Origin of the sequence: Clostridium sp. MSJ-8 (assembly GCF_018918325.1) — a bacterium.
Classification (GTDB): Bacteria; Bacillota; Clostridia; order Clostridiales; family Clostridiaceae; genus Clostridium.
This window is the reverse complement of sequence record NZ_JAHLQH010000006.1, coordinates 1-57671: the sequence shown is the minus strand read 5'-3', so window position 1 is coordinate 57671 and position 57671 is coordinate 1. Positions and strand designations below refer to the sequence as shown.

Below are 57671 nucleotides of genomic sequence, written 5' to 3'. Positions count from 1 at the left end.
CTATAAAACTATACATCGAAGATAATATATTAGTATAATCATGTCTAAATTTACGCATATCAGTATATAACTCTTCTAATTTTGTAGTATATTCTTCCATATTCTCATATTGTATCTTTTGCTTTTCTATCTTACTTTCTTTAATAAATATATAAGATAATATTCCTATTATAATAAACATTATTACAATATAAAAAATAGCAAGCATTCCTTCTGCAGTTTCAAAATTACTACTATCGCCATCAAATATACATATCGTTAACAAAACTCCAGATATTATTACTACAAAGTATATAAAAAAAAGCGATTTAGTGCTTGATTCTTTTTTAGAATCTGTCGTTTCTAAATGATGTTTAGAAAACAATCTTCCAATAAAGAAACTAATTATGACAACTATTAAACCTGTTAATAGTTCAAATGGAAATGTAATTCTTCCATAGGCATTAAGTGAACATCCCATATATTCAATACCTATTTTAAAAGCTATACACGATATCCCCAAATATATTATAAAAGCTAGCGCTTGTATAAAAAAACTCTTTAATATCTTACGTATTTTTAGATAAATAAAAAGAATAGGCAAAATATAAAAAGCTATTTGCGATATATCTTTATTGATAACAAATATAACACAAAATGATAAAAGAATACCTAGCAACATTCTTATGTACTCTTTAATTGTAAATCTAGGTACAACTAAGTTATATATTATTATAGTCATGAATATAAGCATAACAATACATCCCAAAAATAAATTAAGTGAATCGCTCATTATTACACCGCCTAAACATAATATAATAATATTATATACAACTTACTATTAACAATAAAGTGATTTTTTAACATACTATCATACTTGTAATCAACAAAAAACAAGACTTTGTTACTAATTCAACAATAAGATATAATCCTAAAAAAATATATTCCCTATCATATTTTTATAATAATTGTTAGTTATATTCCTTTTATGGTAGTATATTGTTATGTTCGTAGTATATGAAGAATTCTTTTATTAATATGACATGTATTTATTGAAATATTAAATATTTAATTAATTTAACATATATAGGAGGTTAAAAATGTTAAAAGCTTTTATATGTGAAGATAATAAAAAACAAAGAGAAAAGCTCAGCAAGATAATTGAAGACATTATTCTTATAGAAAATTATGATATGGATTTGGGTCTTTCAACTTCTGATCCTTATGAATTAATCAATTCTATAACAGGAACAACAAACACAGGAATATACTTCTTAGATGTAGATTTGCATAGTGACATCAATGGAATCCAACTCGCTGAAAAAATTCGTGAGCATGATCCTAGAGGTTTTATTATATTTATAACTACTCACGCTGAAATGAGCTACCTTACATTTATCTATAAAGTTGAAGCAATGGATTATATAATTAAAGATAATTATAATAACATTAGGCAAAGAGTTAATGATTGTATAAAAAATGCTCATGATAAATATAAAACAAAATCTTCAGAATTACAGAAAATATTCTCTATAAAAGTAGAAGACAAGATAGTTAACATTGATTATAACGATATTTTATTCTTTGAAACATCTTCTACTATTCACAAAGTTATACTACATTCAGTGAATAGACAAGTTGAATTCTACAGTAAAATGAAAGAAGTAGAAAATTCATTAGATGAAAGATTTATCAGATGTCACAATTCCTTTATAGTAAATAAAGACAAAATTAAAGAAATAGATAAAAAGAATCGTATTGCATATATGATTAATGGAGAAGAATGCCTTATATCTACTAGAGGCATAAAAAACTTATTTAGTTAGTCATAACCACCCGCATAGCAGGTGTTTTAATGTTTCATTTCGTTCAACAGACTAAAGTCCATAATTAAATATTAATGATAAATGCGGCTATATTTTAGCCGCATTTATCATTATATTCTTTTCTTACAATACATTTTTATAAAATGTAATTTTACTATTTTTCTTTTTTACTTCTTCTATTAATACTGAAACTAAATATCACACCTAAAAATAGAACTGCTATAATCATCCATATAGCTAATATCTTAGTTCCAAACCCACTAAACATATCATAATACCCTTTTAGATAAACTATAATTATTATAAGTGGTAATATATATTGCATATAGAATCTTAACTTTTTAGGGAAATTAATTCCTTCTCCTAAATTTACTTCTTCTAAAAAATTATTATATCCCCATCCATTTTTCTTTGTGCAAAACAAAACAAACAACAAACTACCCAAAGGTAATATATTATACGAAACTAAAAAATCTTCTAAATCCATTATTGTTGTTCCTGCCCCAATAGGCTGTATATCTTTTAATAAATTATATCCTAATATTGCTGGTAATGATAACACAATAATAAGTAGCATATTTACAATAACTGCTTTCTTACGTTTCACATCAAATGCTTCCATGCTCATAGCAGTTATATTCTCAAATACAGCTATAATAGTTGATAAAGCTGCAAAAGACATAAATATAAAGAAACATGTTCCCCATATTCTACCACCAGCCATATTATTAAATACATTTGGTAATGTTATAAATAACAAAGATGGACCGGCATCTGGTTTAATGTTGTATGCAAAACATGCAGGAATAATTATTAATCCAGCTGTTAATGCTACAAAAGTATCTAGTACAACTACACTGATAGCCTCACCTGTAAGCTTTTTACTCTTAGCTAAATAGCTTCCGAAAATCTCCATAGCGCCAATTCCTATGCTTAGTGTAAAAAATGCATGGGTCATAGCTGCAAATACAACTTCCCCAACTCCATTCTCAGTAAGCTTACTAAAATTAGGTACTAAATAAAACTTTAATCCTTCTTTTGCACCATTTAAAAATAATGAATGTACTGCAAGAACAAGCATCAAACATATTAACAATATCATCATTACTTTTGTTATCTTCTCCACACCATTTTGCAAACCTAAAGCACATATGCTAAAAGCAATAATTATCGCAAGAATAGTCCAAAATATCATAGTTCCTGGTGAATTCAGCATATTAGAAAATTCACTAGCTATCCCTTCTGAATTCAAATTTGATAGGCTGCCTTTTATCATCTTATAAACATAATAAAACATCCAACCCCCAACCATAGTATAAAACATCATAAGCAAATAATTGCCACATATCCCAAACCATTTATATCTATGCCATACTGTATCTTTAGGTTCTAATTCATTAAATGCTGACGCTATACTTTTATTACTACCTCTTCCTATAGCAAATTCACTAATCAATATAGGCAATCCCAATATCAATAAAAATACCAAGTAAATCAATATAAATACTGCCCCACCATACTTACCACATATATACGGAAATTTCCATACATTTCCTAACCCAATTGCACATCCAGCTGAAACCAATATAAAGCCCAATCTCGTGCTAAAATTTTCTCTCTTCTCCATGTTTCCTCCCCGATAATTACTATTATATTCTACATATTAATTTTATTTATCATTATATAAAAAATTTAGTTAATTAACAATAATTATAGGGAGTTTAAAGCTATTATAATTTACTTATGTTGTAGTCTATCTTCAACCTTATCTTCAACTTTACTAAACCTATTCATAACCCAAGTCACAGATGGATAAGCTATAAAAATCAATACAAGAGCAAGCATCCAATGCTTTAACGCTAATACCTTTATACCAAAAAATTCTTGACCTATAGGTGTAAAATAACATGCTAAACTTATAGCTATTACTGATAAAACAAGTGCAACTTTAAATCGTGTAAGTGGTAATGATACTTTTATTAATATCATAAGGCTAATTCCTAAAAACACAGTAAGTGCCATAGTACTACAATATACATAATCATATCCTCTAAAACACATTAATAAATAAGACATTATTGTTGCAGCTCCCATAACTAAACCATTAGGAACACTTTTAAGCAATATTCTCTTAAAGAAATTTCCTTGAATTCTTCCCTTATATGGTAACATAGCCAAGAATAATCCTGGAATTCCTATAGCACAACTTCCTACTAAAGAAGTCTGTATTGGCGATAATGGATATTTTATTCTTATAATACAAAATACTATAGCTAAAATCACAAAGAAAGCTGTTTTAGATAAAAATAACTCTGCTACTCTCTCTAAATTAAATATCTGTCTTCTTCCTTCTGCAACAACTTGAGGTAATGAACTAAAGTCTGAATTCATAAGAACCAATTGTGCTACAGCCTTTGTAGCTTCAGAACCATTTGCCATAGCTATTCCACAATCAGCTTCCTTTAGTGCTAATACATCATTAACACCATCTCCCGTCATAGCAACTGTATGATTATTTTGCTTTAATGCCTTTACTATTGCTTTTTTCTGATGTGGAGTAACTCTACCAAATACATTATAATTATCTACTACTGATCTTAATTCTTCTTCGTTAGTAGGTAGTTTTCTTGCATCAATATACTTATCAGCACCATCTACTCCTGCACGTTTAGCAACAGCAGAAACTGTTACAGGATTATCTCCTGATATTACCTTAAGCGAAACTCCTTCTTCCTCGAAATATTTAATTACATCTGGTGCCTCTTTTCTTATTACATCTTCAATAAGAATTATTGCACATTCTTCTATATTTGCTGTTATACCATGCTTTAATGATTTTTGAGGAACTTTTGCAAATAACAATACTCTTCTTCCTTTACTAGCTTCCTCTTCTATCTTTTCTTCATATTCAGAATATCTATCTTTCAATAAAATTTCTGGTGCACCCATAACCCATGCACTATCTTCAACAACAATTCCTCCCCACTTTCTTTTAGACGAAAATGGTACTTTTTCTATTATTCTTATATCTGGAGCTTGAGTATATTTTTCTAATATTGCATTTTGAGTTGGATTCTTACTAGGAAGATTATTAACCAAAAGCGCTAACATATCTTCTGTTAATTGCTTATCTTGATTATTTATGCTAACAACATCTACAAGATTTAATTTACCTTCTGTTATCGTTCCTGTTTTATCAACACATAAAGTATCAACTCTTGCTAATATCTCTGTCGCCGATAATTGTTGTACTAATGTATGATGTTTAGATAACTTAATAACTGATGTAATAAATGTTGCACTAGTTAATAATACAAGTCCTTCAGGAATCATTCCTACTATTCCTGATACACTACCAATTATTGCTTGCCTCCAATCATCTTGTATTCGAAATTGTGTAAATGCTAACAATCCACCAGCAGGTACTATAACCCATAATAATGTTTTTATAATTTTGCTTATAGAATCTTGTAATTCTGAATTTTCTATCTTGAATTCTCTAGCTTCTTCTGCAAGTTTAGAAGAATAAGTATCTTTTCCTACTTCTGTAACTCTTGCATATCCTTCTCCCGCTACTATAAAACTACCTGAAAATAATTTATCTCCTTCATTCTTATATACAGGATCAGCTTCTCCAGTTAACATAGATTCATCAAGTTCTAATTCATCACTATGTATAACTGTACAATCTGCTAATATCTGATTTCCTGATTCTAAAACCAAAATATCATCTTTTACTATATCTTCTATAGATATATTCTGTTTCTTTCCATCTCTTATTACATCAACATGAGCCATACTTAATACAGATAATTTTTCTAATGTACTTCTTGCACTTAATTCTTGATATACCCCCAAGACGCAATTTATTATAATAACCAATGCAAATAATGCATTCTTTGGTGATCCAGCTATTATAATAAGTGTTCCTAATACTAGATTTAAGGCTGTAAATATATTAAAACAATTAGCTTTTATCATCTGCCATATTGTCCTTGATGGTGCTTTAGGAAGTTTATTTACCTCGCCTCTTAACACCCGTTCTCTTACTTCTCTTGAAGTTAGTCCTTTTATTACATTTTTACTATATTTATTTGCTTCATTTAAATTCATTTTATTAACTTCCATTGTTTTAGCCCTTCTTTGCCTTACTTTTAATATATATTTTAACACTTATTTCTTAATTTCCTCTTAAGTTGGCATTAAATTTTGTTTATCTTTAATATTTTTTATATTCTAATATTTCTTTTATTTCATAAAAATATATACTATACTAATATAGTAATAATATTATTATCAATTTATAAAGATAGGATGGCGGTTATGATAAAAACAATTATATTCTTTTTAGTAAATATAATAGCACTAATTTTAAGCATTATTATTGGTCCCATAACTATCTTCTTTCTTTCTATATTTAAGAAAGAAGAACAAAAGAAGAAATTTATATTTATGATTTCATCTCTATGGGCACGTCTCTTCTTGAAGGTAACCTTCTGTAAGATAGATGTTAAAGGTATCGAAAATATTCCAAAAGACAGAGCAGTCTTATTTGTTTCTAATCACCAAAGTAACTTCGATATTCCATTGTTAATGGCAAAATTAAACGTGCCTTTAGGCTTTATAGCGAAAAAAGAACTTGCTTCTTGGCCTATTATATCTTATTGGATGAAGAAGATGCGTTGTATATTCATGGATAGAAGCAACGTCCGTAAATCTGCTGAAGCTATTGTTGAAGGTATCAATATACTAAAATCAGATTATTCTATGGTAGTTTTCCCTGAAGGTACTAGAAGCAAAGGTCTCCAAAGACATGAATTCAAAGGTGGAAGCTTCAAACTAGCAACTAAATCAAAAGTACCTATAGTACCTATAACAATAGAAGGAACTTATAAAATACTATCAGGTCCATTAAATACAATAAAACGTAATACTACAATAAATTTAACAATACATCCACTGATAGAAGTAAAAGATTTATCAAAGGAACAACTTCAAACACTACCAGAAGATGTAGAAAAAATAGTCTTTTCAGAATTAGATAATAAATAATTTGTTTCTTAGACGTACTTAATTCTCATAAGTACGTCTTATTTTTCACCTCATTGCTTCTATCTGTTTTAAACCATCTTCCACTTCTTCTCTTGGAAGATTCCCCTTTTCTAATAACACGTCTTCTTTTTCTTTTAATCTATTATAAAAATCATTTCCTTCTTTAATTATCTCCCTAGCTCCATCACTCTTCTTTAATATAGAAAATAAAATATCTTCAGCCTTATCATATTCACCTAACATTTCATATCCTTTTAATAATATTATATTTTCATCTAATGAAAGCTCATATTCAGATATATAATTAACTACTTCTCTTACACCTTCTATACATTTATCCATTAATGCTTCATCATCTTTATATACAAAGAAGTATGCCCTCATAGCCTTTATATAATATGTTATTTTGTTATTCACATCATTTTCTAGATTTCCTCTTAGTCTAATTATCTCTCCAAGAGCTAAATATCTATCTGCATTATATTCACGTTCCCTATTAATAAGTTCTATTATATTATCGAAACTTAATGTATCTATTGTCATCAAATCCAATCCTACAAGCCCCCTCATCTCTCTATCAATAACGGTTAATGCTATATTCTTGTCTTTGTCATAAGCTGCTTTATTAACAGCTTCCCTTACCAATCTAAGTCCATTTTCTATTTCTTTAGCACTATCTCTTTTTAACATTTCTTATTAACTCCTTTTTTTATAAAATTATTTTTGTTAACTAATATCTATTATCTGTTAATCAATATTATCTAAAGCATTTTGTTGTTGTTTTAAGGTCAGCTAATGTCAGTAAAAAAAGTGATTAAATAATTTATAATTATTTAATTCTAAATATCTTATATTATTGAAAAAATTATATCCTTCACCAATGCAAAAACTTCTCTAGTATAAAATATAGGTATTAAATATGGATATGAATCACTTGCATAGATTTCTACCTCGCCATACCCATTAGCCTGTGCTAATAATTTGCTTCTAAATGCATGAAAATCTGTAGTTACAACTTTAACTTTAGACTTACTAACCTTTTTACCAGAATCTTTTTCTATTTTATCCTTTGAAAATTCAAAATTTTCTTTTGTATTAGTTGATTTATTTTCTATTATTATTGAAGTTTTATCTATACCTTTTTTTATAAGATATCGTTTCATAGCTTCTGCTTCAGATACTTCTTCATTGCTTCCTTGTCCTCCAGATACTACTATCTTTGATCCTGTATCATATTTGTTGTGACATTCTATTGCAGTATTTAATCTATCCTTTAATACCTTACTAACTTCATCCCCATCATTAAGTCCAGCTCCTAGAACAAGTATATATTCACATTTTTCTGTACTATGTTTTGGATATACACTAATAATTATAAGAATACTAGCAAAACAAGTAATTCCTATTATTATAAGGATGTTAATAACTTTTCTTATAGTTTTATTTATCTTCTCTTTTATAAAATGGTATATAACAAACAATCCTCCAATAATCATAAATCCTATATTAAAAGCAATTTTGTTAGGAGTTGTAATCATAATAAATACTCCATAAACTATTATAATAATCCCTAATATTAAATCTAATTGAGATAATCTTAATTTCTTCATCACGACTATACCTCTTTCTTAAGGATATATCTTCTATATCCTCCATACTTAATCTTCTCTTCTTGTATATCATATCCTCTATTCAAGAACGTATTTAAGCTATATTTATTATCTGGTGCAACTGTAGCTCCTATTATTTTCTTACCCTCTCTTATTGCAATATCTTCTAAAGCTTCGCATAGTTTATCTTGTAATCTATTTCCCCTAAATTCTTCCTTAACAATTGTTGCTTCAACTTGACCCACTGTTAATAATTCTTGCCCACTCAAGCCCAAATCATACCCATAATTCTCCTCATCATACTGAAAACTTACATATAACCCTATAGCCACAATAACATTATCTTCTGTAACACAACCTATCAGAGTTCCTCCAAAGTCATTTAAGCTTTTTGCGAATTCTTCTTTGTTCATATCACAATAAAATTCTCTCTTCTCTAAGCCCCTTACCACTTCATCTTGTAATGATAAAACTTCATCTATATCCCCAAAAGTAAGCTCTTTTAAATATGCTGATTCTAGCTTACCATCTGCCCTTTTCAATTGAAATTTATTCATTATTTTTCTTCTCCTTCAAAATTTTTCTTAAAAAACTTTTTTATAAGGAACTTTTTTATAAAAGTTCCTTATAAGCATATATTTATATATTTGATTCTTCTGATAATATTTTCTTTAATTTATTTTGTGCAAGCCACAATTTCTTTTGCTTTCTATTGTAGGCTACCATCTTATTCTTATTTCCTTTACTCTCATCCATTAGTTTCTTATAATGTTCATCTGCTATATTTAGTGCATCCTCTATAACTAATAATTCATCTTTACTAAACATACAATAATCATCCTTTCTGTTAGATTATAATCTGTATCTTTTTATTCCTTCATAATTATAGCAGATGTACTATATTTTCTGCTATAATGTGAATAGATATTTATAAAAAGGAGATATAACCATATGAAAAAAATTGTATTCTTTGATATAGATGGCACAATAATAAGTGAAACAACAAGATTAATTCCTGATAGTACAAGAGAAGCTATTAACTCATTACGTGCAAATGGTCACCTTGCTTTTATAAATACTGGTAGACCTATAAGTGAAATAACTCCAGTAATTAGGGACTTAGGATTCGATGGATATATATGTGGTTGCGGAACATATGTAGAATACAATAATGAAGTTCTTTTACATAAAAAATTAGGCAAAAAATTATCTAAAGAAATAGCTTTAGATATGAATAAATATGACTTTGAAGGAATTCTAGAAGGTAGTGAAAATATATATTGGGATCACTTAGATAATATTCACAATAATACAGTCCTTGCACTTATAGATCAACATAAACATGAAGGCTTCTATAAAGGTTTAACATGGCATACAGATAATGTTGATATAGACAAGCTCGTAATATTTCTAAAGGATACTAGTAATTTTTCTAGCTTTTATGATAAATATAGTCCAATACTAGATTTTATTAAAAGGAATGAAACATTCTATGAATTAGTTCCTAAAGGTTATTCAAAAGGAACAGGAATAAAATTTATATGTGATTATTTAAATATTAATCATGAAGATACTTATGCCATTGGTGATAGTACTAATGATCTTCCTATGCTAGATTATGTGCCTCATAGTATTGCCATGGGAAACAGTGCTCAAGAATTATTCAAGTCAGTTGAATATATAACAACTACTGTAGATGATAATGGAATATTTAATGCCCTAAAGCATTATAAGCTTATAAAGTAAACTGCAAATGATAGTGCAGTTTACTTTATTTTATATTAGCTTGTATAGATTGCATAACATCTAAAGCTTTTTTATGCTTTTCATCATTAAAACTTGCACACAAATTAGAATCTACAGTTATTGTTGCATTAACAAATGTTGATTGAAAAGTTACAACATTGCTTATTACACATATATCTGTTACAACTCCTACTATTTCTATATCATCAATCTCTCCTAATTTATCTCGTAACATTATCATATCTGTAGGATCAATTCCAAACGATGCTTTATTAATATGAATAGTATTTTTTCTGTTTTTAAATTCTTTAAGTCTACCATATAAATCATGTCCTTCTGTCTTATCTATACAGTGAACTATAGGAAGGTTTTTACCTTCTCTTGTTTGAAGATAATTTTCTTCATGAGTATCATAAGTAAATATTACAGTATTGCCTTCATCTAAATAACTATTCACCTTTGTATATATACCTACTTCTAATTCCTTAGCCTTAGGAAATCCTAATGCTCCATCCACAAAATCTTTTTGATAATCTACAACAACTAATATTTTCTTCATAATATATCACCTTTCATAAAGCAAAACCTTTTGTTTTATTCATAGTATCATTTTGTTACTATGCTATTATGATATACCACTTTCTTCTATTTGTAAATACTTTTTTGTTTTAACTATAATGCAAAAAACTCGGCTTAAATAAGTTAGCCGAGCTTTCAAATTCATCTTTATTTTTTTATTATGAATTTTATTTCACTAATTCATCTACATAGTCTAATACTTTATCCATTATCTTCATAGCATCTTTTAATTCTTCTTCAGTTATTATTAATGGTGGTGCTACAATTATTGTATTTTCATGTGAATATGTTGAGAAACCTTCTTCTTTTAATTTACCTATTATTTTACCCATTATTCCTTCTGGATCTTTTCCATATGGAACTAAAGGTTCTTTAGTTTCCCTATCTTTTACAAGTTCAACACCAGCAAATAATCCAATATATCTTACATCTCCAATTGATTTATGTTTTGCTTTTAGATCTTCAAGAATTGCACCCAATAACTTACCTTTTTCTTCTGCACCTTTTATTAAATCTAATTCTTTATAAACATCTAGAGTTGCACAACCTGCTGCACAAGCTAAAGGATGTCCACTATAAGTTAATCCACAACTTAACATATGATCATCAAAATATTCAGCTATCTTCTTATCAACTATTACACCACCTAATGGTACATATCCACAAGTAATACCTTTTGCAAATGATATAATATCAGGTTTTACTCCCCAATTCTCACAAGCAAAGTATTTACCAGTTCTTCCATATCCCATCATTACTTCATCACATATCATCATTATTCCAAATTCATCACAGATATCTCTTATTCCTTGTAAATATCCATCTGGTGGAATTATACAACCATTTGATCCAGTAATTGTTTCAACTTCAATTGCTGCAACTGTTTCAGGTCCTTCATATATTACTTGTTCTCTTAATTTAGCTATATAGAAATCTGTTGCTTCTTTTTCACTCTTAAATTCTATTTTTTCTCTATATACATATGGATCAAAGAATTTTACATAACCAGGTATAGGTGTGATTTCACAAGCAAATCTTCTTGGTTCACCTGTTAAGTTACCAGATCCCATTGTTGAACCATGATATGATCTATATCTTGAAAATACCTTCTTTCTTCCTGTATACATTCTTGCCATCTTTATAGCATTTTCATTAGCATCTGCTCCACCTAATGTAAAGAATACTTTTCCCATGTTATCAGGTGCTATTTCTATTATTCTCTCTGCAAGTTCTGATTTTACATCTACTGCATATCCAGGTCCCATAAATGGTAACTTTTCAGCTTGTGTCTTTATTGCATCTATTACTTTTTGGTTTCCATATCCAATATTTAAGTTTACTAATTGAGAACTCATATCATAATATTTCTTTCCCTTATCATCATAGAAATATATACCTTCAGCTTTTCTTACAACCATTGGATTTAATTTATTTTGAATACTCCAAGAATGTAATACATACTCCTTATCTAATTTTTTTACCTCTTCTGTAGTCATATCATATGCTTTCATTTATAACAACTCCTCTACAAAATTAATTTCTTCTTAAATAAAAATGGAGCTCATTCGTATTTCGAATCAAGCTCCATTGCTTTTACTATTTACTATTTATTTTAAGTTTTTCTCTTAACTTGCTTTTATTATATTCTCTTAAATTTTCTATTTCAATCTTCACGTGAACATAAATGATTGTTCATTTGCATATTTAGTATTAATCGGCATTACCACCAATTGGATTAACCTTGCAACTATATTCAGTCACTGTAATCTTTGCAATCATAGTATGCTTTAAGTCATCATGATTATATTCAAAATCTTTTGTTTCTTCATCTCTATTCATAATTACATCCATTGCTTGTTGCTTATCATCATCTTCAACCAGTTCAACAGTTCCTTTCCCCATTAAACATTTGTATCTCATAGTAACATCTTTGGCTTTATAAATTAGTTCTAACTTATGAGCGCAATCCATTTCAAAGGAACAAACTTTGTTCTTTTTTATAAGCTCTACCTTTCTACCGACCTGTGCCCCATGAACATAAAATTTAATCTGATTATCAATAACTTCATAACCAAAACTCATAGGAACTATATATGGATATTCGCCATCTTGAAATCCTAGCCTTATAGTATCACACTCACTTATTATTTGTTTTATTTGATTAAAATCTGTTACTTCTCTATCTTTACGCCTCATATTATCCACCCACCTATAAATTTATAAAGCACAATACTTACATTTATCATATTGTGCTTTATCTTATTATAACAAAATATCATATATTTTAATCAAATCATCCTTGTCTACTACTTTTATTGTATTAGATGGACTACCACTATCCATTGCATCTTTAGCCATCTTTTCTTTTACTTTATCAAATTCAGCTTTATCAATACCATACTCTTCTAATGTAGGTATTTCAACAGCCTTACATAAGTCATCTAATGCATCTAAGAATTTAGAAGCAGCTTCCTTGTCTTCCATATCTTCATCTGCCACTTTTATAGCTCTTGCTATATCTGCAAATTTATCATATGCGCCATCTAAAACATATTTTAAGCATTCTTTAATTAACATAGCATTAGATATACCATGAGGAACATGGAACAATGCACCTATAGGTCTGCTCATACCATGGACTATAGTTACAGAAGCATTATTTATACATACTCCTGCTTCAAACGCTGCTAATGACATCTCTTTTCTAGCTTCTAGATTACCTCCATCCTTATATGCTATTGGTAAGTATTTGAATATTCTCTTTATAGCTGATAGAGCATACATATCAGTTATTGGATTAGCCTTTCTAGATGTATATGATTCAACAGCGTGTGTTAGTGCATCCATTCCTGTAGCTGCAGTTACGCTTTTAGGTGCTGATACAGTAAGATTATAATCTACTATTGCTAAATCTGGTATTAACGCATCACCTTTTAATAACATCTTTATATCTTTTTTTGAATCAGTTATTACAGTAAATTTAGTAGTTTCTGATCCTGTACCTGCTGTAGTTGGTATCAATACAAGTTTTGGAAAATCCCCTCTTATTTCCTTCCCTATATAATCTGATATACTACCATCAAGTACTGTCATTGCTGCTATTGCTTTAGCACTATCTAACGGACTACCTCCCCCTATAGCAATACAGAAATCACAATCATTGGCTTTATATTCTTTTACGCCACTTTCTATCATAATATCTGTTGGTTCACCTGTAATATCATTAAATATTATATAGTCAATATTTAATTCATCTAAATAATCTGTTAACTTATTAACTAAACCTGTTTTGGTTACTACCTTTCCTGTAACTATAAATGCTTTTTTTCCATAAGATTTTAAATAATCTCCACTAGACTTTAGTGCATCTTCTCCTATAATAGTGTTTCCTGGAACCAAAAAATTATAACTCATATTGACATCTCCTCTTCCTTATATAATAAATCGAAAAAAGGGCTTTATTCTTATAGAACAAAAGCCCCTTTGCTTACAATAATTTAGTTATAGATATGATAAAAATACTTTTATCATATCTTCAATTATGATTATATTATTCATAAATATATTATTCAATGAAGATATGCCTAATTATTATTGTGCATACGCACATCTAATTTATTGTAAAAATTCTTATTATAATTATTTTTTAATACTAAACCTATCACTATATCCACATCTCTTACACAACTCTTCTACTCTTCTTCGTTGAGAAAATCCATTATATATATTCTCTGCTCGTTCACCAGATAATATATCTTCAAGTGACGCATCATATATATTTCCTAGTGGAATGTTTCCTTCTCCATCTAAACAACATGGTACAACAGTTCCATCTACTAATATACCAAAATGATCTCTAAGCCCATGGCAAAAGCCCTTTTCGCCTAATATATCTATATCCATATCAGGCCATTGAAACTTCTCTGCGCTATTAAGATATAGATTTTCCCTTATTTTAACCTTTTTATCTCTAGAAATAATTTCTTCTAAATCATATTGATAACCAAACTTATCTCGAAGAATAGTTATTATATTGGAATTAAGCTTATTCTGCCCTCTCAAATTATAACTATCTAAATTCCATAATCTCATAGATATAATAATATTGCTAGATGCATTTGCTTCTTGTATAAAATCTATAATGTTATATAAATATTCTTCAAAATCCACTTCTGAATCATTTGCTTCAAAGCTATGAAGAGATATATTAATCTGTCTTAAGCTCTCTGCTGCAAGTAAAATCTCTCTATTCTTATTAAGTAATGTCCCATTAGTAGTTAAATTAACCTTAAATCCCTCTTCATTAGCTATAGTTAGAAATTGTTTTAAATTAGGATTAAGTAAAGGCTCTCCCATAAGATGAAAATAAAGATATTTAGTATATGGTTTTACTTCCTGAAGTCTGTATCGAAATTCTTCTATATTTAAGAATTTCTTTTCTCTTTTAGTCTTAGGGCAAAAACTACAACTTAGATTACACACATTAGTTATTTCTATATATACTTTCTTAAACTTCTTCATATATTATTCCTATTGTTTATTGAAATATTCCAATATATCATCAAAGTTATTAAACTTCAATCCTGCTGCTTCACAAGTATCCATTATTGCTTCTTCCATTTCACTAATAGGAATATCTTCAAATGTCTTATAATCATATCCTTGAACAACATATGATTCTAATATAAAATTCTTTAACTCTGCTTCTGGTATTCCTTCTTCTTTAAATATTCCTAAAAAAATCTCTTTAGTCTTATTCTCACGTTCAAAAACATTCATAATATTCTTCCTCACAATTTATATATTTTTTTCAATTATTTATTATATCATTTTTTATCATCTTTTACTTCTCTCATAACCTTAAAATAAGTATATATTAAAACTGCTGTTGTTCCTAAAACTGCACTTCCTACAAACATAAGAATATTATTCAAAATATCATTGTTTATAAAACCTGTAAATGATACGCCATAACATATAGCAGTAAAAATTACTCCTCCAATTATACTCTTCTTAATAGCCTTACCTTCAGATTTACTTTTCTCCACTTCACTATCTCTATCAGAAAATATACTCTTAGTACCTTCTTCTGCTCTAAGAATTATATAATTAAATTCATCATATACAGGTGTCCAACCAGCCTTTTTCATTATCTCTAAATATTCTTCCTTATCTTCTCCTTCAAGCTCTCTATAATCTAATTCATATATATAATTATGTGGTTCACCTTTTTCTAGTATATAACCCATATTACTAAAATCTACAATGTGCCATCCCTTTCTAGAGTATTTAGCTAATTTTTTCATATCTTTCTTACCACCTAATGCAAATCCATTAGATACTACCCATTTTTTATCTTTACTCATAACCTTCAACCTCTCTTACTTCTTTTAATACTTTTTTTCCTTGTTCAGCCATTCTTATTCTTCTCTTTATCTCAGATAATATAGCTTCTTCACCTTTTTGAGTAAGCTTATATATCTTCTTCCTATCTTCACTTTCACCAGCTAATTCTATATACCCACTATTTTGTATCTTCTTTATTGTTGTATATAAAGTGGCTGGTCCTATAGTAAATTCTCCTTCAGTCAATTCTTCTACATACTTCATAATTCCATAACCATGTCTTGGTTTTAATAATGATAATAAAATGTAATAACTCGAATCAGTAAAAACCATATTACTCCCCTCCTTAACATATATAAAATTTATATATTTTCCTAAAGCGTAAAAAAGATACTATATCAATATACGATATATCATATATTGATATAGTATCATCATAACCTTTTTTTGTCAACACAAACTAACTTTATAAAGGTCTTACTATTTCTCTTTACCTTTTTTTATTGAAATAATTATAGTTGTTATTAATCCACCATATAAAACTGTTGCCCCTAATATAAAGAATATAAATGCTGTTTTATTCATTAGTTACTTCCTCACTTTCATCATAAACCAAGCCCTTGTTCTTCCATGGCTTTCTAGAAATTAATAACGCACCTATAATTCCTAATGCTATTATGCACCATCCATAAATAAATAAGGCACCTATTGAATATCCTCCATATGGTGTTTTAAACTCATTAATTAAACTACTAATTACCATTATTAATAGTATTACAGGTGTAACATATTTTATAAGCATATCCCACCACTTACCTATCTTGAAGTAAGAAATAGAATTAGTATGTTTACGAATAGTTTCCGGCTTAACTATCCAACCTATCACTATTGCTTCTAATAATCCAACAACAACTATTCCATAATTATTTATAAAATTATCTATTATATCAAGCAAATATAAGCCGGCTCTAGTAGAATAGCCTATACTCAATATAAAACCTACTATACATATGCTTGTCACTACTTTTTTTCTAGATATTCCAAACTTATCTATTATAGGAGCAGATACTGCCTCTAATAACGAAACTGATGATGTTAACCCTGCAAAAATCAAACATGCAAAGAATAAAACTCCTAGTATATTACCCCATATACCCATCAATGAAAATACCTTAGGAAATACTATAAATGCTAATCCTATTCCTCCAGATACCACTTCATCTAATGGAACGCCTTCTGCTACTGCCATAAAACCTAGTATAGAAAATACTCCTATTGCACATAAAAATTCAAATCCACAGTTAGCAAATGCAGTCATAAATGCACTATTATTAATATCCGTTTTCTTAGGTAAATAACTAGAATAAGTAACCATAATTCCCATACCAACACTAAGTGAAAAGAATACTTGACCATATGCTGCAATCCATACAGAAGGATCTTTTACTTTATTCCAATCAGGAGTAAATAGCTTATTAAGTCCTACTGTAGATCCATGTAAAGTTACTCCCTTAATAACTATAACTATCATTATACCTATAAGTAATGGTAATAATACCTTATTTACCTTCTCTATTCCACCCTTAACACCTCTATAACATATAAACCAGTTAGCAAACCATAATATAGCTATTCCTAATAATACAGGTATCATTATGCCACCGAATTTAAATGGCGAATCTGATAATTTTAAAAAATCATCATAAAAATAAGAATTAGTATTATGCCCCCATGCCTTATTAAAACTCAATGTAAAATACTTAATAGCCCAGCTTAGTATCATAGAATAATATGTTAATATGATAAAAGCATTAATTGTAGGCCACCATCCTAGCCACTCTGCTCTCTTAGTAGCTCTTCCAAGAGCTAAAGGTGTTGCTCCTCTATACTTATGTCCTATTCCGTACTCTAAAATCAATAATGGTATAGCCGCTGTAATTATTGCTATAAAATATGGTACTAAAAAAGCTCCCCCTCCATTGGTATACACTAAATAAGGAAACCTCCATATGTTGCCTAATCCTACTGCTGATCCAATAGCAGCCAATATAAATCCAACCTTGCTGCCCCATTCTTCTCTATTGTTTTCCATATCTCACCTCAACTAATAAATTTTAAATAGTACATAAATAATATCTTATAGCGAGGTATTTTTCAATGGTTTTTAATTTAATTTAACTTTTTATCAATAACAGCATTCTTTCATTAACATATTCATATTTTTAAATTCTCTCCTTGCAAACAAAATTGAGAATATTGCTGCAACAAAATCTGCTATAGGTGCTGAGAACATTATCCCATCAATTCCAAATATCATAGGAAGTACAATTATTAGCGGCAACAAAAATATTACTTGTCTTGTTAAAGATAAAAATATTCCTTTTTTAGGTTTACCTATAGTTGTGAAAAATGTCGAAGTTATCGGTTGGAAACCATTTAAAAATGTAAAGAATAAAAATATTCTAAAATACTTTTCTGCAAATACAAAATAATCTTCACTTCCAGAACCAAATATTGAAATAATTTGTCTAGGTACAAGCTGGAAACATATAAATGCTATTATAGCCATAATTGTTGCTATAGTAACTGACTTCTTATATGTCTCTTCAACTCTCTTATAATTTTGTGCTCCATAATTATAACTAGAGATAGGCTGCATTCCTTGAGACAATCCTATTACAAATGCAAAGAATACCATATTAACCTTTGCAATTATCCCTGCACATGCTAATGGAATATCACTTCCATAATGAGATAATGCTCCATAATAAGTAAGAACATTATTCATAACTATTTGAACCACCATCATAGCAATCTGATTAATACTAGGAGTTGCTCCTAATGAGATTATATTTTTACAATACCTCCAAGAAGGCTTTAATGATTGTAATGATATATGTACTGTTCTAAAATTCACCAAATGAACTATAACCATTATTGCAGATACTACTTGCCCTATAACTGTTGCCCAAGCTGCTCCTGCTATCCCCATATTTAATTGAGTTACAAATATAGCATCTAGTACTGTATTAATAACTGCTCCTGTTAAAGTACATATCATAGAATAAGTTGGACTTCCATCTGCCCTTATAAGATTACTTCCACCTGTTGTTAATATCAGAAATATAAATCCTATAGATGTTATCCCTGTATAAGTTAATGCATAATCCAAAACCTTATCTGTAGCTCCAAATGCTACCATAAGTGGCTTCAAAAATATTGTAACTATAACAAATAAACTTATTCCTAATATAACAATTAAACTTATTGTATTACCAGCATATTTTTGTGCTTTATCCTTATCACCTCTACCTAATGATAAGTTAAAGTTTGCTGCTCCACCAATTCCACACAATAATGCAATAGCAACACATATAGTATTAAGCGGGAATGCAACATTAGTTGCAGCATTTCCTAACATTCCAACATATCTTCCAATGAATATCTGATCCACTATATTATATAATGCACTTACAAGCATAGCTATAATACTAGGTATTGCAAACTTAGCTATAAGCGAGTTTATCTTTTCTGTTCCTAATGGATTTTTATTGTTTTTCTCCATCTATTTTCCTCCCTAATGTATATTACATTTATAACTCCAAATAGTTAAATAAAAGCTATGCATTAAACATCACATTTAATGCAATAGCTTTATATATTATACACTAATATATTTATAATTTCTTAATTTTTTTGATGAGCTCTCTAAACTCAAAATCCCACTTGTTATATTCTTCACTTCCTATAACACATTGACTTAATTTACTCAATATAAATGACTTTCTATTCTCTAATACAAGAATAGCATCTTCTTCATTCTTAGCTTTTTGCCTATCTAAATATTCTTTTATGCCATACTCATATCTAATTATCTTATTATTTTTAAACACCAATAACTTATTACACACTTTTTCTAACATATATCTATCATGAGTAACTAGAATTATAGTTCCATTAAATCCTATAAGTGCCTCTTCTAATTGTTCCCTTACATGAAGATCTATATGATTAGTTGGTTCATCTAATATGAGAATATCACATCTCTCTTGTATCATAATAAGAATCTTTACTTTCATTCTTTCACCTAAACTCAAACAAGAAACTTTTTTATTAATATCTTCACTTGAAAATCCTAATAAACTCAATTTAGTCCTCAACTCACCTAATTCATGATTGTTTTGAACATTAAAAAGTTCTATAATCCTCTTATTATCATCTAATCCAATAGTATCTTGACTTATATAACCTATATTTTTATTTTGCGTTACATATAATTCACCATCTATTATTATCTCTCCTAAAATAGCTTTAATCAAAGTTGTTTTTCCACAACCATTAAGTCCATATAAACCTATTTTCTCATATTGTTTTATATAGAAACTAGAATCTTTAAATATAATCTTATCTTTAAATGTTTTAGCTATATTATCAGCCCTCACTACTACAGATCCAATCTTCTTCGCTTGTTCAATCTCAAATTGAATCTTCTCTTCTTCTATAGGCTTATCTACACCTTGAATATCTATCTTTTCTAGTTTCTTAAGCTTAGATTTTATCTGTTTATCTCTTTTTTTTGCTTTGACACGATTATATTCTTTACCGCCAAATTTATTACCACTAACTATAGCATTCTTTCTAGAATCTCTATGTGCCTTATCTGACCAACATCTCAATTCTTGCATCTGATTATTAATTCTCTCTTTTACCTTCTCCTGTTCGATATATTGATGCATCTGATCACTAAATTCCTTCTGTTTCTTACTCCTATAATCAGTATAATTTCCAATATACTTCTTAACAGTACAATTCTCTAGCTCAATTATCTGCTCTGCACATTGATCTAAAAAATGCCTATCATGAGATATCATGATAACTGTACCTGTGAACTTATCTATACTATCAATAAGCCATGAAACTCCTTGATAATCTAGATGATTAGTAGGCTCATCTAATATAATTAATTCATAATTGCCATATAATATATCACTTAATAACTTCTTAGTTTTCTCACCACCACTCAAAGTATCAAAACCTTGTATATATTCAACAGACTGTTTCATATAACCAATAGCAACATTACCTTTATTCCATACAATACCACCCTTATAACTCTCAGTTCCATATATTATATTTGCTAGAGTTGTTTTACCTGACCCATTATTACCTACTAACCCTATTCTATCTCCATAATTAACCTTAATGTTAATGTTATCTAATATTTTATTATATCCATATTCCTTAGATATATTCTTTAATTCAAATAATACTGTCATATTCGATCACCTCTTACTAATATAAGAAGTATAAGCTCATCAGCTTATAAACAAAGCAAGCTAGTATTACAATTTTCTAAAAAGTAAAATAAAAAACACAAGCAAAAGCATATACTCTTACTTGTGTTTCTATATAAATACATAATCTATACATAGAAAAACCTAATATGAGTATCTAGCTTTAATTCATTTTTCTGCATAACAAATAAGCTTATGCTTCTTAAACTATATTGTTAAACAATTTTAAATAATGAATTAAGCTAATATTCTCATCGGTTTCTCCTTTCATTCCTTAATTTGTATTTAGTTTATTATATTTTTTATAAATAGTCAATATTTTACTTTACCCTTTTATTAAAAACGAGGGAATCTTTTCAAACCATCCACTTATACCTTTCGTTTCTTGTAAATTTTTTATTCCTTCAGAGAAGAATAACGCAAAAGTATTAAGAAGTGCATCTTTAAGTTCATCATCTAGTTTATCATAAGTCTTTACCATAGCTATTATTGATTTTATTTTATCTTCTTTTATGTCATTTATTGTTTTATTGCCATTGCTACCCAAAAGATCAAAGAAAACATCAGTAAATTCCTCTCTTTTTGATTCTGGTAATCTATTTAAAAATCTCTTTACTGTTGTATCTAAAAATTTACTTTCTTTCGCTACACTATCTAATTTAACAAATTCAGTTCCACATACTTCCCAACTAAATCCATTATGTTGAAGAACACCTTTTTCATTGCTCTTAACTACCATATAGTTGTAATCATGCTCTAATAACATACCCACAACTGAAGATTCTGGAACTAATGATATTATTCTATCTTCAACTCTCTTGTAATCATCTGTTTCTAATACAGACTCTTTAAATCCAGGGCCATCATTATTGAATATATTAATTATTCTATTTTCTATAGGTTCTTCTATATTCATTGCTGCATATATCGCTAAATTTCCACCTTTTGAATGTCCACCTAAATATATATTATAATCAGGATATTTATATGCTATATCTCGTAAATACTCTACAGCTCTCTTTTGAGATGGTACAATATCTAAGAATGTCATCTTAAAATCTTCCTTCCACCCTACAAGAGTATCATCTGTACCTCTATATGAAATGTATAATTCTTTATTACCCAAATCTATAGTTATAGCTGAGAACTGCATCTCTTCTTCTTCATCAATTTCATTTACATAGCCAAAAATCTCTAGGTCCTTATATCTATTACAATAAGCCAGTTTTTTTATTAATTTTATTATTTCACTACTCATTAAATCAACTGTATTCCTGTCATCATATTGTCCTTCTCTAACAAGCACATCTGTTATATCATAAATACTTGCTTTATTATTGTCAGCATAATCTATTATACCTTCAAAATCTATATATGATATATTAGCCAAAATTAAATTATCCACCTCATTAAGTGGTGACTTTGTAAACGTTAAATCTCCACGCCATAAAATATAATCTATGATATTACTCATATGAAAACTTCCTCTTTTCCCTTATAAATATGAAAAAATACATTTTTAATTTAACAATTATTTTATATTTTATTCATATTTTTATTATATTATATAGTGTTATTTAAAACAAGTACATACAATATTTTTCTTTAATGTCTATTTATGAAGAATTTTCTTTCTATTTGTTATTTATTTAACAAATAGATAAATTATAATTAAAACCCTTGTAATAACTTATTATTACAAGGGTTTTGGAAATAATCTATCAACTGACTTAGCCTTTATATTTTTATATAAGCTCGCCTAAAACAAGCACATCTGCTGGGACCCATTTCTGATTACTAAGTTCATCTACTGATATCCACTTTGCATCATTATGTGCATTAAGATGAATCTCTCCTCCTGCCATTTCACATGTAAAACAATGCATAGTTAGATGAAATTTCGGATAATCATACTCTATTGTTGTTAAATATTCAAGATTTCTTATATTTATCTCTAATTCTTCTTTTATTTCTCTATGAAGAGCCTCTTCTTTACTTTCACCTTCTTCTATCTTTCCACCTGGGAATTCCCACATATCTATAAATTCCCCATATCCCCTTCTTGTTATAAATATTTCATTTTCTCTTTTTATAACTGCAGCTACAACTTCTATTGTTTTCAAATTTTATCACATCCTATAACTTTTATACTTTCTTTGTAAATTCAATATATAAACTTTCAGGAATCTTATTCTCTAATTTCAATTTTACTGTAATAGGCTTTTCTCCTTCGTATTTTATAGTATCACCTTTTCCAATATAAATATATGGTTGAACCTTTTTATCTATCTCTTTATATTTTCTAACAAACAAATGTAAGTTTACATGTCTATTACAATTATCTATTATATTTTTTCCTCTTTCAGATTCTTGAGATGTTGAATTTGGACTTTGCCACTGAAATATTTCTCTACTTATAAATTTATCTTTATAATTTATACTTTCTTTTATGTTTTCATCTTTATGTAAATCTATAAATAAAAAATACTCATTGCCATTTGTAATTAATCCACTACCTCTAAATGAACTATGCTTCTTTTCATAATTTGATAAAAGTGCTGTATCTACCATCTGATACTGTTCATATAGTTTAAAAAATGGTGTTCCATAATTATAACTTCCATACCTCTTCTCATAACTTATTAAACCATAGTTTAATAAATCTATTAATATATCTAGTTCACCCTTATCATGACATATCTTTTCAAAACTTATTAACTTTTCTAATGTCTCCCCAGAATAATTAAATAACTTTACACAATCTTTTTGCTGTCTTGTATCATAAAATTCCTGATCTAAGTTTCTAAATGCATGAATTATAGTTTTCTTATCTACTGTATCTAAATATTTTCTCATAATATTTTGAGCCATTTCAATATTTATTCTATCATTATCTAACATTGCTTTTATTATAGCAAATTCATAAGGCCTCTTTAGTGGTAATTTACTTGATAGCTCTCTTATAATTTTCATAAACTCTTCATCCATATTGTTATCGTAGGATACTTCTACCTTGCTTAAAAACTCTTGATAACTTTTAGAATAACCTATAAACCTAAGAGGATCTGGCGATCCATCATATTTTATATAATCCATTAACTTATATGGAATCTTACCACCTAACAATGCTTTAAATTCATTGTATTCACTCTTTAGATATTTTAAGCTATTGAAATTCTCATTATTTAATTGTTTTAATATCTTTTCTTGAGATATTTTATCCATTTGAATATTAGAACATCCTGGAACATCATCAAAATTAGTTGCTACTGCAACTTTTAAACTATCTTTATCATAATATTTGCTTCCCTTCAATGCTATTGCTATTAAAAAAGCTTTATTATGATTACCTATAAAATCTAACACAGTTAAGAATTCTTTGCTTACATGCTTTCTTAAACCTCTACCTAACTGTTGAATAAAAATAATTGGAGAACTAGTTGGTCTTAACATCAATATTTGATTAATTGCTGGAATATCCACACCTTCATTGAAAATATCCACAGTAAATATAACCTTTAATCCACATTGTTCATCATCTAGCTTTGCAATTGCATTTTCTCTTCTATCTATACTATCTTCACTAGTTAATGCTATACTCTCAATTCCCCTCTTATTAAACTCATTTGCCATATACTTAGCATGTTCTTTGTTTATACAAAACCCTATTGCTTTTAACTTATTTCCATCGTGGCCATAGAATCTCATTTTATCTAATATAAAATCCACTCTAGAATTAATCATTAATCTCTTAGCCACTTCTGATATATTGTCTATATCCAATCCATCATAGTTAACATCTTCTATATCAGTTATTCCAAAGTAATGAAAAGGAACTATAAGTTCATTTTCAAGTGCTTCATTTAGTCTTATTTCTAATGCTACATTATTATCAAACACATCAAATATATTTCCTTCATCGCATCTTTCAGGCGTAGCTGTTATTCCTAATAAAAATTCAGGTTTAAAATAATTTAATATTTTTTGAGCAGTCTTACTAGTGCTATGATGCGCTTCATCCATAACTATATACTCGAATTCATCTACGGCAAATTCATTAATATGTCTTTCCATAGTTTGAATTGTAGAAAATAAATAATCTGCATCTTTATCTTTTGAACTTCCTGTGTATAACCCTGTTTTAATGTTCTTATTCCTTAATAAGCTTGTATAAGTTTCTCGTGCACTTCTAAGTATATCTTCTCTATGAACTAAAAATAATAATTTTTTAGGTTTAAATCTAAGTACATCAAATGCTGACATGTATGTCTTTCCTGTACCTGTAGCTGCTATAACTAATCCTTTATTTTCACCTATTTCTCTTAATCTTTTAAGATTAACCAGTGCCTTTTCTTGCATGATATTAGGTTTGATTCTCTTGTATTCTTGAAATTCTATTATATGTGATTTCTCTCTATTTCTTAAATTGCTAATAAATTCATTATATTTATCTAAAAATTCTTCATCTACATAGTTAGTACTATTCCATATATCATCATATTCTTCTATAACAGATTGAATAAACTCTGTTTCTCTTTTTGATAGAATCATAACATTCCATTCAACATTACTTTTTAATGCCCTTTGAGTAATATTGGAAGACCCTATAATAACCTTATAATTATCTTCATTTTCAAAAATATATACTTTTGTATGAAAGCCCTTTTCTTTATCTGCAACAAATATCTTTAAGTCTATATTTTCAAATTCTCTCAACTTCTTTAATGCCTTAGGCTCTGTAAAGTTAAGATATGTAGAAGTTATTATCTTGCCATTCACACCTCTATCTTCTAATTCCTTAAACGAATCCAATAACAATTGTAATCCACTAAAATTTATAAATGCTACACTAAAGTAAAACTTCTTACACTCACTTAGACTTTCTTTTAATTCTTTATAAAGATTACCTCTTTTTGAATTAACTATTAACTTATTTTTTATTATATAACTATCTTCAATAATATTTTTTGATTCAATATCTAACCCTATACTAGAATTTATTTTATTTATTACATTCCCCATATTTTCACCTTAATTAATTATTCTTATATATATTTTACCAGATAAGTAAATACCTCTAAAATATACTTTTAACTTAATTGACATATAAATCTGTCATATTTATAATTTATATTAAATAATACTCCAAAAAAGTTGTATTTTGGAAATCTATGATACTATAATTATATTCCTACTGATTTTAATAGTTTAGCTATAGGTGCTAAGAAAAATAGTTGTTATCCAAACTATGTATGATATAATATTCATATTAAAATTGATCTAGTAGGTGATTAAAACGAAAAATATATACATAGATGAGTCTGGAAGTATGACTACAGAGTATTGCAAATATTATCCGTATTTTGTAATTGCACTTATAGTGCCAATAGATAAAAATAAAGCAAAGAGAGTTTTTAAAAGATACATATCTAAAAATGAAAAATATTTGAAGTCTATAGACAGTAATAACAAGATGTTTAAAGGTAATACGTTCGTTGAATTAAAAGGAAGTGCTATGGACGAACAATCTAAAATGGACTTTTTAGATTATTTTTGTAGAAATAATCTATTACAAATATATTATATAAAAATAAATAATTCAAAAATAAAGTATGGATTATATAATAATACTGCAAGGGCATTTAACTTTGTTATTAAACAAGCGCTAAGACAGCAATTAAAAGAAAATTTATTACCAAAAGATGATTATTATCTTTGTATAGATGAAAGAAATGAAAAAACGAAAACAAGATATTTACTAGAAGAATACTTAAATATGCAGTTGATAATAGAAGAAGATTTAGTAAATAGTATAAAAGTAGATTATTTTGATTCTTCGAACAACTGTCTAGTACAAGTAGCTGATGTATTTTCAAATATATTTTATAATAATTGTTTTAATAATAAATTTGAGGACAAGCTAGTTCAATTAAGAGAAAGTGGATATATAAAAAGTATATTTTTATATCCTTAAAATGTTGACATTTAGGATTGAACATTGTATAATAGTTATACCAACAGTAAGTCTTGATTAAATGCCATATATTTAGGTAAGCGTTATGTATTAACGTCATTAACAAGCAATTGGTTTTTTTTGATTTATAGAGCTGACAGACATAATAGTTTGTTAGCTTTTTTGTTTATAATTTTTTATAGGAGGAATAAATGGATTTAGATGAAATAAAAGCAACACTAAAAATGATAAAATCAAGTTTGCAGAATGCTTTTATGGTAGCGTAAATCCATATAATTTTATAAGCCACTCATTTTTAAGAGTGGCTTATATCTAATTCATTCCATAATACATAAATATTTATAGTGTATCAAAGAAACTAACTTGATCACTTTCTTGTAAGCCATTTAAACAACCAAATTTTCTTAAAAGGTCAGTTGCTGAGTTACCTATTTTAGCCCTTTTTCTAAGATTATCTATAGAACTTATAGGTACATCTTCATGAGCAGCATTATATATAGCTTCTGCTGCAACATTTCCCATTCCTGAAATACTGTTAAGTGGTGGTCTTATGCCATCTTCTTCGACTTTAAACTTGGTTGCATCTGATTTGTATAAGTCTATAGGTAAGAATTTTATACCTCTTTCATACATCTCAAGAACAAGTTCTAGATCATCATACATATCCTTATCCTTTGGTGCAGCATCATTTCCTTGCATTGTTATCTCTTTCATCTTTTCTCTTACTTTTTCTTTTCCATAAATCATATATTCAGCATCAAATGCCTTAGCTCTTATTGAGAAAAATGCTGTGTAATAAGCTTTGGGAATATGAACTTTAAACCATGCAATTCTAAATGCCATCATTACATATGCAGCGGCATGAGCTTTCGGGAACATGTATTTTATCTTCTTACAAGATTCTATATACCATTCAGGAACATCATGTTCTCTCATAAGTGCTTCATACTCAGCCCATTTATTAAGATCACTTAACGCTTTACCTTTACGAACTGTTTCCATTATCTTAAATGCAGTATTAGGTGGTAATCCTTTTTTAATAAGATATACCATGATATCATCTCTACAACATACAGCATCACTGATACTAGTTATAACGCCAGAATCTATAAGATCCTTAGCATTACCTAGCCATACATCTGTACCATGAGAAAGTCCTGATATACATAATAAATCTGAAAATGTTGTAGGCTTAGTATCAACAAGCATTCCTCTAACAAACTTTGTACCAAACTCAGGCACACCAAATGTTCCTACTTTGGAATTAATCTGTTCTTCAGTAACTCCTAAAGCTTTAGTAGATGAAAATAACGACATCGTATCCTTATCATCTAGTGGTATGTCTTGTGGTGCCACCCCTGTTATATCTTGAAGCATTCTTATTACGGTAGGATCATCATGTCCTAATATATCTAACTTCAGTAAGTTCTGATCTATAGAGTGATAATCAAAATGTGTTGTTATAATATCTGAATCTGGATCATCTGCTGGATGTTGTACAGGGCAGAATTCAAATATTTCTCTTCCCTTTGGAACAACTATAATTCCACCTGGATGCTGTCCAGTTGTTCTCTTTATTCCAGTACATCCTTTAGATATTCTTGTTATTTCTGCCTTATTAACTGGTTGATTCTTTTCTTCATAATATTTTTTTACATATCCAAATGCAGTTTTTTCTGCAACTGTACCTATAGTACCTGCTTTGAATGTAGTTCCCTTACCAAATATAACTTCAGTATATCTATGAGCTTTAGCCTGATATTCTCCTGAAAAGTTTAAGTCTATATCAGGTTCCTTATCTCCATTAAATCCAAGGAAAGTTTCAAATGGTATATCCATTCCATCCTTAGCCATATTAGTACCACAGTGTGGGCATTCCTTATCTGGTAAGTCAAAGCCATTCTTTGCACCATAATCATTAAAATCTGAATATTTGCATTTAGGACATCTATAATGTGGTGGCAGAGCGTTAACTTCTGTTATACCTGTCATATATGCAACTAAGGATGATCCAACAGATCCTCTTGACCCAACTAAATATCCATCTTCATTAGACTTCCACACAAGCTTCTGAGCAATTATATACATTACTGAGAAACCATTCTTAATTATTGAATCTAGTTCTTTATCCAATCTCGCCTTTACTATTTCTGGAATAGGATCACCATATAATTCATTTGCTTTTCCATAAGCTATATCTTTTATTGTTTGCTCACATCCATCTATATGTGGTGGACATTTTTCTGGAGATATAGGACTTATTTGTTCACACATATCAGCAATCTTATTAGTGTTAGTTACAACTACTTCATAAGCCTTCTCTGATCCTAAATAAGCGAATTCTTCAAGCATTTCTTCTGTTGTTCTTAGATATAATGGAGCTTGATTATCAGCATCCTTAAATCCTTGCCCAGCTTCTAATATACGTCTGTATATCTCATCTTCCGGGTCCATAAAATGTACATCACCTGTAGCCACAACAGGTTTATTCTGTTTCTCTGCTAACGCTATTATTCTCTTATTTATCTCTTGCAAATATTCCTTATTAGGTACTTGCTCATTTCTTATAAGATAATCATTGTTTCCTAATGGTTGAATTTCTAAATAGTCATAAAAACTAGCTATCTTCTCTATCTCTTCTTCTGATCTACCTAATAAAATAGATTGATATAATTCACCTTCACTACATGCACTACCTATGATTAAACCTTCTGAATACTTCTCATACATACTCTTTAATATACGTGGCTTTTTGTAGAAATAATCAAGATGAGAATAAGATACTAACTTGTATAAATTCTTAAGTCCTACATAATCCTTGGCTAAAATTATCGCATGATAAGTTTTAAGTTTCTTATATGCTACCTTCTTAGATTCTTCATCTGATGCATATAAATCTATATCTTCTAATGTTTTAACTCCACGATCCTTAAGCATATCTAACATTATCTTAAATACCTTAACTGTAGTATCTACATCATCTAAAGCTCTATGTGCCACTTCAACCTTTATACCTAAATTCTTGGCTATTCTTCCTAGCTTATATGTCTTAAATTCAGGGAATAATTCTTGTGCTAGTGTCAATGTATCTAGGTAGGTAAAATCAAATTCATATCCCAATTCTTTTGCAAAATGTTTCAAGAATCCAACATCAAACTCAGCATTATGTGCAACTAATACACTATCTTTTATAAAATCTAATAACTTAGGAAATACTTCTTCTATTGTTTCAGCTCCCCTAACCATATCATCTGTTATATTAGTTACTTCAGTTATTCTAGCTGATATAGATTTCTGAGGATCTACAAAACAGCTGAATTTATCTATAACTTTTCCATCCTGTAATTTCATTACACCAATCTCTATTATTTTCTCTAATTCAGGAGAAAAGCCTGTTGTTTCCAAGTCAAATACACAATAAGTAGTATCTATACTTTGACCTTTTATATTCCTTGTTGCAGGCTTTTTATCTGGTGCTAGGTATGCTTCTACTCCATATATAACCTTCATATCTGGATTATCTCTACCTAATAGTTTATGAGCTTCTGGAAATGCTTGAACAACTCCATGATCAGTTATTGCTATAGACTTCATCCCCCAACTCATTGCTCTCTTTATCAAGTCCTTAGCACTAGTCATAGCATCCATTTGGCTCATTTTAGTATGCATATGTAGCTCTACTCTCTTAACTTCTGCATTATCCATTCTTTTAATTCTTCTTAATCCATTAGTTTGAACTATTACATTTGCAATAAGCTCAACTTCTCCAGAGAAATTACTATACCCTGCATTACCTAACAACTTAACGCCTTTAGCTGCTTTTAACTTATCTATTACTTGAACAGATTGTTCTGGTTTAAGAAATACCTTACAAGTCATAGAACTAGATCCATCATACAAATCAAATGATACTAATATCTTACCACTTCTTAATTCTTTAGTTTCTATATTAGATAACTCTCCTTCTATAGCTACTCTTCCTTCTTCAGGTGTTATATCTATTATCTTTATTGTATTTTCTTTTATAGTAGCACTACGACCATATATAAGTGGTGAATTTTCTTTCTTTTTATCTGGTTGTGCCTCCTGCTCTGTTTCTTTCTTTGTAGGTGCAACTTCAAATGTACTAGGAGCATTCTCTCGTATCTGTTTCTGAATATCTAGTATCTTCTTTCTATTTTCTTCTTCTGATACCTTAATTATTTCTTCACTAGTTACATTATCAATAAAATTAATCTTATAAGTAGTTCCATATATGCTTTTTATAGTGTCTTGAATTTTTTTATCATATTTAAGATCTCTAAGCAATGTAGATATTATTATATTAAACTTCATATCTATTGTTTTATCATTTATTGCATATTCACAGTTCTTTATAGCCGATTTTAAGAAAGGATGTTTCTGTGATAATGAGAAGAAAATATCTTTTATTCCTTTATCTATAGGTATCTTACTAACTTCTTCTGTATAGTTAATATCTATAACTGAATCCCTAAGGAAAAACCTCTTCTTGATAAATGCATTAAGTCCTTCTATCTCATCCATCTGAATATACTTATCTGCAGTTATCTTCATAATAAGTACCTTAGTTTTCTTCTTCAGAGTAATCTTATCAACTACTGCAGTTCCTATATTCACTCCAGTATTATAATCTGCAAAAACTTCATTTACCTTCTTCATTCAGTATGCATATCCTTTCTTAAAAATATTCATTAAGAAGAATTATACCATAGAAAAGCATAAATTATGTGACAATTTTAATTCACACAACCTATGCTTTTTTGAAACATTACTATTCTTCTATCTTCATAGCTTTATTCTTTTTTATTATTTTTTTTATAGCTTTTTTAGAACCTCTCTCTATATCCTTCTCTAATTTTCTATCTTTAAAACTAACAAATATCTGATTTAAGTCATATCCATCTGGATATAACTCTTCTGCCTTTATCTCAAGTTTAAGTCTCTTACTATTTACTTCTATAAACTGTTTATCGACAAAAATTATTACATTATTTAATCTATCTTTTTCTTTATATACAACTGCACTTTTATTCTTGTCTAACCATAATACCTTATCACCTATAGCAAATTGATAAGTATCTTCTTCCTTTTCCTCTATTAAATCTTTTCTTACTTTACTACTAGACAACAATTTATAATCATATTCCTTAGTTTCAATATATCTATTACTTTTCTCTATTATTCTATCTGGTATTCCCATCTTTTTAGCTATATATAATGCATTACTGTCACCTGACTTACCTATACTTAATCTATATAAAGGTTCTAAAGTATTCTTCTTAAACTCCATAGCTGCATTTTCAAAGTCCGGATGGTTCTGAGAGAAATTCTTTATCTCACCATAATGAGTAGTTGCTACAGTTATGCATCCTTTATAATACAATTCTTCTAATATTGCTATTGCCAATGCAGCACCCTCATTAGGTTCAGTTCCACTACCAATCTCATCAAATAATAATAATGATGACTTACTACATCTTCTAATAATATCTGATAATGTCTTTACATGAGATGAAAAAGTACTAAGTGCATTTTCAACACTCTGATTATCCCCTATATCAACAAACACATTGTCAAATATAGACATTTCCGTTCCTTCATCAGCTGCTATGTGAAATCCCGACTGCACTGCTAGAGTTAATAACCCTACTGTCTTTAACACAACCGTTTTTCCTCCTGCATTAGGTCCGGTTATTATAAGACTTCTATAATTGTTTCCTATCTCAATATTTAATGGAACACTTTTCTCTATAAGTGGATATCTACCGTTTATAATTTTCACATACCCTCTATTATTAAGCTTAGGATTTATTCCTGATATATCCTTACTATATTTAGCTTTAGCATATATCATGTCATATTCAGATATTATTTCTATATTAATCTTAATATCCTTTATTCTATCATTTAACATTTCTGTTATATTACCTAATATCTTATATTCTTCAACTTTTTCTTCTACCTTTAGTACTTCTAATTCTGAGCTATATTTCTTTACTACACTAGGTTCCATAAATACTGTTAATCCTTTAGAAGAAGTCTCTATTATCTCACCTGGCACATTGTTTTTATATGCTGATTTTATAGGAATAGTAAATCTACCATTTCTTTTGCTTACAAAAAATTCTTGAATATATTTCTTGTATTCACTATTCTTTAAGAACTTTGATAACTTCTGATTGATGTTATCCTCGCATTCATCCATCTTCTGTCTTATCTTTCTTAACTCCTTTGTAGCATTAGAATCAACAATCGAACCTTTTATACATCTATTTATCTCTTCTTCTATATAACTAAGTTCTGCTATATTTTCACCATAGCTACATAGTATTTTTGCATACCCTTCTTTATTCTTTATAAAGCTTTTAACTCTTCTACATCCTCTTAAGAAATCACTCATCATAGTTAAATCTGAAGGTTCTAGCGAAGCTCCCTTCTCTATCTTATCTATAAGTGGATTAACATTAAATATTCCATCTAATGGTATATGATAAGATGCTTCTATTAACCTTCTTCCTTCAGATGTTTCTTCTAATCTATTTTTTACAACCTTCATATTATTGCTAGGTTCAAGCTTATCAATAAGTTTCTTACCTAATCCACTTACACAATATCCTTTTACTATTTCTTTTAATTTATTATAATCTAACTTCTCTAAAGTCATTTTATCCATTTATAATTTTCCTTCCTTGTATTAAAATCTATATACAAGTCAACGAAATCTAGATAGATTTCTTAAAAAATTTTATAATTTAATATACAAAAAAAGCTGTGGATACTCCACAGCTTATAATTCCATACACACTAAGACATACTAGAATTCTAGTCTGCCTTATACTATATATCATAATGAAAAATTCGTGGACTTGTATCATATAGTTATCTCATTCCACAACAAATAAAGGTATATATACCCCATTATTATAAGAATGACTAATATTAAATTACTAACTATTTGATACCGACACTCACAAACTTCCCTCACTCTCATTGAAATCTATCTTATATTTATATATTATATCAAATACATATATAAGTATACCACTTCTCAAAAAAAATTAAAATCATTTAATAATTTTATCCTATTTTCTTATTCCATTTAATCTCTATAACCATGTTATTAGAAACTAATTTACAACTTATAATATTTCCTAGTTTCTCTGATAACTCCTTAGTTATAGCTAAGCCCAAACCAGTATTCTTATCACTTCTAGATCTATCTGCTGTATAGAATCTCTCAAATGCATTCTGAACATCTCTCTCAGTTAAATTCGGCGCATAGTTTATAAATCTTGTTATGATATAAGAATCCTCTTGAAACAATTCTATCTTTGCATCCTTCTCACTATGCTTTATAATGTTTCCTATTAAGTTAGAAAATATTCTATTTACTGCTTTTTCATCTGATATTATATCATCTATATCATCATCTATCTTTACCTCAGGCTCTATATTTGCACTAATAAAGTCATTATAAAACAATGCAATATTATTGCACAACAATGCCTTAAGATTCAACTTCTTCATATTGAACTTAAACTCATTATTATCAATTCTAGATAATTCATAAAAGCTATTTATAAGATCTTGCAGATTCTCAGCTCTTCTCTGTGCTATATTTATATATTTTTTTCTCTCTTCATCTGTCAAATCATCTTCTGCTATAAACTGAAGATAACCTCTTATTGAGGTAAGAGGAGTTCTTAAATCATGAGAAATATTAGCTATACTTCTACGAAGCTCTTCATCTATACTCTCATTACGCGCCCTTACCTCTTGAGCATTATCATATATTGTATTTATAGCTGTTACTAGCCTTTCAACTGTATCATTAAGTGCCTTGGTATGAATATTTTTGTATTCATCCTTATTGCTTTCAATCTGTTTGCATATATTACTTATTTCTTTTTTTTCTCTTATTATATATACTAATAATCCTATTATTATCCCAACAAGCATTATATACAAAATCATATAAATTACCTCTCTTAATTGATATCTTGTTTCTTAAATATCTTAACTCCTATACACAAGAATATTATAATTGTAATTAGTGCTATTATAACAGCTTTACCTATATCTTCTCCAGTAGCATATATAGACATGCTTACTCTATTTGTATAAAAAGGAGTCATCTCATATACGTTGTCAAACACCTTGTTCTTACCATATAAAAATGATATTAGCATAGGAAATAAAGTAAATATCCCTATAGTTATCCCAATTGTTCCACCATTACTTTTTACCAAAATAGCAATAATCATCATTATAGAAGCTATAGAAGCACTTGTTATCAACGTTGCTCCATAAGTTCTTAAAATGTCTCCTATCTGACTAACCTTAAAAGTTTCTCCCCATCCATTAGTTATTGCATTACCTACTGTAGGTATAACTGTTAGTGCAAGCAATATAATAGCTATACCTATAATCATGATTATAAATTTTGATATATAGAATTCATACCTCTTCTTACCATAAGATAATGCATTCTTAATAGTTTTATCACTATATTCCTTTGCCATAAATGCAGCTATAAATATACCTAATAACACTTCAATTAATCCAGATCCAAAGGCTGAATGGAATACCTCCCTAGTTGTTGGATTAAGTGGGTCCTTGGCTACTATCTGCATTCCCATACTACCAGGAGTTATAATCTGTCCTTCATTTGATGAAGATAATTGTTCCATAATTTGAGATGTTTCTTCTTGTGACATTCCTTGCATGGATGATTCTAATATTTTCTCCATTACTGATGATGTCATTATCATTGTAAATATACCTAAGAATATAGATACTATGAATAAAACTTTAAATGTTTTATTTTTATATAGTTTAAATAATTCAGCTGTTAATAATCTAAGCATTATCTTCACCTCCAACCTTGCTCATAAAATATTCTTCTAGATTCTCACCCTTTAGGCCTATACTATCAACTATTATCCCTTTTTTAGATAAAGTTGAATTTATAATTCCTATAGAATCTAAGTTACTAAATATCTTTATTTTATTACCTTCTAGAACCTCATAGTCAGTAATATTTAATTCTTGTTCTAGTATGGCAGCGGTTGTAGATGCATCATCAACACTTAAATCTATATATTGCCTACATCTATCCATTAATTCTTTTTCAGTTATTTCTTCAACTAATTTACCATTATTTATTATTCCATAACATGTTGCTAGTTCTGATAATTCGCCTAATATATGACTAGATATTATTATGGTAACACCTTTTTCTTTGTTTATTTTCTTAAGTAATTCCCTAATCTCTATTATTCCCATTGGATCTAATCCATTAATAGGTTCATCTAAAATAAGTAATTTAGGATTGCCTAAAAGTGCATTTGCTATTCCTAATCTCTGCTTCATTCCTAATGAAAAATTCTTAAACTTCTTCTTTCCTGTATCCTGTAACCCAACTAATGATAGAACCTCTTCTATACAATCTCTACCTGCTATATCTCTAACTAATCTAGATACCTCAAGATTCTCTCTTGCAGTCATCCCTGAATAAAAAGCAGGGGTTTCTATTAAGCTTCCTATAAATCCTCTTGCTTCATCTAATTCCTTCTGAGAAGACTTACCAAACAGTTCTATATCTCCACTTGTCTTATTACTAAGTCCAGTTATCATTCGCATAAATGTACTTTTGCCTGCTCCATTACGGCCGATAAGTCCATATATATCACCTTTTTTTACAGTAATATTTATATTATTATTAGATGCTTGTTTCCCATATATCTTAGTAAGATTATGGGTTTTTAAAACTATATTATCCATAACTCTCCCTCCATTTAACTTTATACGTTTATTTTATTCATAATTGTATAAAATACCTTAAAGCAAATATTAAGAAAGTCTAAAGTTTATAGTAATATTGAGTAGGTTATTGATTTAACTTAAAACCAATTCCCCATACAGTCTTAATATATTCAGTATCTCTATCTATCTTATTTAACTTTGCTCTCAAGTTACTTATATGAACATTAACTGTGTTATCATCTCCAAGAAATTCATTATTCCATACTGATTCAAATATATTTTCTCTAGTAAAAACTTTATTAGGACTATTCATTAGCAATTCCAATATTGAAAATTCTCTCAGAGTTAATATTACTTCTCGTTCCTTTAAGAAAACTTGTTTACTTTCTGTATCTAGTACTAAATCTTTGCATATTAATTTAGTAGATGTACTATCTTCAATTCTACTAAATGTTTTATAACGTCTTAATTGAGCTTCAATTCTTGCAATAACTTCATTTATATCAAAGGGCTTACATATATAGTCATCTGCTCCAAGCTTAAGGGCATTTATCTTATCTTCTTGTGCTGCCTTCGCTGATATAACTATTATGGGCATCATTTTTTTCTCTCTTATGTTACTTATAACATCCTCTCCCGATGCTCCAGGTAACATCATATCTAACAGAACAATATCATATTCTTCTTGCTCTACACACATTAATGCTTCTGTACCAGAAAATGCACTTCTTGTAAAATAGCCTCTTTTAATTAAAATACTGCATAATAATTCATTTATATCTGAATCATCTTCAACTATCAATACCTTCATATTCATTTTCCCCATTTCCCTTAATTATTCCTTTCTCAAAATATCTAGGGTATGGGCTGCAGCTCCTAATAATTCAGGTCTTTCGCAAGTAGATAAATGATATTTTATAAATAATTCAAATGTTTCTTCATCCATAGCCTTTAATGTAGGTCTCATAAAGTCTGCTGCTCCATCTGCTGATATTATCTGTATTCTCTTAAGATTAGCTGCTTCATTAAATTTATTAATATCATCTAATCTTACATAATCATACAAGTCTTCAGGTGATGATACACAACGAAAGTCTTCTGTTATTTTCCCTTCCTCAATGCATCTCTTTATGTTGTTTTTCTTAAATCCATAAGTTAATATGCTATAATCATTCATACAATAAGCTACTAGTATTACCCCACCTGACTTTGTAACTCTCTTAGATTCTTCTAATGCCCTTACTTTATCCTTAAACTCATACAAGTGATACATAGGACCAAATACTAAAGTCATATCAAATGTATTATCCTTAAATCTAGATAAATCTAAGGCATTTCCTTGATATGCTTTTACTGAACTTCCCTTAGCTTTTAACATACCCAAGTTATGCTTAACTAATTCAATAGCTGTAACATCATATCCTTCATTAGCAAGTTGAACTGAATATCGTCCAGTACCTGCTCCAACATCTAATATCTTAAAATCTTTATTATCCCCTAAGTACTTATGTATGTATTTCATAGAAGTTATATATTCAACTTGACCATGCCTTCTAGTTAATCTCTTATCTTCACAAAATTTATTATAATGTTTCTCTAATTCATCTGACATAATTAGTTATTTTCCTTTCCTTAACTATAAAAAAATCGTCAAGGCGACTTTATAGAGCCGTCGATTTTTTTAGCCATTATGACAGGTTCCAAAACTTGTTTTTTTGGTTCTGTTATGGCACTATTTTTTCTTTTTTTACACTCTATAATAATATCAAATATTCAAATTTAAATAAATATCTCTCATTCTTTTATAATTCTATTGCTTATATTTATCTTTATAAATAGTACAAGCATAATATTCATTAATAATGATACTGTAAATATACCTTCTAATGGAATTCCTATTTCTATAACTTGTCCAAATAACAATTGACCAGGTGCAACACTTATAGTTGCTACTGCATTAGAAAAAGCCATTGTCCTCCCTAATATATTATAATCAACTTCTTTCTGTATAAATGTTAGTGTAAGCACATTAGACAATGCTAAAGAAAACATTATAAACATACTGCCTATTGCAAATATCAGTGCACTACCATATTTATTTATATCTATCACACCTAAAATTGCTATAATAGTGCTTCCTATGATCATAGGATAATAAGTTTTATGTACCCTTTGTATAAAAAACTTATTAGGCTTAAGACTTATCCATAATCCTCCTAATATCATACCTAATACAGATATTCCTTCTACTATTCCATATACTTGTGATGGAAGATTTAATAATACATTTATAAAATATGGTGCCACAACAGACAATATAGGAACTAAAAATATATTACAACATGCATAGGATATTATTATATACATTATAGTTTTCTTTTCTGTCTTTAAATATATATAGCTCTTTTTCATATCTATAAATGATTTCTTAATAAATGATAACGATATTATCTTTTCATTATCTCCTCTGTTAATGTTCGGAATGTCCAAAAATAATTCCATAACTGCTGACACAAAAAAGCTAATTGCATTTAAAACAACAACAAATCTTATACCTATTAATCCATATAGAAGACCAGCTATAATAGGCCCTGTAAAATTAACTATTGATCCAACTTGATTGATTATTCCATTTGCAGATGTAAGTTTATCCTCTGATACTACTTGAGGAATAGCTGATGTTACTGCTGGTGAATATAATGTATAACATATTGATAACAAGAACATAACTACTCCTACTATAAATTCACTATCTTTATTATTAAACAATGTAATTGCATACATTCCTACAACCATTGAAGCAAATAAATCAAGATATATCATTATATGTTTTCTATTAACACTATCTGCAATTTTGCCTGATATTGGAGCAAATATAACATAGGGAATAGTGGATATAGCTAATATCTTCGCAAATGCAGCTGTACTTCCTGTAAATTCAAGTAAATATAGAGACATACTAAATCTTTGAATAGCATTTCCAAATAATGATATAATCTGTCCAATTACTATTATTAAAAAGTTTCTATTTCGCATTGTCACCTCTTAATAACTGGTATTCTGTACATATTGGATATGCTCCATCTTCACTTAGGCTAAGGCTTGCATCTATCCCATATATCTTCTTTAAAGTTTCCTTATTAATAACTTCTGATGGTTTACCTTCACATATAATCCTACCACTCTTCAATCCTATAATATTATCTGCAAATCTACATGCATTATTTAATTCATGTAATACTATAACTACAGTTATGTTCCTCTCTCTATTAAGTTTCTGAAGGACTTCTAATACCTCTAATTGATAAGACATATCTAAATATGTAGTTGGTTCGTCTAACATTATTATTTCTGTTTCTTGGGCTAATACAAGTGCTATCCATGCTCTCTGTCTCTGCCCTCCTGATAGATTTTCTACTTCCTTATCTGCAAATTCTTTAAGCCCAGTTTCTTCTATAGCCCAATCTATTATATTTTTATCTTTTTCATTAAGGCCTCCTATCATCTTCTGATGTGGAAATCTCCCAAAAGCTACTAACTCTCTAACTGTTAATCCATTGGGGCAAGTCGGCCCTTGAGGTAAAAAAGCAACTTCCTTTGCTATGTTTTTTTCTCTTACTTTTTTAGTATTATTTCCATTAATAAATATGTCTCCAAACTTTGGTTTATTTATTCTAGCAATAGTCTTGAGAAGAGTAGATTTACCACAACCATTTGCTCCTATTATTATACTTATCTTACCTTTAGGTATAGATAAGTTCATTTCTTCTATTATTATATTTTTATCATATGCTACTGTTAGATTCTCAACTCTAATAGCTTCCATATTACTCCTCCCTCATCATCAAATATACAAAATACGGTACTCCAAATATAGAAACAGTTATTCCAACAGGTATCTCTATAGGAGAAAATAAATTTCTAGAAAAAGAATCTGCAAGAAGCACAATCATAGCACTTATAATAGCTGATACAATTAGAAATTTCTTATGATATGGTCCTACTAATCTCTTAGCTATATGGGGTGATATAAGCCCTAAAAATCCTATATTTCCTGCAAAAGCTGTTGCTACAGAAGACAATATAACTGCAATAGCTAAGAACTTCTTTCTCTCTCTATTTACATTTAACCCTAACGAAATGGATAGTTCATCAGACATATTTAATACATCTAATCTCTTATGATTAAACAAAATAATTAAAAAGAATATAGATACTATTGGAATAATAACCTTAACATAACTCCAACCTGAACCCCATAAGCTTCCAGATGTCCAAATAAGCACCCTATTGTAATCACCTACCCCACCTCTAAATGTAATAAAACTTATAAAAGCATTAAGGCCTGCATTTAATCCTATCCCAACAAGTAATAATCTCTTAGGTCTCATTCCACCTCTACTAGACATAATATACATAATAAAAGCGGCTACTGCAGCTCCTATCATAGCCATAAAAGGAAGAACAAATATAGATAAACTTCCTAATTCCTTATAATAAAACCCTGTTGAATAAGTTATAAATAATACTGCTGCCACTGCTGCTCCTGCATTAATACCTATAATTCCTGGATCTGCTAGGTCATTCTTGGTTAAAGTTTGTAATATAGCTCCCGCTGTTGACAATGCAATTGCTACAAATATCCCAACTAAAACTCTAGGTAATCTTATACTTATCACAGCAGTATTTTGAAATCTTGAACCATTTCCCATTAATGTATCTATAACTTCCATAGGAGACATCTTATAAGTTCCCCAGCATAAGCTTACCAGACATGAAATTATCAATAAAATCGTTAGAATAATGCAGGTTATCTTGAATTTATTTTTCTTCATCTTATCCTAATTCCTTTCTTGCAACTGATATAAAGAATGGTACACCTATAATTGCTGTAAATATTCCAATTGGTGTTTCATATGGTGCAAATAGCATTCTTGCAGCTATATCTGCATAAGTCATTAAAACTGCTCCAAGTAAAAATGAACAAGGTATATTCTTTCTATAATCTTCACCTAATATCTTCTTCACTATCTGTGGTATTATTAGTCCTACAAAAGCTATATTCTTTCCAACAGCTACAGCAGCCGCACACATTGGAATCATAATCATAAGAGTAAAGAATCTTATCTTCTCTGGATTTTCTCCTAATCCTATAGCTATATCATCACCTAAATTCAATATGTTAATCTTAGGTGCTAAATATATCGCTAATACAAGTCCTAAAATTCCTACCACTGAAACTAGCTTAAAATCAGTCCAACTAGCATTTCTAAATCCCCCAGACACCCAAAATCCTATCATTTGTGCTTGATTAGATAGAAGTCCTATTATTGTTGTTAGAGAAATAAAAAATGTACTAATAGCTGTTCCTGCTAATATAATCTTGGTAATAGAATTGTTATTTGCTTTCTTAGATATAAAGAATAGTACCATAATTCCTGTTATAAACGCTCCCAAAAATGCTGCTAACATATTACTTTTAGTAGTTACTCCTATACCTGCAACATAAAAAATAGCTATTATAAGAGTTGCTCCTTGACTAATACCTAGTACAGAAGGTTCTGCTATAGGGTTTCTAGTAACTCCTTGAATCATAGCTCCCACCATACCTAAAATTCCACCTGTCATCAATACAGAAAGTGCCCTAGGAATACGAACATCTCTAACTAACATGTATTCTAGGGTTTCACTATAATTAAATACGCTATTCCATATATCTGAAAATGAAATATGGACAGATCCTAGCTTTACAGCTAGAATCAGTCCTACTCCTAAAAGCAATAAACTGCAAATCATAAATATAATTACAAGTTTATTATTTTGTTTCATTTAACATTTCACCTATCTCATCTACTAATAATTCTCTTCCTATTAGACTATAACCTTGATTGAAGTATGGAGATGCATTTAATACTACAACTCTTCCTTCCTTAACTGCTGGTATGTTATTCCATATGGCATTTCCTTCTAATTCCGCTAAATCTTCATCTGTTGCCATCAAGAAAATATAGTCAGCTTCAATAGACGCTAATCCTTCATATGTTACAACTGGAAGACTTATATCACTCTGTTCAGGCATACCAGTTGGTTTAGTCAATCCCATATCTTCATATAATACACTTCCAAATCCTGCTCCATCAAATACAAAGAATTGTCCGCCACTTGCTAAAAATGCAAGATAACTTGTATCTTCACCATATTCCTTTTTTATCTTATCCCCAGCTTCTTTAGCTTGTTTCTCATAATCAGCTAGCCACTTATCAGCCTTTTCTGTCTTATTGAAGATATTCGCTATAGTCTTTATATCATCTTTCCAATTAAGAGCTTCTAATTTTATCATAACAGTTGGTGCTATCTCACTTAATTGATCATACATTTTCTCTTGAACAGTTGATATAACTATTAAATCTGGTTCTAAATTCATAACTGCCTCTATGTCCATAGTATCTTGCATACTATATCCTAATATCTCTGCACCCTTTAATGTATCTTCTAAGTAAGTTGGAAACTTAGTATAATCATAAGCATCACTATTAGCAGTTCCTATAACCTTATATCCTAAAATAGATAATATGTCACTATTACCACTTAAATCCACTATCTTCTTAGGATCTGCTGGGATATCAACTTCTCCCTTTGCATCAGTAACTGTTACCATTTCTTTCTGAGTATCTTTTACACTATTATCCTTGGCAGAACCACATCCCATAAGCATAACACTTATTAAACAACCAAGAATAATTGTTTTAAATAAATTTCTCTTCATCTTATAATTCCTCCATGTTTTTCTATTCTAGCAACCTATCATAATTCTTGATATCTCATATATTCCTAAATGCTAAAAAATCCTGTTCAAAATTAAGATTTAGTTTAGTATTTTCAGCAGTTTTGATTTTATATGATAATGATTTTCATTTCAATATATGCATCTAATATAATAATTTTATCATTCAATAGGATAATCATATGTTATAATTCATTTATATAATATTTACAAATGAGAGGTATAACTATGGCTACTAGAACAACTAAAGAATTTCAAAATAAAATTCTTGAAAAAATAACATTCTCTCCATATAAAAATACTAACTATACTCTATATACCAACAAGAATAAACCAGAACTCGGATACTTCTTAAAATATTCTAGAGATGGTTATTATGACTTCGGTGTAGGTGATTATACTATTTTAAATGACTTCTCCCTATCCTTCGAACATAATGAAAAATTAATAAGATTCGGTACAGTATATACAGGTGAAACTGAATTCGAGATAGAAGATAATTCTATTTCTTCATTCTCACCTTCATCATTCTTCACTATAGAAACTCAAATGAAGGGTAAACAAACATGGAAAAAAGGTCAGCACTTTCATGGAGCTGAAATAACAATATATAAAAAATACCTTGATGATATAATAACTCCCGCTTTCCCTAAGCTTGTTGACTTCAACAAATTCATAATCAATTACACATATAACTACTTACCTATAAAGATAGTCTCTATTATTCAAGAATTAAGAAGTTTAGCAGAAAGACGATCATTATCACCACTATATCTAGAAAGCAAAATCATAGAGTCTATTGCTGTATTATCTGATGAAATAAATTCATCTCCTGAAAATGCATTCAGTAATCAAATTAACTACGGTTCAATAAAAATAGGTAAGGATAGATCCCTAACTCTAACTGCGTCAGATATTAATGCACTCCAAGAGGCCCACGATATATTAAGTAAAAATATGTGTAATCCTCCTACCATAGCAAAACTAAGCAAACTAGTATTCTTAAATGAACAAAAACTAAAAGCAGGGTTCCAGGCGAGATATCATATGTCTATAAATCAATATACAACTTCTATAAAAATGGCCTATGCAGAGAATCTATTATCTACTACTGAATTAAGTGTAGATGAAATCTCTAAGCTAGTAGGATATAATCACAGTAGTAACTTCGTCAAAATGTTCAAAAAAATACACAATAAAACACCTCTAGCCTTCAGAAAATCAAAATCATAATAATCAATCTAACTATTATTATGCCCTAAAAAATAAATACTATGTTTACAATACTTATCTATAGGTTTAGATTTAATATAATTTCCTATAGAGTAAAAAAAGTCTAGATATGAAACTTGAAAATTTCATATCTAGACGACGTATAATATTAATCTACTTTTTTTATTTCTTTCTTTTCATCCGAATATAATCTACATACTACATGTTCATTATCTATCTTAGTATGATAATCTGACCACTGTACATATGAATCTCCTTTATTCTGTATATCTAGATATAATTCTACATTAAGATATACTCCCTTTTCTTTATAATAGATAATTGCACTTTCTTTTATTATTCTCGATCCATTTGCTGAAGAACTCATTGATTCTGATGTTACATTCATTTCTGCTGATTCCCCTGGTGCAATACCTTCGCCTGTTGTATCACTCCATTCATATATAAATCTAGTATTATCTGGTTGTTCTACAGTAGAATAAAAATAAACAATTGCTCCTTCAGTTCCATCATTATTATATTACATTAAGCAATTTACTTGCCTATAATGTTATCCACTAGTTTTGTAATCTTCTCAAATCTATTTAAGTAATCCCCATTTATAATTTCATATTTAATATTATGTTTATCAAATATATCCTTTATTTGATTACTATATTTTTCTCTATTTTCTTGTATCTCAACATTTCTTGTTCCGTCTTGAACAAACTGTACATCTGGCTCTAAAAATAGTACTAAATCATAGCTATTAATATCGCTTATAGCATCTGATAAAGCTCTATTATTCTCATAATCCTGATCCTTGTCATCTAGAAAATTCATATAAAATTGCGTTATAAGACAATCTGTATCAATAAATAATACCTTATTACTCTTCTCTATAGCTTCCATTTCTTTTAATTTATGCTTAAGTAATATCTCTGTAAAATCTTCTGCTAACATCATCTTATCTGTTCCTGACTTTTCAGATAATTCTCTCCCTACCTCTTCTACATAATTGGTATTATAATAATTAGCAAGATTAATTGTCATAGTTGACTTTCCAACACTTTCTCCACCTATTAATAAAACCTTCTTAACATAATAAGGTCTTACCACACTAGGTAACCACTCCCAATATTTATATATGTTAGTTCTAATTTTAGTTGAACTTATTTCATCTCTCTTAAAAAACAATATATCACTATCCGGATAACACTTCTTATAAAAATTATCATCATTATCATAATCATCGCCACAGAAAATAACATCTATATGTTTACCTATCATCTTCTTAACTATTTCTGAATCAGATTGCCAATATTCACTTGTATAATCTTCTTTAGAATCAGCTGTATCTTCTAATATGTGAATCCTAACATTACCTATATGCTTAGTTAATAGATATAACCACCTATATCTAACTCTTACACTTACTTCATCTCTATTCTTTCCATTGCTCAATATAATGTTTAATTCTCTACACTGAGTTGCTGCCTTTATAATACATTTAACATGTCCTAAATGCAAAGGATTAAAGGAGCCACCATACATTCCTACTTCATACATAAAATTTTCACCTCTATTTGCTTTCTTTATACCATTTAACAAACATAAATATTGCATTTAATAAATATACACTCCACATAAGTAATGTTGCAATACTCTCTCCACCATTGAAAAAAGCTGCTATCCACATAATAACTGTAACAACATCAACCACTATCCATAATAACCATTGTTCCATATATCTCTTAACACATAATATCTGAGCAAAAACAGATAATACTGTACTCATACTATCTACAAATGGTAAACTTCCACCTAACTTCTTAAGCACTAAACCATATACATATACACATATAGCACATAATATAGCAATAATACCTTGCCATTTAAATGTTAATTTCCTCTTTTCAACTTCTTGAGTTTCTGAATTTATATATTTCTTCCATGTTATAAATCCTACAAAATTCATTGGTAAATAATACAACATATTAAGCATTACTTCTCCATAGTATTTAGCCCCTAATGCAATATAGGCATATAAAACAGTATTAATTGTCCCAAATACATAAGAAGATATCTTACCTTTACCTGTTAAGATAACACATATTACTCCTGTTAATGCAGCTATTATTCCAATAATACTTTCATGCCAATATATAGATAATCCTAATATCACTACCGTTGCAACCACTAACCAGATTACTTCGAACTTACTCCATCCATAAACTTCATTTTTTAAAAATTTCTTTATACTTGCCATAACAATCCCCCTATTTATTAATTCTTCATCTTTAACTATACCATTAATAAGGTATCAATTATTATTTTTTTCATATATATATACTACAAAAATAATTACCATGCGACAAAATATTTAAAAAGGAGAAATAATATATGGCTGATAAAGTATATGAAATTAATAAGTATTCAAAATTAACCTTTGAAGCACCTTTTACTATACCTGCAGGAGCTGACTTAAATACACTTGAATTTGTTGATATTCTTGCAAAAGGATTAGCTTATGAAATAGGTTCTGCAGTGTTAACTTATGGTGATGCTACTAATATTCCATATTGGGATGGAACTGGAACTGCACCTACAACCCCTTACTATACAGATAGCTCTATAATAATAGCTGACGGTTCTGATGATGATGAAAAATCTAAAGTTGACCTTGAGATTTTTGATCCAACTGATACAAAAGTATTATTTAATCCAACAGAAAACACTAAAGTTACTGTTACACTTCCAGTTACTATAGTTGAAATTCCTAAATCAGAAAGAACTGTTGGAGAAAATGAACAAGATTACTTCACTAACAGATTCTCTGTTATTCCTGATGGCACAAAAATTAACTCTAATATTTTGAAAATTCCATTTGCAACTTATGTATGTAATATTTATGGTGGAGAAGACCTAGTTGCTAGAATTGTTGGTGATAATGCAATACTAAAAGCTACTATACCAACTATGACTACTGATATTGATGATAATTTAGTATATACTGTAACAATGCAAATAGATCCTGCATTAGATATGATAACTCCTACTGCTATTGATAATTATGAAGAAATAGAAAAGCCTTTAGATACCCCTGGCTATGTATATATTCGCTATGGAGAAGTAAATGGACCTCTAGCTACAACTGGTGATTATATAGTAACTTCTGATGATGATAGCAGAACTATTACTTTTGTAATTACTCAAAATGCTAACATGAAAAATAATTATATGCATATATACGCTCAAACCAAGCTTGCTGATGTAGCAGCTACTACACCTATAAGAAACCCATTAATATTCTCAGTTGATTATATAGATCCAGCATCAGGTGAAGATATAACTATATGCTCTAACACCTTAAATGAAGCTCTAGTTAACTTAAAGCCAACAATTATAGTACAAGATAAAATAATCTTATAAACTTTAGCACCTAAGATATTATATAATATCTTAGGTGCTTAAATTTCACTTATTCTACTCCTATATTACCACTATTAATTCCAAGCCCACTATTTTCTGTTGGTAACCAATTTATAGCCTTTTCTATATATTCATCCCAAAACTCCCAGTTGTGATTTCCTGGCCCAACTTCAAACTCTACATTTACATCATTGTCTTGCAAAAAAGTTGCAAAACTTTGATTAATATTAAACATAGGATCTTCTGTTCCACAAGCTATATACATTTTAGGTATCTCTACATTAGATTGTTGTAATTTCTTAATTAAATATTGTGGATTTTTGTCACTATTCAATACTTCATCTAAATTACCGAAACAACTTTCTGCATAGTCTCTACTATGTATAAAATCTTCTGCTTCATTTGTGGAATTTACAATATCATCCAATAGCAACAATCCTGACAATGACACTATGTGTCCAAATGTATCATGATATTTAAGACCATTTCTCATTGCTCCATATCCACCCATAGATAAACCACCTATAAATGTATCTTCTCTTCTATGAGATAATGGAAACATCTTTCTTGTTATCTCTACTAGTTCTTCACCTATAAATTCACCATAATAATTATTGCCCTTAGGTTGATCAATATAAAATGCATTATCCCCTGATGGCATAACTACCGCTAGATCATTTTCTTCTGCTAATCTTGCAATTCTTGTATTGCTAACCCAATCTGTATAATTTCCTAATATTCCATGTAAAAGATATAAGGTTTTAAAGTCGTTTTTTTCTGTCTTGTTATCAGTTGACATCTTATCTACTGGTAAAATAACATTTATAGGAACAGTTCTCATCAACTTCTTTGAAAAAAAGTTTACTTGTATAAGAGCCATTTGCTACCATCCCCCTTTTTTACATCATGCTAAATAAATATTATCTATCTACAAAACGTATAATATCATCTACATCTTTTCTTCTAGTTGGCTTAGCATGTTCTCCTTCTTCATAGCCATACACAATAATAGCTGCTACAGTTTCATCTTCTGGTAAGTTTACTATTTTAGCTATTACACCTTCATCTATAACTCCCATTATACATGTACCAACTCCCTTTGCATGTGCTGCTAAACAAAAAGTTTGACATGCAATTCCTGCATCAAATACTTCCCAACTATTTTTCATATCTGTTGCATATTTATCATCTATCTTGCCACTCTTACCCTTAACATAACTTAATACTACGACTCCTTTTGCTCTCTTAAGTGTTCCTATATTATAGGCAAATCCTTGTACACCTTTATCTGCAATTTGCTTAATTAATTCTTCATCATCAACTATTGTATATCTTGCTATCTGATAGTTTACCCAAGATGGAGCCCATTTTGCTATATCAACTATTTCCTTCATAAGTTCTCTATCTACTTTTTCATCCTTAAATTTTCTTACACTTCTTCTTTCTTTTATCATTTCTATTGCATCCATTATTAACCCTTCTTTCCTCTAATTTGAATAATTTATCTAATAATTAAATTATATACCTTTTTATACTTCAATTGAACTTAAAATTCCTCATTTAAGTAGTCTAACGATTATTTCTTTTCATCTAATAACATAACTCCATCTGCAGGATTATGATCTATTGCACCTACAATTTTATGAGGAGTATATGGTTCTTCCAAATAAGCAATATCTTCTTCAGTTAATTTTACATTAAATGCCCCAATAGCATCTTCAAGATGAGATACTTTTGTAGAACCAATAATTGGAGAAGCGACTCCTTTTGCCCAATGCCATGCTAATGCAATCTGTTGCATTTTCACACCATATCGTTTTGCTAATTCATATACTCTTTGAATAATTTGCATATCTTGTTCTTGACTACTATCATATTTTCCCATAGCAACCCTATCTGTTTTACTACGCAATGTATTAGTAGTCCACTGAGGTCTAGTCAGATGTCCTGCTGCTAATGGACTATACGGCATAAGAGATACGCCCATCTGATTACATATTGGAATCAATTCTCTCTCATCTTCACGATAAAGAAGATTATAGTGATTCTCCATAGCTTGAAACTGTGCCCATCCATGGTCACGTGCAACAAGTTGCATATTGTAGAACTGATATCCATACATTGCAGAAGCCCCTAATGCTCTTACTTTTCCCGCCTTAACCAAATCATTTAAAGCTTCCATAGTTTCTTCTATAGGTGTCTCATAATCAAAACGATGAATTATATATAAATCAAGATAATCTGTCCCCAAACGTTTTAATGTACCATCTATCTCTCTATGAATTGCTTTAGCAGATAATCTACCAGGATTGAAATAAACCTTTGAAGCAATAACTACCTTATCTCTAGCAATATTTTTTTTCAACGCATGTCCTAGATATTCCTCACTAGTTCCTGCTGAATAACCATTTGCGGTATCAAAAAAGTTAATTCCATGTGAAATTGCATATTGAACCATTTTCTCTGTTTCTTCTTCGTTCAAAGTCCAATCGTGCATTGTGCCTGCTTTCCCGAAACTCATACATCCAACACATATTTTTGATATTTGAATATTTGTATTCCCTAATAATGTATATTCCATTTTTTATTCCTCCTTTTATTTATTGTTCAAAGCGAATATCATGTAATCTATATACTTCATCTAGATTTGGTACATCTAATATTAAACTTCTTCCCTTATCCATTTGTTCAATTTTCCTTATATCTTGTTCAGACAATTCAAAATTATATATATCATAATTTTGACGAATTCGCTCCTCATGAACAGATTTCGGAATTGCCACAATTTTATTTTGATATAGCCAACGTAAAATAACTTGTGCTGGAGTCTTTCCATATTGTTGTCCAATTGTAGTTAATATTTCATTTTGAAAAATTAGCTTATAAACCCTCTATTATATTCACAATAAGGGAAGCTTTTTTAGCCTCCCTCTTTAGATATTATTATTCCATTTTCTTAATAGTTAATTTTCAAGCAATCTCTTTACTGTAGTAAATGTTAAATCATAAACAGAACTGTAAACATAATTCACTTCTGCCTTCTCCATTGCTTTTTTCTGTTTATCTGTTACCACTGTATATGGATAAATGCCAAACATAAAAGGAAAAAATGAATAAACAAAATCTTGTCGTTTTTCAGCATTCATATCTGGTCTAAACTTCATAAGCATTGTCATAACAGTTTTTAATGCATTACCATAAGATACCTTAAATTCCACCAATAATTCCATTCTACTATTTTCCTCAAGGTCATAATGATTCATAGACATAATCTTTAATAATTGTTTATGTTCATTAAGAGTATGTGCTAGAACATCTGCAATTTCATCATTTGACATAGCATCTTTAGCTTCTATAGCTTCCTTTAATTGTGAAATCCATAAATCATATTCTCTTTTTAAAAGTGCGAGAAATATCTCTTCTTTTGTCTGAAAATAATTATAGATTGATGTTCTAGAAAAAGTAGTTTCTCTACTGATATCTTTTAGAGTAATATTCTTAAAACTCATAGTTTTATAAAGTTTCTCACAAGCATTTATAATCTCTTCTTTTCTAGCATTTGTTCTTTCAATAGATCCTGCTGGCATATTCATGTTTCCTTTCCTTATGAATTTAATTCATTTTCGCACAATCACCAACCTTTTCGCCTACCTTAAAATATTCATATGTAGGAAATTCAAAAAGGACTGGTTTAAAAATATTATAATCAATTTTATCCTGTTCATTCAATATAGTATCATCTACATAAGTTGCAAGAATCCTACAGATAAAATTATCAAAGCTTTTAAGTTCATAATTATCGTCTACCTCACATTCAATAGATACTCTAGCTGCATTAATAAGAGGTGCTCCATTCTCACCCATTGTATATTCAAATATATTAGATTTATCTTCTTTATTTCCACTAATTACACCCATACGATCTGCCTCTTTTAACCAAGACTCATCTACTACATTAATAGAAAGCTTTTTATTTTCTATAATTCCTTGATTAATATAATGTGCATGTACTAAAGATACCATTAAATGACTATGTGCCATTGTTCCTGCATGAGCAACTAATGTCCATGTTGGTTTATTATTTACCATAGCTCCAACAACAATTACTGGGCATGGATATAATGCTAACTGTGCTCCAATATTTTTCTTCATAGTTTCCATCTCCTATTTTATATTTTGACATCATGTCAAATCTTATATTATAAATATACCTCTTATACTGACACAATGTCAACAAACATTTTGACATTGCGTCAGTATGGACATGAAAAATTATAACATTCATAGTATTCATTTTTGATAAAATATCAAAAAATAGTAGCCCCAACTTGTAATTGAAAAGCTACTATTTTTATTTTCTGCATTTTTTATTATATAAAATAATCAAAAAGTTAAACCTACCCAACTTATACAAATAATTAAAAATAAAAATATTTTTATAATATAAAATCAAAAGGAAACTCGACTCCCTTCGGTCGCTGAGTAAGTTCGCCTTGCCAAATCATAGATTTGGAGGCTTACTTATGGTACGGTTCTCCGTATCGGTTATAAATGAGGTTTTTTTATCAGCTCTTACTAGAACCTCCAAAAAACTTTTTCTTTACTAATCCAATCGTAGCAACTCCAATAACCATACACACACTACGAATCTTTTTATTTCTGTCTTCTATTTCTGCTTGATGATAGTTGCAATATTTCCCATCATAAACTAGATTTTTACACCCTTTCTTTTTACACTCCATTTTCTTCTTCCTCCTTCAATAATTCTGTAATGTTATATTCTATTACAATTTTATTATCATAATTTGGCATATTTAATATCTTATGTTGCCATTCATTATTATTATTCCTTGGTGGAAGCCAACTCTTTATATTAGTTTCCTCTATCCTTTTATCTTCCTTATAAAATTCATTTAGTAAAGAATGAATTTCACATTCTTTTATTCCTAAACTTAACTGAAGCTCTATTAGTACATTTTTAGCTTTTTTGATGTATAAATAATCTTTACATAGCCCATAAAAAACTCTTTTTATATTTTTAGTTGAATATTTACTCGGTCTTAAATTTTTCTCAATAAAGCCTCTATTTTCCCACTCCTTGAAGAAAGTTATTTCTTCATTGAAAGATTTATATATTGAATCTAACGCATAATTTAATTTGCTATGTGCATTTGCCTGTAATATTTCTCTATAGTTATCATTTTCTATAAGTAATGATTGTTTTATATCCATTATTGCACCATCTATATTAGCGTATCTATTATTTCTCTGACCCTTTTCAATATCTTCTAAAAGGCAAACTACTTCCTCTATCTGCTCTCTAATTGCATCTAATTTCTGTTCTAAAGCATATTCCCCTAATTTATCTACTTTTTTATCATCTAATTTTTGTTTTACTTCTTCTAATCTTACTTGCTTAACTATCTTATTTTTATGATTAACTATATTCGGGAGTATCTCGCCATCCTTACTCTCCATTAGTTTAAAATCACCATTTTTTATAGCTTCTATAAACTCTTGAGGAATAACTGCTTTAAATATAGTCTCTACTTCTTCATTTTTTTCCTTTGCTATTCTTATTACATCCTTAACTGGCCCAATAAATATATCCTTTATAGCTTCAATATCTTCTTCATTAACTATCTTTATTTTCTCTTTTTTCTCTATTATTTTAATTATTTTATTATCCATTCATTACCCACTCTCTTACTGAATACATTTATACAAATATATTATACCAAAATTTTCTTAATAGATTTAGTAAAGTAACAAATAAATACAATTTACTCTAATAATTTAAGTTATATAGCTATATCTAAACTCAACACACTCATTCCAACATTTCTTAACAATCGAGTAGGAGCTAAATAATTATTTTATTTAGCGTCCTCTCACACCACCGTACGTACCGTCCGGTATACGGCGGTTCATTAGAAATTAATGTTCTATTTGATATAGTCTTGTTAGGCTAATAAATCCTAGTGATTCTAGGTATTTATTAGTTAAGGTCTTGCTTAATATTGGGCTTTTGGAAATCCTCCAATAGCCTTTTCTTGTATTGGCATATTCATATGCTTTATATCTATGAACGCCAAATTTCATAAGGTTTCCAAATCTTGTTTTTACTCTCTTCCATTGTTTCCATATGCAAGCCCGTAATCTTCTTCTAATCCATTGGTCTAATTCCATTATCTTTCTCTTAGCGTTAGCTATTCCAAAGTAGTTAATCCATCCTTTTATAGAATCATTTAACTTTAGTAATCTTTCATCCATAGATATACCTCTGTTTCTATTGGTTATAAATCTTACCTTATCTTTAAACCTTTTAATTGATTTTTCGTGTATTCTTATCTTGGCTCCGCCTTTGACGAAATAGAATGAGAATCCCAAAAACTTTCTTTTACTTACAATATCAACTGCACTTTTATCTCTATTAACTTTTAGTTTAAGTTCACCCTCAATAATTCTTGTTATAGAGTCCATTACCCTAAAGCCTGCTTTCTTACTTCTAACATATATATTACAGTCGTCTGCATATCTACAAAATTTATGTCCCCTTTTCTCAAGTTCTTTATCAACATCATCTAACATTATATTTGCTAGTAACGGACTTAGCGGACCACCTTGTGGTGTTCCTTCTTCACTTGATACCTTGATTCCATTTATTAAAACACCACTTTCTAGATACTTTCTTATAAGTTTTAAGAGTCTTTTGTCCTTTATTCTCTTTTCAAGTTTTCCCATTAAAATATCATGATTAACTTTATCAAAGAATTTCTCTAGGTCCATATCAACAACCCACTTATATCCTTCATTTATATATGTTTCAGATTGCTTAATAGCATTCTTTGCACCTCTGCCTGGTCTAAAACCGAAACTACTTTCAGAGAAAGTAGGCTCGTAGATTTTACTAAGTATTTGTGCTATTGCTTGTTGAATCATTCTATCTTGTACTGTTGGTATTCCTAATAATCTTACTCCACCATCTGGTTTTGGAATTTCAACCCTCCTTACTGGAGATGGATTATACTTTCCTTCTAGCAGTTTAGATCTAACTGTTGTCCATGTTCTTTTGACATGCTCACGAAGTTCATCGGTCTTCATGCCATCAACTCCATGGCTACCTTTATTTCTAATTACTCTATACATTGCTTCAAGCATATTATCTCTTTCAAGCACCTCTTCAAGTAATCTACTAGTATCAAATAATTCATCGTTTACGCTTTCCCTATTTAATAAATCTACAGTTTTACTCTGCATCTTCTGTTTATCTCGAATTTCCATTTCTACCTCCACAGCAAGATTCCGTATCGGAATTTCTGCTTTCTTCATAATTCTTAGATTTATCAAAGTTGTAAACCTCTAATGTTCAGTCCTTCCCTCCGCTATCGCGATTAGCTCGGGTACTATGACTTCTGCTGACTTCTGATAATTCAGCTATATATCTCTATATAGGTTATCAATTTCGAAATTACATCTACTTATTGATATATTATCAGACCTCCCCAGGTAAGAACGTGCACTTTCACTTCATCTATCTGCCACATTTACTTAGTCTATTTCGGATAGTTATAGGGCTTCACTTTGTTTAGCAAGCTTACCCATAGATATAAGCCTCAAATGTGATTCGTGTACCTCAGACCAAAGCTTTGCCGCCGACTTCCTTCAGATTCCACCTCACGATGGACACCCTTGTCTTAAGCTATACGGTTGGCACTATCAGCCCCCGTTACGGACTTTCACCGATTAGTGCACGCCCATGCTGGGCGCACTAAAAAGAGTTAATGCTTCTTTTATTAGAAACATTAACTCTTTATCAGATTTATAATATATATTTGACTACATCAGTTAAAACGGTTGATTTACTATTTCTTTGTTGTTTTTATTTTGAGTGTTATTATTTATTCTCATTTTCTGAAATCTCTGTTTTCTAGTATGTTATTGTTGCTTTTTAATGTATTTCTCTTTTATTGCTACATTACATTTTTATCTATTCTTATTATTATATATACTTCTTTTATTGGTATATCTATTTCTTTATTATTATTTTATTATCTATTGTAATTGGTTAGACATTCTTAATTTTATTTATATCAATTGATATAGTTATTGTATTTTCTTAATCAATTGCTTTTGTTGTTATATTATCTTAATTATATCATTATATATTGATTAGATTTTCTTTATCTTATTGTATCTATTTCTTATAACTTTATATCTTCTTTATTATCAGTAACTTTAATTGTTATAGTCATTAATTATTACTTGATATTATTGAAATTTCTTCATTAATTATTTTTATCTTGTATCATTCTTAATTATCTTATTATTGTAATTTTATTATTATATACTTATTCCTATCATTTTTATTTATTATATTTATTCTTATTATTTATTTTTATTTTTTATTGAAATAGATTTTTATTAATCTATTTCAATTCTTATTTCATTATAAGGCTTTAGCCCCCCTATCCCCCCGTTACTCTTTCCAAGTCCCAAGTCCTTAGTTCCTATTCCCTAGTTCCAAGTTCCATTATTTTTATGTTTTATCATTTCAATTCTTTTTATTTTTGAGTGAATTTAGATTTTTCCTGTACATATTATATGTTATGACTTATCCTTGATTTCAAGTGGAATTATTGAGCCTAGGATTTCCTGTACTTTCAACATCTCATAGTCTTTCATGCCTTGTTATCCTAGCTTGTAATGTTATGAAGCTATTATTTACTGATTTATCTTTATTGCTTACCATCTTATTTAGAAAACATTCAATTTATCCTCTCTTCGCAGTTTTTTATTCCTATGGCTACATTTCTTCACATTTTCTAAAATCTCTGTTTTCTGATGTTTTATCGTTGCTTTTTAGATGTACTTAGATTGATTGTAGTTACAATTTTTCTATTTACCCTATTTTCAAGATAAATTACATATTTGAGGATATTTCATAATAGAAATATCCCAATCTGTGGATAACTTTTTAAATTTTTTCTAAAAAAGCCGATAGCAAAGCTAGGTAACTGAAATTACCTTTTTTTGATATTTATTTTTATG

General features: G+C 29.0%; 52 protein-coding genes (1 of these 52 running past the window's edge). 6 read left to right on the top strand and 46 right to left on the bottom strand.

Features of this window, described 5'->3' with window-relative positions; translation table 11 throughout:
- Positions 1-772 carry the 5' portion of a GHKL domain-containing protein gene (locus KQI77_RS00720; protein WP_216387427.1) on the bottom strand. 539 nt of this gene lie to the left of the window's left edge, so the window shows 772 of its 1311 coding nt (coding positions 1-772); it begins with the start codon at positions 770-772; the stop codon falls past the left edge of the window.
- A gap of 307 nt (positions 773-1079) precedes the next feature.
- On the opposite strand from KQI77_RS00720, the gene KQI77_RS00715 reads away from it, so the two are divergent.
- Positions 1080-1805 carry a LytTR family DNA-binding domain-containing protein gene (locus tag KQI77_RS00715; RefSeq protein ID WP_216387426.1) on the top strand — a complete coding sequence of 242 codons (726 nt, stop codon included), beginning with the start codon at positions 1080-1082 and terminating at the stop codon, positions 1803-1805.
- A 154-nt stretch (positions 1806-1959) separates the two neighbouring features.
- On the opposite strand, the gene KQI77_RS00710 is transcribed toward KQI77_RS00715, so the two are convergent.
- Together KQI77_RS00710 and KQI77_RS00705 are read right to left on the bottom strand one after the other, a co-directional pair.
- A complete protein-coding gene (locus KQI77_RS00710) occupies positions 1960-3432 on the bottom strand; it encodes a sodium-dependent transporter (protein ID WP_216387425.1) in 1473 nt (490 codons plus the stop codon).
- Between the two features lie 110 nt (positions 3433-3542).
- Entirely contained in the window at positions 3543-5933 is a 2391-nt protein-coding gene (locus tag KQI77_RS00705) for an HAD-IC family P-type ATPase (RefSeq protein WP_253289286.1), read from the bottom strand.
- Between the two features lie 195 nt (positions 5934-6128).
- Between KQI77_RS00705 and KQI77_RS00700 the strand changes: the two genes are divergently transcribed.
- A complete protein-coding gene (locus KQI77_RS00700; RefSeq protein WP_216387424.1) occupies positions 6129-6857 on the top strand; it encodes a 1-acyl-sn-glycerol-3-phosphate acyltransferase in 729 nt (242 codons plus the stop codon).
- 45 nt (positions 6858-6902) lie between these two features.
- On the opposite strand, the gene KQI77_RS00695 is transcribed toward KQI77_RS00700, so the two are convergent.
- From KQI77_RS00695 to KQI77_RS00680, 4 genes are all read right to left on the bottom strand, one after another.
- Entirely contained in the window at positions 6903-7547 is a 645-nt protein-coding gene (locus tag KQI77_RS00695; RefSeq protein WP_216387423.1) for a DUF6483 family protein, read from the bottom strand.
- A gap of 158 nt (positions 7548-7705) precedes the next feature.
- Entirely contained in the window at positions 7706-8467 is a 762-nt protein-coding gene (locus KQI77_RS00690; RefSeq protein WP_216387422.1) for a YdcF family protein, read from the bottom strand.
- Positions 8468-8472: 5 nt separating this feature from the next.
- Positions 8473-9024 (bottom strand): GNAT family N-acetyltransferase, encoded by a 552-nt coding sequence (locus tag KQI77_RS00685; RefSeq protein WP_216387421.1) that lies wholly within the window; start codon positions 9022-9024, stop codon positions 8473-8475.
- Between the two features lie 82 nt (positions 9025-9106).
- Positions 9107-9295: a hypothetical protein gene (locus KQI77_RS00680; RefSeq protein WP_216387420.1), complete on the bottom strand. Its 189-nt coding sequence runs from the start codon at positions 9293-9295 to the stop codon at positions 9107-9109.
- Positions 9296-9418: 123 nt separating this feature from the next.
- On the opposite strand from KQI77_RS00680, the gene KQI77_RS00675 reads away from it, so the two are divergent.
- Entirely contained in the window at positions 9419-10213 is a 795-nt protein-coding gene (locus KQI77_RS00675; protein ID WP_216387419.1) for a Cof-type HAD-IIB family hydrolase, read from the top strand.
- Between the two features lie 25 nt (positions 10214-10238).
- On the opposite strand, the gene KQI77_RS00670 is transcribed toward KQI77_RS00675, so the two are convergent.
- The 15 genes from KQI77_RS00670 to KQI77_RS00600 all read right to left on the bottom strand — a co-directional run bounded on the left by KQI77_RS00670 (position 10239) and on the right by KQI77_RS00600 (position 26454).
- Entirely contained in the window at positions 10239-10772 is a 534-nt protein-coding gene (locus KQI77_RS00670) for a cysteine hydrolase family protein (RefSeq protein WP_216387418.1), read from the bottom strand.
- A 187-nt stretch (positions 10773-10959) separates the two neighbouring features.
- Positions 10960-12303, bottom strand: a complete 1344-nt coding sequence (locus tag KQI77_RS00665) for an aminotransferase class III-fold pyridoxal phosphate-dependent enzyme (protein WP_253289285.1) — start codon at positions 12301-12303, stop codon at positions 10960-10962.
- Positions 12304-12502: 199 nt separating this feature from the next.
- Positions 12503-12988 (bottom strand): pyridoxamine 5'-phosphate oxidase family protein, encoded by a 486-nt coding sequence (locus KQI77_RS00660; protein ID WP_216387417.1) that lies wholly within the window; start codon positions 12986-12988, stop codon positions 12503-12505.
- Positions 12989-13054: 66 nt separating this feature from the next.
- Complete coding sequence (locus KQI77_RS00655) at positions 13055-14206, bottom strand: iron-containing alcohol dehydrogenase (RefSeq protein WP_216387416.1); 1152 nt, start codon at positions 14204-14206, stop codon at positions 13055-13057.
- 225 nt (positions 14207-14431) lie between these two features.
- Entirely contained in the window at positions 14432-15313 is an 882-nt protein-coding gene (locus tag KQI77_RS00650) for a radical SAM/SPASM domain-containing protein (protein ID WP_216387415.1), read from the bottom strand.
- Between the two features lie 9 nt (positions 15314-15322).
- Positions 15323-15571 (bottom strand): hypothetical protein, encoded by a 249-nt coding sequence (locus KQI77_RS00645; protein ID WP_216387414.1) that lies wholly within the window; start codon positions 15569-15571, stop codon positions 15323-15325.
- 47 nt (positions 15572-15618) lie between these two features.
- Positions 15619-16158 (bottom strand): DUF2812 domain-containing protein, encoded by a 540-nt coding sequence (locus tag KQI77_RS00640; protein ID WP_216387413.1) that lies wholly within the window; start codon positions 16156-16158, stop codon positions 15619-15621.
- The gene (locus KQI77_RS00635) at positions 16151-16471 is read right to left on the bottom strand and encodes a PadR family transcriptional regulator (RefSeq protein WP_216387412.1); all 321 of its coding nucleotides are present in this window, start codon (positions 16469-16471) and stop codon (positions 16151-16153) included. Before KQI77_RS00635 ends, KQI77_RS00640 begins: the two co-directional genes overlap by 8 nt.
- Before the next feature lie 147 nt (positions 16472-16618).
- Positions 16619-16723, bottom strand: a complete 105-nt coding sequence (locus tag KQI77_RS00630) for a MetS family NSS transporter small subunit (protein WP_216387411.1) — start codon at positions 16721-16723, stop codon at positions 16619-16621.
- Positions 16716-18230 (bottom strand): sodium-dependent transporter, encoded by a 1515-nt coding sequence (locus KQI77_RS00625; protein WP_216387410.1) that lies wholly within the window; start codon positions 18228-18230, stop codon positions 16716-16718. The genes KQI77_RS00630 and KQI77_RS00625 overlap by 8 nt, the downstream gene beginning before the upstream one ends.
- Before the next feature lie 93 nt (positions 18231-18323).
- Positions 18324-19703: an MATE family efflux transporter gene (locus KQI77_RS00620; protein WP_216387409.1), complete on the bottom strand. Its 1380-nt coding sequence runs from the start codon at positions 19701-19703 to the stop codon at positions 18324-18326.
- 112 nt (positions 19704-19815) lie between these two features.
- Positions 19816-21414, bottom strand: a complete 1599-nt coding sequence (gene abc-f / locus KQI77_RS00615; RefSeq protein ID WP_216387408.1) for a ribosomal protection-like ABC-F family protein — start codon at positions 21412-21414, stop codon at positions 19816-19818.
- A gap of 343 nt (positions 21415-21757) precedes the next feature.
- Entirely contained in the window at positions 21758-22906 is a 1149-nt protein-coding gene (locus KQI77_RS00610; protein WP_216387407.1) for a DUF2974 domain-containing protein, read from the bottom strand.
- A 271-nt stretch (positions 22907-23177) separates the two neighbouring features.
- The gene (gene mutT, locus KQI77_RS00605) at positions 23178-23555 is read right to left on the bottom strand and encodes an 8-oxo-dGTP diphosphatase MutT (RefSeq protein ID WP_216387406.1); all 378 of its coding nucleotides are present in this window, start codon (positions 23553-23555) and stop codon (positions 23178-23180) included.
- A 22-nt stretch (positions 23556-23577) separates the two neighbouring features.
- Positions 23578-26454, bottom strand: a complete 2877-nt coding sequence (locus KQI77_RS00600) for a DEAD/DEAH box helicase (protein WP_216387405.1) — start codon at positions 26452-26454, stop codon at positions 23578-23580.
- 265 nt (positions 26455-26719) lie between these two features.
- Here KQI77_RS00600 and KQI77_RS00595 point away from each other — a divergent pair, with 265 nt between their 5' ends.
- A complete protein-coding gene (locus KQI77_RS00595) occupies positions 26720-27406 on the top strand; it encodes a DUF3800 domain-containing protein (RefSeq protein ID WP_367397258.1) in 687 nt (228 codons plus the stop codon).
- A 339-nt stretch (positions 27407-27745) separates the two neighbouring features.
- On the opposite strand, the gene polC is transcribed toward KQI77_RS00595, so the two are convergent.
- The 12 genes from polC to KQI77_RS00535 form a co-directional block, all read right to left on the bottom strand.
- The gene (gene polC, locus KQI77_RS00590; RefSeq protein ID WP_216387403.1) at positions 27746-32086 is read right to left on the bottom strand and encodes a DNA polymerase III subunit alpha; all 4341 of its coding nucleotides are present in this window, start codon (positions 32084-32086) and stop codon (positions 27746-27748) included.
- 112 nt (positions 32087-32198) lie between these two features.
- Entirely contained in the window at positions 32199-34100 is a 1902-nt protein-coding gene (locus KQI77_RS00585; protein ID WP_216387402.1) for an endonuclease MutS2, read from the bottom strand.
- A 404-nt stretch (positions 34101-34504) separates the two neighbouring features.
- Positions 34505-35401 carry a sensor histidine kinase KdpD gene (locus KQI77_RS00580; RefSeq protein ID WP_216387401.1) on the bottom strand — a complete coding sequence of 299 codons (897 nt, stop codon included), beginning with the start codon at positions 35399-35401 and terminating at the stop codon, positions 34505-34507.
- A 14-nt stretch (positions 35402-35415) separates the two neighbouring features.
- Positions 35416-36294 (bottom strand): ABC transporter permease subunit, encoded by an 879-nt coding sequence (locus KQI77_RS00575; RefSeq protein WP_216387400.1) that lies wholly within the window; start codon positions 36292-36294, stop codon positions 35416-35418.
- Complete coding sequence (locus KQI77_RS00570; RefSeq protein WP_216387399.1) at positions 36287-37210, bottom strand: ATP-binding cassette domain-containing protein; 924 nt, start codon at positions 37208-37210, stop codon at positions 36287-36289. Before KQI77_RS00570 ends, KQI77_RS00575 begins: the two co-directional genes overlap by 8 nt.
- 106 nt (positions 37211-37316) lie before the next feature.
- Positions 37317-38009, bottom strand: coding sequence for a response regulator transcription factor (locus KQI77_RS00565; RefSeq protein ID WP_253289284.1), 693 nt, complete (start codon positions 38007-38009; stop codon positions 37317-37319).
- A gap of 18 nt (positions 38010-38027) precedes the next feature.
- Entirely contained in the window at positions 38028-38804 is a 777-nt protein-coding gene (locus tag KQI77_RS00560) for a class I SAM-dependent methyltransferase (protein WP_216387397.1), read from the bottom strand.
- A gap of 182 nt (positions 38805-38986) precedes the next feature.
- Entirely contained in the window at positions 38987-40228 is a 1242-nt protein-coding gene (locus KQI77_RS00555) for an MFS transporter (protein ID WP_216387396.1), read from the bottom strand.
- Positions 40218-41018 carry an ABC transporter ATP-binding protein gene (locus KQI77_RS00550; protein WP_216387395.1) on the bottom strand — a complete coding sequence of 267 codons (801 nt, stop codon included), beginning with the start codon at positions 41016-41018 and terminating at the stop codon, positions 40218-40220. Before KQI77_RS00550 ends, KQI77_RS00555 begins: the two co-directional genes overlap by 11 nt.
- 1 nt (position 41019) lies before the next feature.
- Positions 41020-42027 (bottom strand): iron ABC transporter permease, encoded by a 1008-nt coding sequence (locus KQI77_RS00545; protein WP_216387394.1) that lies wholly within the window; start codon positions 42025-42027, stop codon positions 41020-41022.
- A gap of 1 nt (position 42028) precedes the next feature.
- Positions 42029-43021 (bottom strand): iron ABC transporter permease, encoded by a 993-nt coding sequence (locus KQI77_RS00540; protein ID WP_216387393.1) that lies wholly within the window; start codon positions 43019-43021, stop codon positions 42029-42031.
- Positions 43008-43958: an iron-hydroxamate ABC transporter substrate-binding protein gene (locus KQI77_RS00535; RefSeq protein ID WP_216387392.1), complete on the bottom strand. Its 951-nt coding sequence runs from the start codon at positions 43956-43958 to the stop codon at positions 43008-43010. The genes KQI77_RS00540 and KQI77_RS00535 overlap by 14 nt, the downstream gene beginning before the upstream one ends.
- A gap of 246 nt (positions 43959-44204) precedes the next feature.
- Between KQI77_RS00535 and KQI77_RS00530 the strand changes: the two genes are divergently transcribed.
- Positions 44205-45209 carry an AraC family transcriptional regulator gene (locus tag KQI77_RS00530; RefSeq protein WP_216387391.1) on the top strand — a complete coding sequence of 335 codons (1005 nt, stop codon included), beginning with the start codon at positions 44205-44207 and terminating at the stop codon, positions 45207-45209.
- Positions 45210-45357: 148 nt separating this feature from the next.
- Here the strand turns inward: KQI77_RS00530 and KQI77_RS00525 are convergent, their stop codons facing one another.
- The 3 genes from KQI77_RS00525 to pnuC form a co-directional block, all read right to left on the bottom strand.
- Positions 45358-45597 (bottom strand): hypothetical protein, encoded by a 240-nt coding sequence (locus KQI77_RS00525; protein WP_216387390.1) that lies wholly within the window; start codon positions 45595-45597, stop codon positions 45358-45360.
- Between the two features lie 146 nt (positions 45598-45743).
- Positions 45744-46757, bottom strand: a complete 1014-nt coding sequence (locus KQI77_RS00520) for an AAA family ATPase (RefSeq protein WP_216387389.1) — start codon at positions 46755-46757, stop codon at positions 45744-45746.
- A gap of 13 nt (positions 46758-46770) precedes the next feature.
- A complete protein-coding gene (gene pnuC / locus KQI77_RS00515; protein WP_216387388.1) occupies positions 46771-47457 on the bottom strand; it encodes a nicotinamide riboside transporter PnuC in 687 nt (228 codons plus the stop codon).
- 134 nt (positions 47458-47591) lie between these two features.
- Between pnuC and KQI77_RS00510 the strand changes: the two genes are divergently transcribed.
- A complete protein-coding gene (locus KQI77_RS00510; protein WP_216387387.1) occupies positions 47592-48620 on the top strand; it encodes a hypothetical protein in 1029 nt (342 codons plus the stop codon).
- 49 nt (positions 48621-48669) lie between these two features.
- On the opposite strand, the gene KQI77_RS00505 is transcribed toward KQI77_RS00510, so the two are convergent.
- From KQI77_RS00505 to ltrA, 9 genes are all read right to left on the bottom strand, one after another.
- Positions 48670-49500 (bottom strand): alpha/beta hydrolase family protein, encoded by an 831-nt coding sequence (locus tag KQI77_RS00505; protein WP_216387386.1) that lies wholly within the window; start codon positions 49498-49500, stop codon positions 48670-48672.
- A 40-nt stretch (positions 49501-49540) separates the two neighbouring features.
- Positions 49541-50089, bottom strand: coding sequence for a nitroreductase family protein (locus tag KQI77_RS00500; protein ID WP_216387385.1), 549 nt, complete (start codon positions 50087-50089; stop codon positions 49541-49543).
- A gap of 107 nt (positions 50090-50196) precedes the next feature.
- Entirely contained in the window at positions 50197-51201 is a 1005-nt protein-coding gene (locus KQI77_RS00495; protein WP_216387384.1) for an aldo/keto reductase, read from the bottom strand.
- Positions 51202-51220: 19 nt separating this feature from the next.
- A complete protein-coding gene (locus KQI77_RS00490; protein ID WP_367397259.1) occupies positions 51221-51481 on the bottom strand; it encodes an aldo/keto reductase in 261 nt (86 codons plus the stop codon).
- Positions 51482-51583: 102 nt separating this feature from the next.
- The gene (locus tag KQI77_RS00485; protein WP_367397257.1) at positions 51584-52213 is read right to left on the bottom strand and encodes a TetR family transcriptional regulator; all 630 of its coding nucleotides are present in this window, start codon (positions 52211-52213) and stop codon (positions 51584-51586) included.
- 19 nt (positions 52214-52232) lie between these two features.
- Positions 52233-52772, bottom strand: coding sequence for a flavin reductase family protein (locus tag KQI77_RS00480; protein ID WP_216387383.1), 540 nt, complete (start codon positions 52770-52772; stop codon positions 52233-52235).
- Positions 52773-53185: 413 nt separating this feature from the next.
- Positions 53186-53362 carry a hypothetical protein gene (locus tag KQI77_RS00475; RefSeq protein WP_216387382.1) on the bottom strand — a complete coding sequence of 59 codons (177 nt, stop codon included), beginning with the start codon at positions 53360-53362 and terminating at the stop codon, positions 53186-53188.
- Positions 53352-54311: a hypothetical protein gene (locus KQI77_RS00470; protein ID WP_216387381.1), complete on the bottom strand. Its 960-nt coding sequence runs from the start codon at positions 54309-54311 to the stop codon at positions 53352-53354. The genes KQI77_RS00475 and KQI77_RS00470 overlap by 11 nt, the downstream gene beginning before the upstream one ends.
- A 246-nt stretch (positions 54312-54557) precedes the next feature.
- Positions 54558-55904 (bottom strand): group II intron reverse transcriptase/maturase, encoded by a 1347-nt coding sequence (gene ltrA / locus KQI77_RS00465; protein ID WP_253289283.1) that lies wholly within the window; start codon positions 55902-55904, stop codon positions 54558-54560.
- Positions 55905-57671 lie beyond the last annotated feature (1767 nt).

Excerpts from the sequence above, each read along its gene's own strand:
- ltrA (WP_253289283.1), bottom strand. The coding sequence starts at position 55,904 with ATGGAAATTCGAGATAAACAGAAGATGCAGAGTAAAACTGTAGATTTA.
- KQI77_RS00580 (WP_216387401.1), bottom strand. The coding sequence starts at position 35,401 with ATGATTTTGTATATAATGCTTGTTGGGATAATAATAGGATTATTAGTA.
- KQI77_RS00480 (WP_216387383.1), bottom strand. The coding sequence starts at position 52,772 with ATGAAGAAAAATATTGGAGCACAGTTAGCATTATATCCATGCCCAGTA.
- KQI77_RS00520 (WP_216387389.1), bottom strand. The coding sequence starts at position 46,757 with ATGTATGAAGTAGGAATGTATGGTGGCTCCTTTAATCCTTTGCATTTA.
- KQI77_RS00685 (WP_216387421.1), bottom strand. The coding sequence starts at position 9,024 with ATGAATAAATTTCAATTGAAAAGGGCAGATGGTAAGCTAGAATCAGCA.
- KQI77_RS00715 (WP_216387426.1), top strand. The coding sequence starts at position 1,080 with ATGTTAAAAGCTTTTATATGTGAAGATAATAAAAAACAAAGAGAAAAG.
- KQI77_RS00555 (WP_216387396.1), bottom strand. The coding sequence starts at position 40,228 with ATGCGAAATAGAAACTTTTTAATAATAGTAATTGGACAGATTATATCA.
- KQI77_RS00670 (WP_216387418.1), bottom strand. The coding sequence starts at position 10,772 with ATGAAGAAAATATTAGTTGTTGTAGATTATCAAAAAGATTTTGTGGAT.
- KQI77_RS00710 (WP_216387425.1), bottom strand. The coding sequence starts at position 3,432 with ATGGAGAAGAGAGAAAATTTTAGCACGAGATTGGGCTTTATATTGGTT.
- KQI77_RS00630 (WP_216387411.1), bottom strand. The coding sequence starts at position 16,723 with ATGAATAAAACAGCATTTATATTCTTTATATTAGGGGCAACAGTTTTA.
- abc-f (WP_216387408.1), bottom strand. The coding sequence starts at position 21,414 with ATGACAGTATTATTTGAATTAAAGAATATATCTAAGGAATATGGATAT.
- KQI77_RS00660 (WP_216387417.1), bottom strand. The coding sequence starts at position 12,988 with ATGAGGCGTAAAGATAGAGAAGTAACAGATTTTAATCAAATAAAACAA.
- KQI77_RS00545 (WP_216387394.1), bottom strand. The coding sequence starts at position 42,027 with ATGAAGAAAAATAAATTCAAGATAACCTGCATTATTCTAACGATTTTA.
- KQI77_RS00645 (WP_216387414.1), bottom strand. The coding sequence starts at position 15,571 with ATGAATGTTTTTGAACGTGAGAATAAGACTAAAGAGATTTTTTTAGGA.
- KQI77_RS00550 (WP_216387395.1), bottom strand. The coding sequence starts at position 41,018 with ATGGAAGCTATTAGAGTTGAGAATCTAACAGTAGCATATGATAAAAAT.
- KQI77_RS00525 (WP_216387390.1), bottom strand. The coding sequence starts at position 45,597 with ATGAATGTAACATCAGAATCAATGAGTTCTTCAGCAAATGGATCGAGA.
- KQI77_RS00675 (WP_216387419.1), top strand. The coding sequence starts at position 9,419 with ATGAAAAAAATTGTATTCTTTGATATAGATGGCACAATAATAAGTGAA.
- KQI77_RS00705 (WP_253289286.1), bottom strand. The coding sequence starts at position 5,933 with ATGGAAGTTAATAAAATGAATTTAAATGAAGCAAATAAATATAGTAAA.
- KQI77_RS00530 (WP_216387391.1), top strand. The coding sequence starts at position 44,205 with ATGGCTACTAGAACAACTAAAGAATTTCAAAATAAAATTCTTGAAAAA.
- KQI77_RS00565 (WP_253289284.1), bottom strand. The coding sequence starts at position 38,009 with ATGAATATGAAGGTATTGATAGTTGAAGATGATTCAGATATAAATGAA.
- KQI77_RS00695 (WP_216387423.1), bottom strand. The coding sequence starts at position 7,547 with ATGTTAAAAAGAGATAGTGCTAAAGAAATAGAAAATGGACTTAGATTG.
- KQI77_RS00540 (WP_216387393.1), bottom strand. The coding sequence starts at position 43,021 with ATGAAACAAAATAATAAACTTGTAATTATATTTATGATTTGCAGTTTA.
- KQI77_RS00625 (WP_216387410.1), bottom strand. The coding sequence starts at position 18,230 with ATGGAAAACAATAGAGAAGAATGGGGCAGCAAGGTTGGATTTATATTG.
- KQI77_RS00505 (WP_216387386.1), bottom strand. The coding sequence starts at position 49,500 with ATGGCTCTTATACAAGTAAACTTTTTTTCAAAGAAGTTGATGAGAACT.
- KQI77_RS00650 (WP_216387415.1), bottom strand. The coding sequence starts at position 15,313 with ATGAAGAAGTTTAAGAAAGTATATATAGAAATAACTAATGTGTGTAAT.
- KQI77_RS00510 (WP_216387387.1), top strand. The coding sequence starts at position 47,592 with ATGGCTGATAAAGTATATGAAATTAATAAGTATTCAAAATTAACCTTT.
- KQI77_RS00560 (WP_216387397.1), bottom strand. The coding sequence starts at position 38,804 with ATGTCAGATGAATTAGAGAAACATTATAATAAATTTTGTGAAGATAAG.
- polC (WP_216387403.1), bottom strand. The coding sequence starts at position 32,086 with ATGAAGAAGGTAAATGAAGTTTTTGCAGATTATAATACTGGAGTGAAT.
- KQI77_RS00635 (WP_216387412.1), bottom strand. The coding sequence starts at position 16,471 with ATGGTTTTTACTGATTCGAGTTATTACATTTTATTATCATTATTAAAA.
- KQI77_RS00535 (WP_216387392.1), bottom strand. The coding sequence starts at position 43,958 with ATGAAGAGAAATTTATTTAAAACAATTATTCTTGGTTGTTTAATAAGT.
- KQI77_RS00620 (WP_216387409.1), bottom strand. The coding sequence starts at position 19,703 with ATGGAGAAAAACAATAAAAATCCATTAGGAACAGAAAAGATAAACTCG.
- KQI77_RS00640 (WP_216387413.1), bottom strand. The coding sequence starts at position 16,158 with ATGAGTAAAGATAAAAAATGGGTAGTATCTAATGGATTTGCATTAGGT.
- pnuC (WP_216387388.1), bottom strand. The coding sequence starts at position 47,457 with ATGGCAAGTATAAAGAAATTTTTAAAAAATGAAGTTTATGGATGGAGT.
- KQI77_RS00470 (WP_216387381.1), bottom strand. The coding sequence starts at position 54,311 with ATGGATAATAAAATAATTAAAATAATAGAGAAAAAAGAGAAAATAAAG.
- KQI77_RS00690 (WP_216387422.1), bottom strand. The coding sequence starts at position 8,467 with ATGAAGAAATTAAGATTATCTCAATTAGATTTAATATTAGGGATTATT.
- KQI77_RS00475 (WP_216387382.1), bottom strand. The coding sequence starts at position 53,362 with ATGGAGTGTAAAAAGAAAGGGTGTAAAAATCTAGTTTATGATGGGAAA.
- KQI77_RS00610 (WP_216387407.1), bottom strand. The coding sequence starts at position 22,906 with ATGAGTAATATCATAGATTATATTTTATGGCGTGGAGATTTAACGTTT.
- KQI77_RS00680 (WP_216387420.1), bottom strand. The coding sequence starts at position 9,295 with ATGTTTAGTAAAGATGAATTATTAGTTATAGAGGATGCACTAAATATA.
- KQI77_RS00495 (WP_216387384.1), bottom strand. The coding sequence starts at position 51,201 with ATGGAATATACATTATTAGGGAATACAAATATTCAAATATCAAAAATA.
- KQI77_RS00600 (WP_216387405.1), bottom strand. The coding sequence starts at position 26,454 with ATGGGGAATGTAATAAATAAAATAAATTCTAGTATAGGGTTAGATATT.
- KQI77_RS00500 (WP_216387385.1), bottom strand. The coding sequence starts at position 50,089 with ATGGATGCAATAGAAATGATAAAAGAAAGAAGAAGTGTAAGAAAATTT.
- KQI77_RS00575 (WP_216387400.1), bottom strand. The coding sequence starts at position 36,294 with ATGCTTAGATTATTAACAGCTGAATTATTTAAACTATATAAAAATAAA.
- KQI77_RS00570 (WP_216387399.1), bottom strand. The coding sequence starts at position 37,210 with ATGGATAATATAGTTTTAAAAACCCATAATCTTACTAAGATATATGGG.
- KQI77_RS00655 (WP_216387416.1), bottom strand. The coding sequence starts at position 14,206 with ATGAGTTATAATTTTTTGGTTCCAGGAAACACTATTATAGGAGAAGAT.
- KQI77_RS00700 (WP_216387424.1), top strand. The coding sequence starts at position 6,129 with ATGATAAAAACAATTATATTCTTTTTAGTAAATATAATAGCACTAATT.
- KQI77_RS00585 (WP_216387402.1), bottom strand. The coding sequence starts at position 34,100 with ATGGATAAAATGACTTTAGAGAAGTTAGATTATAATAAATTAAAAGAA.
- KQI77_RS00485 (WP_367397257.1), bottom strand. The coding sequence starts at position 52,213 with ATGAATATGCCAGCAGGATCTATTGAAAGAACAAATGCTAGAAAAGAA.
- KQI77_RS00665 (WP_253289285.1), bottom strand. The coding sequence starts at position 12,303 with ATGAAAGCATATGATATGACTACAGAAGAGGTAAAAAAATTAGATAAG.